The following is a 57,671-nucleotide window of genomic DNA, read 5'->3' as shown; positions in this document are numbered from 1 at the left end:
TTGATGAAATGGCATGACTTCTTGCCAACCCTTTTGATCTTGGGCATACGGATATCCATAAGAAAGATGGGTTTGAATATGTACGACAATGGGGCGACTTGCCGCTTTGGCTGTTTGGAAAGCATTGATCAAAGCATGCATGTCATGACCATCGATGGGTCCAAGATAATCAAAGCCCATATTTTGGAATAAATTATCACTCAAAAGATTATCTTTGATATGATCTTTGACCGATCCAAAAGCGGTTGCTACGCCATTGCCAATACGATTGGAACGCAAGGTATCATTGACACTTTCTTTTGCTTTTCGATACGCTTTGCTCGAACGCAACGAAGACAATGTTTCTAAAATGCGATTTGCTTTTGGCTTTGTTTGGACCATTTCATTAAAGATGATGACCATGCCATGTTGTCCATAACCAATTTGATAGAGTGCTTCCAAACTCGATCCCGTAACAATACCTTTTGAATCAATGAAATCAATGATTTGGTATGTTTCTTTCGCCTTATCCCGTGCACAAGCCATGCCTAAGGCAATAGAAAGAGAGCTGCCCAGAGGCATGCTATTCCACGTATCATAGATACTTTCATCGGTGCAACAAAAGGTATTTAAACCCTTAGCTTGGCGATAGGTTGAAAAAGTCGTGGAACGACCGGTTAGAATTTTATGAGCTAAACATTGATGTCCACCATCAATCAATAGTTGATCATGAGGTGTTTGAAAAACAAAATGCAAGGCAACCATCGCATCCACAACACTCAAATTGTCCGCCAGATATCCGCCTTTTTGGGCAATCGTTTGAATGATGAAATCACGCATATCATCGGCTAATGTGGATAGTTGCTCTTCCGATAAATTCTTGATTTGTTCAGGTGTTTCAATGTCGTATAGACGCATATATCTCCCTCATTTCAATAGGTACGTTGGGTCATAAAATCAATCAATGTTTGTAAGTAAGAAAAATCTCCTTCAAAATGGGAAAGCATGTCTTCAATTTCTGTTTGATAGGTCAAAACCTTCTTTTTTGCGGCTTCCAGTCCCATCAAAGAAACAAAGGTTTGTTTATGGTTTTCAGTATCACTGGTTGATTTGCCTAAAGCCTGACTTGATTGGGTCTGATCTAAAATGTCATCTTGGATCTGAAATTGAATACCAAGTGCATATCCCACTTTTTGCCAAATCGGAATATCGGTTTCTTTTCCAGCAATGATTGCTCCACAAACAAAAGGTAATGTTAAAAGTTTAGCGGTTTTATAGGTATCGATCAAAAAGATATCGTCAAGGGTTAGATTGGTATCGGATTCGGCTTTCAAATCTAATTCTTGCCCATAGATCATACCATCTACACCCGAATAGCGACTTAAGGCAGAAACTAAAGACACTTTTTTTTCAGCATCTATGTTGGTTTCTAAGACAATGTCAAACGCGCGAGTCAATAATCCATCACCAGCTAAAATGGCCGTCGCTTCATCAAATTGAATATGACAGCTTGGTTGTCCTCTTCGCATGTCATCATCATCCATGGCAGGAAGATCATCATGGATCAGTGAATAGGTATGGATCATTTCAATGGCACTGGCACATGGAAAACCAATGGTTGGATCTAGACCATATAATTGTAATGTCGCAAAAAGCAATTGTGGACGCATCCGCTTGCCACCATTGATCAATGAATAGGCCATGGCCGCTTTTACACGTCCAGTCTGCCCTTCATTGACTTTGGTTTGAAGATACGTTTCAAAAGTATCGAGATCAATCATTTGTTGTCTCCTTTTGATTGGATAATTGTTCGACTTTTTGCTCAAATTCTTTCAATTGTGTTTCACATTGAGCGGCTAGTTTTGTTCCTTCGGTAAAAAGATCCATCGCTTTTTCTAATTCTAGATCATCGCGATTCAGTTCAGTAACAATTTCATCTAAGCGATTCATTGCTTCATGAAATTTTAGTTTCTTTGTTGGCATGAGATTCCTCCTGACTATTTGTGACTACGGAAAAGATGGTACCATCTTTGACTTGGGTTTGAATGATGTTTCCCTTTGTAACTTGATGGATCGAATGAATGACATGTCCTTCATCCATCGTAATGGAATAACCACGCTCAATGACTTTCAAAGGAGAGAAAGCATCAAGCAAGGAAACATTTTTGATCAAATGTTTTTGTTGATTTTCCATATAATGTTGTATGGCATCTTGTTGACGCTCTTTGGTATGATGGAAACGATGGATCTGATTTTGTGTATAAACCTTGCCTACTTGCATCAACTGTTGGAAAGTGTTGGTATAGGCTTGTGATTCTTTTTTGAATAAAGCAGCTATTGACAGTTGCATTCTTTGCTGATAATGAAGAATATCGCTATCATAGCGAGTGATTCGATCCTTCGTTTGGAATAAAACTTGTTCCAGGTTATCCAATCGCAATCGTTTATCAATGATCCATGTATTTGGATCCGATAAATATCGATTGGACTGATAGGTGGAGAATTGCTTTCTGGCCCCTTGTATATGTTGATGCATTTGGAAATTTAAAGTCGCTTGAATTTGTTCCAAGCGGGCCATAACTTCTTTTTGATCCGGTGTGACCCATTGAGCAGCAGCGGTAGGCGTTACACTACGATGATCAGCAACAAGATCGCACAATGTCGTATCTACCTCATGTCCTACGCCAGATACGATATAGGTTTGACAGTTATAAATGGTTTTCACTAATTCTTCATCATTGAAACAAAATAAATCTTCAAAAGAACCTCCACCACGTACGACCAATATCGCATCATAACCTTTGGAATCCGCTTGCTTTAATCGTGCAACAATGGTTTCAGCCGCTCTTTGCCCTTGTACCAGAGCTGGATATAAGGTCATCTTTAGCATGGGCCACCGTTTTCGTACTGTTGAGATCACATCCTGAATGGCAGCTCCTTCTTTTGCCGTGATAATGGCAATGTGTTCGATCACATCCGGTTTTGGCTTCTTATGAGCAGGATCAAAATAACCTTGTGCTTCTAAGCGTTTTTTTCGTTGCTCGAATTCAAGAAAAAGAGCCCCCAAACCATCAGGCCGCATAGATGTGACATAGAGCTGGAGAGAACCTTTTTGTGGATAGACATTGGCACTGGCTTTCACCAATACTTTCATTCCTTCTTCCAGATCAAAACGTAAATGTTTGACATAGCTCGCAAACATGACACAACTCATAGCGCCACGTTCATCTTTTAATGAAAAATAATAATGACCGGAACGATGTTTGGTCAAATTGGAAACTTCTCCACTGATCCAAACATCATGTAGGTTCAATTGTTGTTCTAAAGTTGTCTTGATGCGTAAAAGAACATGCGATACGCTCACGACCATTTCTTCAGTCATAGTCGATCCAATACCCCATTGATCAATTTATACGAATCATCATCACAATATTTTTTAGCGAAGCCGACAGCTTCGTCGATAACGACTGCCTTAGGTGTTTGATTTTCTAAGATTTCTTGACAAGCCATCAATAAAATGGCTTGCTCCAATACACTTAATCGATTGAAGGTCCAATCCTTACGTAATAAATGATTGATTTTTTGAATATAATTGTATTCATGGGCCACGGCATCCACGGTGATGCTGTAGAGATAACTATCGATCTCATTGGTACCATGCATAGCTTCAAATACACATTTGCGTATATCTTTATTCAACAATAAATGTTGATATAAACTATTTATTGCGATTTCTCTTTGTTCATGTCGTTTCATATTCTCTCCTTATTGTTGGTTGGTAATACACGGGCACTGGGAACCACTTCGCTAGCAGGACCCGCATGAATATCTTGATCATCAAAAAAGATATCAGCTCCAAAGCTTGCTAATACATCCGCTTTTTTGGCTCCTTGTAGAAAAAAGATCTCGTCGATGATGATATGCCATTGACGCAACGTCTTAATGACACGAATGCCGGCATTTTTATCCCGGGCAGTTACAATGGCGGTTCGTAAATAATGCGTGTTTGCACAAGCACTTTGCAGTTGTGCAAGACGGAACAAGAAATGGGCCATTGGCCCTTGCTCCATCGCCGTATCTTGATTTTTGATCTCATTGGCTACAAATGCATCCAATCCCTTGGCTTTATAAATTTGTTCAGATTGATCCGAAAATAAGACGGCATCCGCATCAAAAGCAATGCGAATTTGATCCGAAGGTAAATCATATCCTTGTGCATGTGGATAGATCAAACCCGCGGGATAGCCAGCATCAATGGCCGATTCGACATCCTTTGCATTGGCGGATAAAAAGAGATCCACATCAAATGCCTTTAAATAACGGGAAATATTTTCACCACCACTCATCACCATGCGGCCAATATCGAGATCATAATGTTCCAATGAATGAATGATTCGTAAAGATGTTTCGGCTGAATTCCGTGACATCACGATCACTTCGACCAATTTTTTATTCATTTTGGTATTGATCTCTAAAAATTTTTTGATCAAAGGAAATCCAGAACCAGGTTTTAATATATCCTCTTCATGAGCAAATTGATAGTCTCGATAGGCATCCAAGCCTTGGGTCTCAAAGATTTCATTGGCTTCTTCCAAATCAAATAAAGCACGAGACGAAATTCCAATGACTAAATAATCATGGAAAGATACACGCATAGATCCACTCCTTTTAAAAAAAGGAAATCTCGCAAAGATTTCCTAAAAGATAAAACCAACCACTTGGATCTCAATCGATTCTGGTTTGAAATCCGTCATATAAGAAATACTTTCAAAGATCTTGTTTTGAAGTTCTGCACATGTATCGGTAACATGTGCTTTATAATTCATTTTTACAGGAATTGTTAATTTTAACGTATTATGATCAATGATCGTTTGAATACCTCCCTTTAAAGGACGGCTGCCTTCAACCAATTGAACTTGATCATTCTCTTCAATCACATTTAATGCGATGCTTGAAAAGACGGATTTATTTAATTGAACCGTTCCATATTCATTTTGTGGTTCCAAAGTTATATATTCTTGGGCCATACTTTCACCTTCATTTCCCTCTCATTATAACAAACTTCCCACACTCAATAAAGAAATACTTATCCCATATTTTCACATCATCTTTTACAAAATTCATTTTGACTTTTAAATTATCTCTATCATAGTTATATAGAACATATTCGATTAAAGGAGGCAAATATATGGTTCCATGGAAACAGCTCGATTGATTAGTTATGGTTTTCTATTAGGTACAGCCGGTGTATCCATACTTTCATCCAAAGATGCAAACTGTGTCTATACGCATCTGACAGCGGCTGTGAAACGTGGTGGTGACAGTGTTAAGAAGACATGGACCACGTTGAAAGAAAACTGTGAGGATATCAATGCAGATGCGGATGATATCAATCAAAAACGTGCACAAAAAGCACGTGAACAAGAAATTGCCGATGCGAAAGCTTTATTGGCACAACAAGATGCGGCGTAAACGCATCTTTTTTTAGAAAGGATTGATATATTTTGGATTGTACAATCAAACATGAATCCATGGTCGCTTACGGGTTCATTTGCACCAATGTACCATGAGTCTTTCCGAAGCTGATCAAGTGGAATACTGGATCAAAAATTTAGTCGGTGTACAACAAGTAAAAGTCTATGATCGAACGGCAGATGCAACGATTAATTATGATGGGCAAAAAGAAACGCGAAATCAAATTATTGATTGTCTTTCTTCCTTTGACTATATGACCTGTTTACCAGATAGGCCCGAACATACAGGACGTGCCATTCAACGTCAATAGGAAGACAAAATGTTTAATCATATTGCCTTTCGAATCATCACTCGATACTTTTTACCTGTGTCTATTCGAAGTGTCATGAGTTTGATCAAAGCCGTTCCTTTTGTGATACAGGGATTGAGATCCCTATCCAAAGGTAAATTGGATGTACATGTGTTGGATGCTACCAGTGTTACTTTTGCCCTTTTCCGCCAAGATTTTGATACCGCGGGCAGCGTGATGTTCTTATTAGGTATGGGGGATATCATGGAAGAATAGACTCATCGTAAATCGGTAGATGATCTAGCCAACGCGATGTCTTTACATATTGATAAAGTATGGCGAAAAGAACAAGATATCGATAGGCTGGTACCTATCATGGACATAAAGCTTGATGATCAAATTGTCGTACGCACAGGTCAAATGATTCCATTGGATGGACGTGTCCTATATGGAGATGCCATGGTAAATAAAGCTTCGATCACTGGCGAACCCCTATCGGTTCACAAATCAAAAGGAGCTCCTGTCTTTGCGGATACTGTGCTGGATGAAGGACAATTAGTCCTTCAAGTCACGAAAGTATCGGGTACAGGTCAATATGATCGAATTGTGCATATAATCGAGGATTCCGAAAAACTTAAATCCAATACGGAGACCAGAGTATCCCATCTAGGCGATCATTTGGTACCGGTGACCTTTGTCGCGACTGCACTTACGTATCTTTTGACCTGCAATATCACACGCGCCTATTTGATTCTGATGGTTGATTTCTGTTGTGCCTTAAAACTATCAATGCCTATTTCTTCCTTAACGGCTATGCACGAAGCCAGCGTGCTTGGCATTTCGGTAAAAGGTGGCAAGGTAATGGAAGATTATACGCAAGCGAAAACCATTGTTTTTGATAAAACAGGTACCTTGACCAAAGCAGAGCCAAAAGTCAAAGAGGTGATTGGATTTGGTGGTCATGACCCGATAGAAATGTTACGTTTAGCGGCTTGTTTGGAAGAACACTATCCACATTCGATCGCAAATGCGGTGGTCAAACGATCCGATGAATTGCACCTTCGCCATGAAGAAGAACATTCAGAAGTCAAATATATAGTGGCTCATGGCATTGCGAGTGATATCAATGGTGTCTTATTACGAATTGGCAGTTACGATTTCATCTTTGAAGATGAAGGTATTCTCATTCCTGAGGGAGAGCAACAAAAATTTGATGCTTTGCCCGATGAATATTCACACTTGTATTTATCGATTGGTGGTCAATTGGCAGCTGTGATCTTGATTGAAGATCCAATCAAAGAAGAAGCCAAGCAAACAATTCAACAGTTACATGCTTGTGGTTTTGAAAAGGTCGTTATGTTGACAGGTGATAGTCAGCAAACTGCCAAAGCGGTCGCAGCTCATTTGGGATTGGATGATTATTGCGCCGAAGTTTTACCAGAAGATAAAGCATCTTATATCGAACAAGAACATATGCACTTTCGGTAGCAGATGTAGGTATTGCGATCACTTCTGGTGCACCGATTGCTCGTGAAGTGGCCGATGTCACCATTTCGGAAATGGATCTACGAGCCCTTGTGATCTTACGTCAATTATGTCAAGCACTAGATGATCGAAATAAACACACATATGATTTCATAATGACCTTTAATTCTAGCTTGATCCTGTTTGGCATGTTGGGTTTTTTACAACCATCCATGACTGCGCTTTTACATAATGCCTCAACGATAGGTATTTCCATGCATTGTATGAGCAGTCTAGTATCAAAAAAGACGAAGGAAATGGTACCTTCGTCTTTTTAAAGCACAAGATAATGTTTTTGCCATACATCACAGGTTTTATTGCATAGCTTTTCCAATGTGATCAACCGTTTTTTAGAGCGTTCAATATCATTGAGCAATTGGCTTTTTAATTCTTTTGCACTGGAAAATTTTTTCTCATCACGAATCTTATCTAAAAAATAAAACCGTACTGTTTGATCGTATATATCGGCATTGAAATGAAATAAATTGGCTTCAATGGTTTGAATCTTATTTTCAAAAGTTGGATTATTCCCAATATTGATCATGGCTCCATACATTTGATCATCTACGGAAACCATACCGGCATAAACACCTACAACAGGCACGATATAATCATTGTTCACATCCAAATTTGCGGTCGGGATCCCTAATATCGTCGATCCACGTTTGAATCCATGGCAGACAACACCTTCCATGGAATAGGCAAAACCACACAAACGATTGGCTTTTAAGACCTGTCCTTGCAAGATCAATGGTTCAATGCGCGAACTTGAAATTTTAATGGAACGATCATTGATACTATCAACCACAAGGACATCAAAATAAGATTGTTCTTTTAATGTTTGGACATTCCCTGTATTCTTGGTGGCATAGCGAAAATCAAAACCACAAATCAAAGAATGGATGTGCATTTGATGCAACATCTCATGAAATTGGGTAATATCCAAGCTCGCGAATTCTTTCGTAAAGTGAAGCACATAGACAAAATCAAATTCCATATATTGTGCAAAATGAATTTTATCTGCCAATGTGAATAAATGATGCAATTCTTTTTGGGGATAAAATACAGCCCATGGGTCGGGTTCAAAGGTAATGATGGCACTTTTTATTTTCTTTTTTGTTGCGGTTTTTTTTGTCCTTTTTAATAATTCTTGATGTCCTTTATGCATCCCATCAAAAAAACCAATACAAGCAGCCGTTTCTTCAAGTTCAGGTATTTGATGGACATCAATTTGAATGACTTGCATTTACCATAGCCCCCTTTTGGAATGAAAGATATCTTGATCTAAGCGATCATAGATCGCAATAGGTTCGTTTTTTCTAACAATACAAACACGATCCTGATCTGTATCCAAATGAATGGTTTTTCCTTGATAGATGGCATCTATATCGGCATACTCTATCATGGGCAAATGATCTAAGACCGATCGAATCGAATATAAAACCGGTTCTTCGCCAGCGGCTAGATTTTCTAGGGTCTGCGCTTGTGCCAAGGAGAAACGACCAACTTGTGTTCGAACTAAAGAAGCCATGCAACTTAGATTATTGGTCAATGGGCCAAAATCACGACAGATGCTTCGTACATAGGTTCCAGAAGAACAAGCAATTTCAAAAGATAGATCCTCTCGTGGCTGGATATCATAAATCATTACATCTTGATATACTTCCGGTACGGGCAGGCCTTTTCTTTGATAGTCCAATAATTTCATGCCATTCACTTTTTTGTTGGATGTCATCGGTACCCTTTGATGACATGGACCTTGAAAAGAAGAGATGATGGAATCAAAATGAAAATCCCAATTGATGGGTTTTGTATCCAGCTTATCACCATAGATATCATCGGTCGTGGTCGAATAGCCCAATTGGATCTTAGCGATATATTTTTTATCGGTATCGGCCAGAAATTGATTGATCTTGCATGCTTTTCCACACAAGACAACTAAAACTCCGGTTGCTTCCGGATCTAAGGTACCGGTATGACCAAATTTTTTTTGATGATAGATTTTTCGCAAACGATTGATGACATCATGACTTGTCATACCTTTGGGTTTATCAATAATTATTATTCCATCCATAAGTTTTAACCAAAAAAAGCCCTAAGGACGAGAGATCTTTCCCGGTATATCCAGGTGGGTGATCTGTGTCAGTCATTAGGATCCCTGATCAATGAAAAGGTATTCAACACAGAAAGACAACATCCGATCTCCCGTATCTCTAAGTGTAGGAAAAATGTTATACATCCTTAGGTCATCTTCATGATATATCAACACCAACATCAAATGCAAGTAAGCATATTTTAAAAAAACTGTCTATACCAAATTTTCAACAAAAAAGACCGTTTCCGGTCTATTTTGTGATCGCAATATGTAATTCTTCCAATTGTTTAGGATCAACATTTGATGGAGCTTTCGACATAGGATCCGAAGCAGAAGCATTTTTAGGGAAAGCAATGACATCACGAATGGAGTCACTTTCACTTAAGATCATCGCAATTCGATCTAAACCAAAGGCCAAACCACCATGTGGAGGGGTACCATATTGGAAAGCATCAATAAAGAAGCCAAATTTATTGCGAATTTCCTCATCACTTAAGCCTAAGATCTCAAAGATCTTTTTCTGTAACTGATTATCATGGATACGTAAACTTCCACCACCCAATTCATAACCATTTAAAATAATATCGTAAGCATTAGCTTTGACTTTGGATAGATCCGTATCTAATAAAGGAATGTCTTCTGCTTTTGGTTGGGTGAAAGGATGATGACAAGCTTGATATCTTTGCTCTTCTTCACTCCATTCAAACATTGGGAAATCAATGACCCATAAGAAAGAAAATTCATTCTTTTTCTTCAAGCCCAATTGCGAACCAATCAAATTACGCAAGGCACCCAAAGCATTACAAGTTTTCAACCAAGTATCACTGACAATAAATACCGCATCATCGGCTTTTAAATGTAAGCGTTCAAACAAGGCATGTACTTCTTGGTCGGATAAGAATTTACGAGCAGATCCACTCAGTTCCGTTTCATCCGCTTTTAGGATGACCAAACCTTTCGCACCATTTTTCTTGGCATAATCGGTGTAAGCATCCTGTTTTTTACGAGATAATCCCTTGGCAAAGTTAGGAACAACAATGGCTTTGATCGATCCTTTGGTTTCAATTACATTTTGGAAGACCTTAAAGGAGGAATTATTGAAAAGATCGGTTAATTCTTGGAGTTCCATGCCAAATCGATTATCGGGTTTATCCGATCCAAATCGATTCATGGCTTGCTCATAAGTCAGGCGTGGGAATGGCGCTTGGATATCGATTCCTTTGACCTCCTTCATCAATTTGACCATCATCTCTTCCATCATCGTTTGGATCTCGACTTCACTTAAGAACGAAGTTTCAATATCCACCTGAGTAAAATCTGTTTGACGATCCGCTCGTAAGTCTTCATCGCGGAAGCAACGAGCAAACTGATAATAACGTTCAAAACCAGAAATCATCAACAATTGTTTATACAATTGAGGAGATTGTGGCAAGGCATAGAATTGTCCAGGATGCACTCGGGAAGGAACCAAATAATCACGGGCACCTTCTGGTGTACTTTTTCCTAACATAGGTGTTTCGATTTCAATGAAATCTTGATGATCCAAATAATCACGCATGCTGCGGGTAATGGCATGACGCATCATCAACCGCTTCTGCATGATGGGACGACGTAGATCCAGATATCGATATTGCATACGTGTATCTTCGAGTGCATCGGTTTCATTCGCAATGATCAATGGTGTGGTTTTGGCTGTATTGATGATTTCTAATTCCGTAACCAAAACTTCGACTTCACCAGTTGCTAAATCTGGATTCGCATCTTTTCGTTGATTAACAGTTCCTTTTACATGCAAGACATATTCGTTACGGATCGACTTGGTTTTTTCGGAAAAGCTTTCATCAAAAACCAATTGACAAATCCCTGTACGATCGCGTAGATCAATAAATACCAATTGTCCAAAGTTTCTTTTTTTGGCTACCCAACCAACCAGTTCCACCGATTGGCCGACATGTTCCAATCGCAATTTACCATTTTCTATCGTACGTAACATGTTAATCCTCCATCAATGAATCTAAATAATTGATCAAATCCTCTCGATCAATGCTTTCTTGTTTTCGTGTTTCTAAGTTCTTTACCGCCACTTGATTAGCTGCTTTTTCGGTTTCACCAATTAAGATAGCCGTCTTAGCTTTCATTCGATCAACCGCTTTAAATTGGGATTTAAACGAGCGCCCTTGCATATCCATTTCACAACGATAGCCATATGCTCTTAATTCCGTCAATATTTCAAAGGCATAGGTACGGGCACTTTCGTCTAAACACATGACATAGGCATCCAAACCCGGTTTTTCTGCCAATGGACCATTTTCCGCTTCTAAGGCAATCAATAAACGTTCTACACCTAAGGCCCAGCCAATACCACTCATTTCTTTTGGACCCCCAAAATAGGAAATTAAGCCATCATAGCGGCCACCCGCTAATACTGTAGATTGCGCACCCATTTCTTTATTCATGGAAACGATTTCGAAAACGGTGTGGGTATAATAATCCAAACCACGTACGAGTTTGTCATCGATTTCATAAGGAATCTCTAATGTATCTAATAGATCCAATACCGTTTGGAAATAGGTCTTGCTTTCTTCATTTAAATAGTCTTTCATGCTAGGGGCTTGCTGCATGAATGGTTGGTCATGATCGACCTTGCAATCTAAGATACGCAATGGATTTTGTTCATAGCGACGTTTACAATCGGAACAAAGTTCATCATAGTGTGGTTTAAAATATTCTTTTAAGGCTTGTCGATAAGCCGCTCGAGACGCATCATCACCCAATGTATTGATACAAACTTTAATATCTTTTAGACCTACCGTACTTAAGATCGTATAAGCAAGGGCAATGGTTTCGACATCCACATAAGGCGATTTTTCACCTAGGGCTTCCACACCAAATTGATTAAAAATACGTAAACGTCCTTTTTGTGGTCGTTCATGACGCGCCATCGGGCCCATATAATACATTTTTACAGGTAGATCTGGATTGGCATACATCTTGTTTTCAACAAAACTACGAACCACTCCAGCCGTTCCTTCCGGGCGAATGGTCAATGACGTTTTAGAGTTTGGCAATGTAAATGTATACATCTCTTTATTGACCATATCACTGGAATCGTTTTCTCGCTTAAATACATTTGTATGTTCGAAAATCGGTGTACGAATTTCATCATAATTGTAGAGTTCACAAATATGACGTAGGATGTTTTCCAACGCTTGCCACTGATACGAACGATCACCAAATATATCTTGGCATCCTCTTGGAATTTGATAGCTCATGATTTTCCTCCTTCAAATAAATAAAAAAACGCCCTATATAAGGACGTTTATCACGCGGTACCACCTTATTTTTCAAGTTGTTACTTGAACGCTCTAGTCTTAACGCAACCAACGATCAAGCTTTGCACTTGATTCCTCCAAAGTGTCCCAGTCAAGAATCATCCAGTCTTGCACCAACCGACTGGTCTCTATTCTGATTGTATTGACCTTCTTTTTTTCAACGGATTATTCGTTTATATTTTCTACATTATGATATACATTTTGTACATCATCAACATCATCTAACAAAGTCAGCAAACGTTGGAATAATTCTTTGTCTGTACCTTCCAGTCGGACCGTATCATCAGCAACCATACGATCTTCAAATACTTCGTATTTGACACCTGGAATGAGCTTATCGATAACAACTTTCGCATCATCCAATTGCGTTGGATCCACCGTTACTGTCATATAGCCTTCTTCGATTTCGATATCTTGTAATTCGATACCAGCATCCAATAATGCTTCCATCATGGCATCTTCATCCTCATATTTGACTACAATGACACCTAGATGTTGATAACCAAAAGATACGGAATTGGCTACTCCTAATTTGGCATGTGCTTTGTTGAAAGCCGCACGCAAGCTCGCAATCGTACGATTGTCATTATCCGTCAAACAATCAATAATGATCGTTGATCCAGCATTGCCAAATCCTTCATAACGTTTGGCATTGAAACTTTCATCCGCACTGGATTTCGCTTTTTCAATAGCCCGTTTAATGACATCTCTAGGAACATCATTGGCCTTCGCTCTTTCAATGGCCTTTTTTAAGGTTTGGTTCATGTCTGGATTTGGATCTCCATTTTTCGCAGCAACCAAAATCTCTTTTGAATATCTTGAATAAACTTTTGCTTTGGCGTTTGCCGTTTTTTGCATCGCGGCAGCACGCACCTCAAAGTGTCTTCCCATACTTTTATTTCACCTTCCAAATTTCTTGTCTATTATAGCAATTCCCCTATTATTTTTCAATCTCTTCATAACGTTCGATGATTTTTTGTACCAATGGATGCCGCACAACATCGTATTTTGACAATTGTACGATGGAAATACCAGAAATGCCTTTTAAGATCTGACAAGCTTGACGCAACCCAGAATCGGATTTCTTGATCAAATCAATTTGTGATACATCGCCATTGATGATCAATTGTGAATGTTGCCCCATACGAGTCAAGAACATTTTCATTTGCGATTGGGTCGTATTCTGCGCTTCATCCAAAATAACGATGGCATCATTCAACGTGCGACCGCGCATAAAAGCTAAAGGAGCTATTTCAATGATTTGTTTTTCAAGATATCGTTCGACCGTTTCCTGCCCTAGCATTTCATACAAAGCATCGTATAAAGGACGCAGATACGGATCGACTTTTTCTTTCATATCCCCAGGTAAAAAGCCTAGAGACTCCCCGGCTTCAACAGCAGGTCTTGTTAAAATGATACGTTTGATCTTTTCTTTTTTTAATTGACTTACGGCATAAACAACCGCTAAATACGTTTTCCCGGTACCAGCAACACCTGTTGCAAAGACGATATCATTGTGATACAAAGCATTGCAAAAGCGTGCTTGACCTAAGGTTTTTGGATAAATGATCTTCCCCGTTTTGGTCTGTCCAAGGGGTTTGCGCTGGGCTGGATGAAAATGAGAAAGTTGATGTTGCTTGGCCAAAGAAATCAAATAATGTACGTCTTGTGGTTCCAATTTTCCTTGCGCATCGATACAAGCAAAACAAGCATTCACGATATCTTGGATTTCTTGGCTATTGGCATCTTCTTCCCACTTTAAAATGGATGCCCGCAAGAAAAAGGAAACATCATAGGCTTTTTCAATAATATGGAGATTCTCATCATTTTGACCAACAAAACGTTGTAAATCATCGACAGAATGTTCGGATAAATCCATGGTATACATATCTCACCTCATAAAAAAATCTGCATAAAAATGCAGATTTATTTCTTACCTCTACGAGCCTTGCGTGCTGCTTCAGATTTTAACTTTCTCTTAACACCTGGTTTAACGTAAAATTCTCTTTTACGTGCCTCAGCAAGGGTTCCGTTACGAGAAACCTGACGTTTAAATCTTCTTAAAGCGTCATCCAATTGCTCGTTTTCCTTAACGATAACTTTAGGCATGCCACAAACCTCCCTTCCCGAGTTTTTAATGCATAAAGATTATATATGACTCTATTCAAAAAAGCAACTCTTTCTTTTATTCTTCGATAAAGCTTTTATCTTCATTGACATCATCGACATTTTCATGGATATGACGACAATATTTGGCAATACATTCTTTTGCGATCACATTATCTCCTTTATAAGGAGCACGACCATTTTCACGATAAATGTATGGTTCATCGCCCTTTCCTAGCAATAATACACAATCACCCGGATTGGCACTTTCAATAGCTTGTCGAATCGCTTCATACCGATCTTCGATAAAGACATGATTACAATTTTCAATGCCTTCTTCGATTTGATCGGCAATGACAGCAGGATCTTCATCACGTGGATCATCTTCCGTCAAGATGATGTAATCACAATACTGATCGGCTAATTCACCAAAGACTTTTCGCTTGGCTACATCTCGTTTTCCTGCCGAACCAAAGACACTGATCAATTTATGCGTCTTGGCAATCTGTCGACCAAATTGAAACATTTTTTCCATACCATCTGGTGTATGAGCAAAATCAACGATCACATGGAAAGGTTGTCCCATGTCAATTTGTTCCAAACGTCCATCCACTTGTGGTAAGTTTTTACAGGCTTCTAAAATGATATCCAGATCCATATTGGTTTCATGCAAAGCTGCAATGGCTGCCAATAAATTATAGACATTATAAGTGGCCACTAGATTGGTAACAACTGGATAGGTCTTTCCTTGATAGACTAGATCAAATTTGGATTGTTTCGGTAAAATTTGTACATTGATCGCGCGATAATCACACTCATGATCAATGCCATAGGTGATGACAGGTGCCTGTGAAATGCGTTGGAGTTTTTCAAAACAAGCATCATCAATATTTAAAATCGATTTACCCGTTGGTTTCACACGTTCTGAAAACAACAAAGATTTAGCTTCAAAGTAGCTTTCCATCGTGCCATGATAGTCCAAATGATCATACGTCAAATTGGTGAAAATGGCGACATCAAAATTGATGCCATCTACGCGACGTTGCGCTAAGCCATGACTGGACACTTCCAAAGCACAAGCCTTCATACCATGTCGAACCATATCGGACAATTTTTCTTGTAGAAACAAGGCATCGGGCGTAGTTAAGTCAGGTTGCAGACGAATATTGCCATATTCGATCGCAATGGTTCCGATATAACCAGTTGGTTCTTTCTTATTACGGATGTTTCGGATCACATTCGCAATCGTACTTTTCCCATTGGTTCCTGTAATACCATACATCAACATTTTATCGCTGGGTTTGGAATAAAAGATACGAGCGGCTTGATTCATGGCATCCACAACATCAGCAACACGAATATAAATCGCTCCAACTGGCATTTGTGATGGAGCCAGTTCTTTGGAATGTACAACACAAATCGCACCATTATCGACGGCTTGTTTGATGAATTCATGGCCATCATGGGTCATACCTGGTAAACAAAAATAAACATTTCCAGGTTGTACTTTTCGGGAATCAAAACACAACCCTGTTACATTCGTTGTTGGTGCATTCTTAAATAATTTGCTTAATCGCATAAATCTCAGACCTTTCTTGCATAATATCCATTCTCTGTGATTGTATCCCATGGCAAAGTGATGCGTCCCGAAAGAGGTTCCTTGCTCTCTATCGTGATGGGATGATAGTGATTGGTGTAACCTGTATACGTGTTGCCATCCTGTGTCTCAATCAGAACTTGAACGGGTTGAAAACGTGCCATGTCTTTTTTTCTTAGTTCTTTCGAGATAGATAATAACGCAGCGACCCGTTGTTTGGCAATTTTTCCATTCACTTCCCCTTTCATGAAAGAAGCTTTGGTTCCATCTCGTTTGGAATAAGGGAAGACATGGAGAAAGGAAAATTGGAGATCCTTGATATTTTGAAGCGTTGTTTGAAATTCTTCTTCACTTTCTTGCACAAAGCCACAAATCACATCAGTAGAGATGGATATATCTGGTATTTGGGCACGAATATAAGCCAATCGCTGTTTATACTCAGCCACTGTATACGGGCGATTCATTCGTTTTAAGGTTTCATCACAGGCCGATTGAATGGGAATGTGCAAATGATGACAGATCCGTGGATTTGTTTTCATCAATTTGATCAATGCATCATCCACCTCTGTGATTTCTATACTGGAAATTCGATAGTAAACATGTTCGGGTGTATTTTCTAATAAGCCCGTTAATAGATCGGCCAAAGTTTTGTTGCCATCTTGATATCGGCCCGTATGAATCCCGGTCAGGACAATTTCCAAATGACCTTGATCAACCAAGGATTGGGCAATACGAATCACTTGATCATATTGTAGCGATCGTTCTCTTCCTCGCGCATATGGAATAGCACAATAGGAACAAAATTGATTGCATCCATCTTCTACTTTCAAAAAAGCACGATGTTTGGATTCAAAATAATGAATGGGCATAGCTTCAAAATCATTAAATTGAACAATATCCGATACGGTATCTCGATGGGTATCCTGGTTGACCATTTCTTGAATCAAAGGCACCAATTGATTTTTGTGATTGGCACCAATGATCAAATCCGCATCCAATTGATCTCGTTCTTTTTCTTTTGCGAATTGTGCATAACAACCAACCACGACACAATATGCATGCGGATTCAAACGCTTGGCTTGATGAATTTTTTGACGTGATTTATGGGCCGCTGTATTGGTTACCGTACAAGTGTTGATGATACAAATATCCGCTTGTTCATGATCGGATACTTCCTCATAACCCAGTTTTTCCAATTCTTGCGCATAATATTGAGATTCATAGGCATTGACTTTACATCCTAGTGTCGTGATACTAAAGCGCATCAATCTTCCTCCTTTATATGGTGTTGATATTCAATGGCAGACAATACATAACAAGCCGCTGTTTCAGCGCGTAGAATATTATCTCCCAAAGAACAAGGCATAAAATGATCATCCAATAAATGATCGACTTCATAATCTTCGAAGCCACCTTCTGGACCAATACAAACCGTTATCGATCTGGGATTGGCATGTAGATATTTGGCCAAATGTTCACTGACATCGGCTTTTTCATAAGCAATTAAATTCATGTCATTTTGAAAATCTTTTAAAGTTTCAATACTTTGTATAGGTGTAATTTCAACTAAATCATTTCGGTTGCATTGCTGACAAGCATTTAAGATAATTTTTGACCAACGCTCCAACTTTTTTTGTTCACGTTGTGGATCTAAATGAATCACGCAATTACGGGATACAAAAGGCACGATGCGGCTTACCCCCAGTTCACAAGCTTTTTGCAGCATCCACTCAAACTTATCTTGTTTGATCAAGGCCACACAAAGCGTTGTATGATGCATGATTTGTTCAGTCGTAATTTGATTAAATAAGTATAAAAAGGGTCTTTTTTCTGGATGCGCTAAAAAAGAAGCATTGGATCCAATGACTCGAACCGTTTCTTTTTTTTCAATGCGCAATACATCAAATAAATGATGTGCTTGCTCTTCATCCAAGCCAATATGTTGATGGAGCTCCAAGTTTTGATCTACAAATATTTGTTTCATAGATTTTCTCCTTGCGCAGCTAAAAGTTCTAACTGTTTGACTTCATACGGTTTTAATATACGATATTCACCTGGTCGAAGATTTCCCAATTCAATCATTCCAAAAGCGGAACGATGTAAACGACGAACTTGATGTCCAAGTTCAGCCATCATATTTTTGACTTCATGATTTTTTCCTTCATAAATAGTCAGCTCAAACCGACATTGATCACGTGTGATATCCGTTTCCAACATATGAACTTTAGCTGGCTGATAGATGGAAAATCCTTTGCGGATCTTGCGAATGTCGTCTTTATCCAATATGCCTTGTAGATTTACGACATATTTTTTCGGAAGATGATATCGCGGATGAGTCATTTCATTGGTGAATTGTCCATCGTTTGTCAACAATAGGACACCACTGGTATCATAATCCAGACGTCCGACCGGATAAATTCTTCGATCTTTGGGCATATAATCCATGACGGTTTTGCGATTCTTTTCATCATGGACCGAACAAATACATCCTTTGGGTTTATAGAATACATAGTAGGTGTATTCTTCGCGTTCGATGGGATGTCCATCCACTTCCACGACATCATCACCAGAAACTTGGGTGCCCAAAGTTGTACAAACAACCCCATTGACTTTGACACGTCCTTCTAAAATCCATTTTTCGGCTGTTCGTCTTGAACAAAGGCCGGCTTGGGCCATTCGTTTTTGTAGTCGTTCCATTCCTGTCCTCCTATCTATTCCTCATGAAACAAATCATCCTCTTGTTGATGTTCTGGCAATTCTGGCAATTCATCTAAGGTTTCTAATTGAAAGGCGTCTAAAAAAGCATCAGTAACCGTATATAATAATGGTTTTCCCACCGTATCTAAGTGACTTTTTGTCTCAATTAAACCACGCGCTTGCAGTTTTTTTAACATTACTTCACAACCAACACCACGAATATCTTCGATTTCAACACGTGTGATTGGTTGTCGATAGGCAATGATCGCTAAGGTTTCTAAAGCTGCTTGTGATAAATGAACCGGTTTTTCTTGTTGAAACAAAGTTTCGGCATAGGGATATACGAATTCTTTTGTTACGATCTTGTAGCGATGCGCATATTCTACCAATTCGATTCCTCGATCCATGCGAAGGTATTCTCGTTTTAATGTATCCATATCTTTATAGATCGACTGTTTATCTTCTTGTCCAAGCGCATGTTGGATCTGTTCGATGGTCAAACCATCTTCTCCAGCTAAAAAAATTAATCCTTCAATCAATGCTTTTTGATTATTCATCGATATTTCCTTTCATGACCCAAATATCGTCCGTATCTTCTTTATGTAAATAAACGAACCATCGTTGGTGAATCAAATCTAAAATGGCTAAAAACGTAACAATGATCATATGTAAATTGGTACAATCTTGGCATAACATCGCAAAGGACACAGGATCCGAGATGGTTGCCATGCGTTGTTGAATTTGGTCTACACGTTCTTCTACGGATAGTTCTTTGATGGTTACCTTTGTTTCATAGGGTTCTAAGATCATGTGTCGTTTCATCACGCGATGCATCGCTTTCATCAATTCATAGACCGATTGATCCTGTAAAGGGCCTTGCTCGACTTTCTTTTGCCACTGTTCGATCAAGGAAGAAGCTGGACGCGTAAAATGTTGTTGTCGCTTGTCATAATCCAATTTTAAAGTTTCGGTGACTTCTTTGTATTGTTGATATTCTAATAACCGTTGCACTAAGTGTTCACGTTGATCTTCTTCGTATTTTTCTTCCACTTCGACTTTTTCACGTGGTAACAATTTACGTGATTTGTATTCGATCAAAGAAGCTAATTCTTCGAGATATTCACTTGCTATCTCTAAATGGAGCGTTTGCATCTCATGAATAAAATCGATGTATTGACTGGCCAATACATCCATATCTAAATCAAATAAGTCCAATTTGTTTTCTTTGACCAAATGGAGCATGAGATCCAATGGACCATCGAATTGTTCAATTGATACATGAAACTTCATTTTATCACCTCAATGAGTATAACAAATTTTAGGTTAAAAATATATTACAACACAAAATGTGTGATAGAATGAGGACATGAAAAAAACATTGATTTATCTGTTATTCGCGGTTTTTCTAGCCTTGATCGTCCAACCCAATATTCGAGGACATCTATCCCAAGGCGATCAACGGGTTCCGACAAATACAACTACAGGAACACCAGCTACTAATGATACCATTGAATTAAAAGCGGACGTCAAAAATATTACAATTTGTGTAGATGCTGCTTCCCAAAGTGGTTCGGATCAGGATATAAATTTAGCCATGGCAGAAGCCATCGGAAAAAAATTAGAAGATTCGGGCTTCCAGGTTGTCTATACCCGCCAAGATTCAACCACATTATCCAATGATGAACGACTCTCGCTTGCTCGCAGTGATAAAGCAAATTATTTATTATCCGTCACAACGACCAATGATACCGATACCTTGCAGAAAGGTTTTTCGATCATGACCCAGCAAAATGCCAAACTGATCGATTTAAGTTCCGATATTGCGGAAGAACTTGAATCCATAAATTATACAGATTATCAAGGACTCGATTCGGATCATTATGAGAATTTTCCCATTTTGACCAATCAAAAAATCCCCGCAATCTTATTGGAAGTTGGTTATACAAGCAATACGGAAGATATGTCTGCACTAACAAACGAAACGACCCAAGATAAGATTGCGACCGCCATTGCTCGTGGTTTTGTCCTATATATATCGCAAGAAAAGGATTCGTGATTTCTATGAAAGAAAAAGAAATTTATCAAGGTGTTATTTTTACATTGACACAAAAACAAGTCATGGTCAATGGCATGCAAGTGCAACGAGATATCATTCATCATCCAGGAGGTGTTGGTATTCTTTTGATCCATGCCAACAAACTTTTACTTGTTTCGCAAATGCGACCCGCCATTGATCAAAAGACCATCGAAATTCCGGCTGGAAAATTGGAATATGGCGAAGATCCGTATGAAGCCGGTATGCGTGAACTCAATGAAGAAACTGGATTTACCGCCAAAAAGTTGAAACCCATTTTGACTATGGTGTCGACACCTGGATTTTGTGATGAGAAAATTTGGATCTATGAAGCCATCGATCCGGCCCCGGCAAAAATCAAGCTGGATTGTGATCCCGATGAAGACATTGAAACGATGTGGATCGATTTAGCAACTGCCCAGAAATGGATCCAAGATGGGAAAATTATCGATGCGAAAACGATCCTAGCTATACAGCATGCACTTTTGGAAAGAAGGTAGTTTATGAATTTTGTGTTTATCAGTCCAAATTATCCAGAACATTATTGGATGTTTTGTCGAGGATTAAAAAAATACGGAGCTACCGTTCTAGCCATTGTTGATCAACCGTATGATAGTTTATCCAATGATTTAAAAGCCAATGTAGATGAATGCTACGTGGTTGATAATTTCTATGATTATGATGCCATATTAAAAGCTTGCGGCTATTTTACTTTTAAATATGGCAAGATTGATTGGATCGAATCCAATAATGAGGCTTGGATGCAATTGGATGCACGTCTACGCGATGATTTCCATGTAACCACTGGATTTGATTTTAAAACCATCACCGAATATCAATCCAAGGCAGCGATGAAAAAATATTATGAAAAAGCAGGATTAAAAACGGCGCGCTATGCTTTGGTGCATTCGCTACAAGATGCGATGGATTTTGTTGATGAAGTGGGCTATCCCGTTGTATTAAAACCCGATCATGGTGTGGGTGCTAGTTTTACCTATCAAATTGATGGTATTCATGAATTGAAAAAAATCTATGCGATGACCAAACAATACCAAATGATCATCGAACAATTTGTGGATGGGGATATTTTTACGTTAGACGGAATTGCGGATGCAGATGGTACCATTCGATATCTCAATTCCCTGCAATATGTGGGCAATGTCATGGATAGCGTTGTATATCATTTAAGTATAGGTTGTTATACGGAATTTAAGATCGATCAAAAAGAACAAGACATTGCTCAAAGAGTTGTTCATGCTTTTGGCATCAAAAACCGGTTTTTTCATGGTGAATATTTTCGTTTACGAAAAGACCAAGCCAATCTCGGCAAAAAAGGAGATGTCATTGGATTGGAATTGAATTTTCGTCCTCCCGGAGGCTTTTCTCCCGATTTAATGAATTATGCTGGTAATCTGGATGTGTATGATCTCTGGGCCGAAGTTTTATTGACCCAACAAGCTTCGTACTCCAAATTAAAACGATTTTCAGCTGGTTTTGCTGGTCGTCGAAATAGCATCCAATATAAATACTCTGCCAACGAAATCAAGGACTTATTTCCCGATGAATGGATCCAAACCGTCTATTTATCGCCTGCTTTTGCCACTGCTATGGGAGATGAAGCCATTATTGCTCGCTTTTCCGATGCAAAATCTCGCTCAGAATTCTTTAAGAAAGCATTAGAAACAAAGGAGAGTTGATCATGTATCAAAAATTTGAATGTTATATGCCTCCTTTTCATGAAAATCGGACCATTCATGTCTATGTGCCGGATACAAATAAACGGTATCCGGTTTTATACATGTTTGATGGACACAATTTATTTTTCGACCAAGAAGCTACCTATGGACGATCTTGGCGAATGGGAGACAATTTAGAACGTTTACATAGAGAATGTATCGTTGTCGGTCAAGAATGTTCGCATCATAATAATGATCGATTAAGTGAATACAGTCCTTATTCATTTTATGCACCAGGTATCGAACAAGATTTTGAAGGATGGGGCGATAAGACCATGGAATTTTTCACCCAAACTTTAAAACCTTTCATTGATAAAAACTATCCGACTCTTTCCAATCGAAAAAATACATGGATTGGCGGATCGAGTTGTGGTGGCTTGATGGCCTATTATGCAGGCATGAAATATAGTGCCATCTACGCAAAGGCCGTATGTGTATCCCCTTATTTTTTACCGATGATCGATCAACTGTATCGCGATACCCAAAATACAAAAATCAGAAAATCGACTGATTTTTATTTCTCTTGGGGTGCAAAAGAAATAGGCGCACATGGCTTTGTGGAAGAAACCAAAGATATTCTTGATCTAGCAACTTTACTAAGTCAAAATGGCCATCGAATCACATTTCATGTGAAACCAGAGGGCGAACATTGTGAAAGGGACTGGGAGGCCGAAATCCCAGCAATTTGTGAATTTTTATGGACCGATCTGTCAAAGTAAAAAAATTAGATTCCACGTTAGGCCGTACCATTGCGATCAGTGATATTCATGGAAATTACGATCGATATTTGGCTCTCTTAAAAAAGATCCATTACCAACCCAATCACGATCGATTGATCTTAGTGGGTGATTTTATTGAAAAAGGACCAAAAAATCTTCTGCTTTTGCGATACATCATGCATCAAGTTGAAACGGAAGATGTTCATGTATTGATGGGAAATTGTGATTTTACCTGTAAGAATGTCTTATATTCGTATCGATTGGATTTTTTGCGTTATATATTGCTCATGCGTAAAGCCAGTGTCCTTCATGAAATGGAAGCCGAAATTCAATATACCTTTCATGAAGAGGTGGATATGGCAGCGTATTGTCAAATGATGCGGACTCATTTTTTAAAAGAATTAAGTTTTGTGAATGATCTTCCCCATGTCATTGAAACCCCCGATACGATCTATGCACATGCTGCTTTGGTCGATCCCGATCATTACGGTTCCGATTTTAAAGAAGTGATCAATCAATCTTTCTTTTTAAAGCGCAATGTTTATTTTCCCAAGCGAGTTGTCGTAGGTCATATGCCTGTTACCGAATATTGTCATCATATTGCGAATTTTGATCCAATCTATGATTCAAAGATGAATGTATATAGTATCGATGGTGGAAATATCGTAAAAAAGCAGTCTGGGCAATTGAATGCGCTTATATTTGATGGTCATACCATTCAAACCGAATCCATCGATGAATTACCAGAGAAAAAAGTCATCCAAGATGTAGACCCTGGTTTTCAATTGCCTATTTTTATTACATGGAATGAAGGAAAAGTAGATATTCTGCAAAAGAGCTCTACACATTCGCTTGTGTATAATGCGTATTTGAAACGAAAATTTTGGGTACCCAATGCTTTTATTCAACATGGCAAGGCGAATGAATATACGACCTATGAAATGCCATTAAAAAAAGGTGATACCGTTAAATTGGTATGCACCTATGAAGATAAAGCCCAAATTAAAAAGAATGGTATCCTTGGCTGGACCTATATGACCAATCTAGAATGAGAGATTGGTCATTTTTTGATTTTTGCGGTCTCTTTGAGCGCTTCACATAAATCGTTGATATGTTGTTGCGTTGTGGTAAATCCTGTCACCAAGCGAATAATGTATTGCCCTTCCCATTCGTCCCAAATATCAAAATCGACCTTTTCCGATAAGTATTCGAATTGTTCATTGGTCAAGATTGGAAAGACTTGATTGGTGTAGGCTTTCATCAAGAGTGGATAACCTAAATTATGTAAAGCATTCTGCAATTGAACCGATAATTCATCCTCATGCTTGGCTATTTGATAAAATTTATCATCTTGGAATAAAACTTGAAATTGTAAACCAATTAACCAGGATTTTGCCATCATTGCTCCCGTTTGTTTCATCACAAAAGGAAATCCATCTTCTAATGCAGGATTTGTGATAAGAATGGCGGAACCAAATAAACCTCCATTTTTGGAAATACCAATTGTAAAAATATCACATAACTTTGCGATATCATTTAATGTATATCCCACACCTGACATCAAAGCAACACCCAATCTTTCTCCATCGAGGATCAAATATAAACCTAATTCTTTACATTTATCATGAATGGCATGGAGCTCATCTTCGGAATAAATGGTTCCCATTTCGGTTGCATTCGAAATAAAAACGGCTTTCGGGTAGACCATCATGCCATATCCTAACATATGTTGATTGAATGTTTTTTCAATAGCTGATGGCGTAATTTTTCCATCGTTATCATCTACGATGATGACTTTATGGCCGGTTGCTTCAATGGCACCGGCTTCTCTTGTTGAAATATGAGCGGTCTTACAAGCAATCACAGCTTCATATGGTTTTAAGATGGCCTTAAAAATTGTGGCATTCGCTATTGTGCCTCCGCTTACAAAATGAACATCAATATGAACATCGGGCATTTTCGATTGCAGTATATCTTTGGCTTTTTGACATTCTTCATCCTGCCCATAGGGCATATATGGATGGGAGTCCTTGGCCTTTAATGCATCAATGATTTCAGGAATACATCCAACTTGATAGTCATTTCTAAAATATAACATGGTGACTCCTCCTTTCATCCTATAGTATAACATAGAAAAACGGCTATATCATATAGCCGTATAATAATAGTTAGACATTGACATGGGCATTATGTTTCCGCCAAATATGCATTTTTTCTGCTTCTTCGATCAATTGTTGACGGAAATCTGGATGTGCGATCGAAATCAATCCTTCCGCACGCTCCCAAGTACTTTTACCCTTTAGATTGACCATACCATATTCGGTTACGACATAGTGCGTATTGGCACGAGTATCCGTAACCGCCGATCCTGGATGTAAGATTGGTAAAATACGAGAGAATGTCTCACCTTTTTTATTGGTAAATGTACTTGAACAACAAATAAAAGATTTACCACCTTTTGATAAATAAGCCCCTAACACAAAGTCTAATTGGCCACCAGCCCCACTGATTTGACGAATACCAGAACTTTCAGCACTCACTTGACCAAATAAATCAATATCTACCGTATTGTTGATGGAAATAAAGTTATCAATTTGGGAAATGGTACGAGGATCATTGGTATAATCAACCGGAGCCATCATACATTCTGGATTATCATTGAGATAATCATACATTTCCTTACTACCTTGTCCAAACGCATAGACTTGTCGACCTGGATTTAAGTTCTTTTTCGATCCATCGATCTTGCCTGCACGAGCCATATCTACAAAAGAATCCACATACATTTCAGTATGTACACCTAAATGTTTCAGATCCGATTTGGCAATCAAGGCACCTACTGCATTGGGCATGCCACCAATACCAAGTTGTAAGCAAGCTCCATCAGGAATTTCATTGACGATTAATTCGGCAACCTTTTGATCTACTTCAGATGGTTTTCCACCCTTAGGAATTGTTTCTAGAGGCGCATTATCACTTTCAACGATCATATCAACTTTTGAAATATGAACACCTGTGCCCCATCCACCTAAACAACGAGGCATATTTGTATTTACTTCAACGATCACTTTATCGGCTCGCTCTAGAATGGCATATTGATGCGATGCATTGGGTCCAAAATTGAAATACCCAAATGAATCCATGGGTGCAACACGGAACATGGCTACTTGAATATCATCGATTTCATATAAGCAATAACTTGGTAATTCCGAGTAACGAATGGGATTGTAGTAAGCGATATCTTCCATGCATGCTTTTCGTTCAATACCGGACATGTGCCATGAATTCCAGCAAAAATGAGCGGGAGCGTTTTCAATATCGAAGATGGCAGGTCGTTTCAACAAAATGGCACCACGAATCTTCACATCTTCCAATTGAGGCATACGCTTTGCCAAGGCTTTATCCAATGTATCAACAATGCCAAGACCAAATCCATAGTCGATCCAGTCACCACTATGGATACATTGAACGGCTTGATCCGCCGTTGTTAATTTAGCGGCATATTCAGCTGCAAAATCCATATGTATCGCCATCCTTATTTATTCTTGAATTCTTTGTCTTTGACACGATTGACAAAGCATTCCATACCATATTTTTGATCTTCGGTCTTGAAGCATTCCGAGAATTCAGATACTTCTAATTTCACGGCATCATCGATATTTTGTTGAAGTCCTTCATTGATGGCTTTTTTTGAATGAGCTACGGCAATTGGCGCATTAGCCGCAATACGATTGGCAAGTTTCATGGCTGTAGCCATCAAATCATCGGATGCAACTACATCATTGACCAATCCAATTTCTTTTGCTTTATCGGCTTTGATATTGCGCGCTGTATAAATCATTTCTTTGGCAATACCGGTAGGAATCAAACGAGCTAAACGTTGTGTACCACCAAATCCTGGAGTAATACCAAGACCTACTTCTGGTTGTCCAAATACAGCATTTTCACTCGCTAGACGAATATCACATGACATGGCTAATTCACATCCACCGCCAAGAGCGAATCCATTGACAGCAGCAATAACAGGACAATGCAATTGTTCGATACGACGGAAGATACTATTTCCATATCCACTGTATTCTGCTGCTTCTTCGACTGTCTTATCTTTCATTTCAACGATATCGGCACCGGCAACAAAGCTCTTGGATCCAGCACCAGTGATGATCAGGGCATATGTATCCATATCTTCTTCTACGGTTTTGACAGCTTCTTCAAGATCTTTTAGTACAGCTGTTGCTAAGGCATTTAATGCTTTGGGACGATTGATCGTAATGATCGATACGTGTCCTTGTTTTTCAAATAATACGTTTTCCATATTTATTATATCCTTTCTAAAAAAGAGGTGGAATGTATGTCCCACCTCGATCCAATCTACAATTAGTTATATTTGTAGAATCCTTCGCCAGTTTTACGTCCTAATTTACCGGCACGAACCATTTTTCTTAATAATGTACATGCACGATATTTAGAATCGCCTGTTTCGTTGTAAAGAACATCCATAACGTCCAATACGATATCCAAACCAATCAAATCACCTAATTCAAGTGGTCCCATTGGATGGTTAGCACCCAACTTCATGGCTGTATCGATATCTTCAGCACTAGCAACACCTTCTTGTAATACGAATACACCTTCGTTGATCAAAGGGACTAAAATACGGTTTACAACAAAACCAGGTGCTTCATTTACTTCAACTGGTGTCTTACCAATTTGCTCAGATAATTCTTTAACAGCTTGTACGGTTTCGTCTTTTGTAGCACCACCACGGATAACTTCGATCAATTTCATACGATCAGCTGGGTTAAAGAAGTGCATACCAATTACTTCATGTTTAACACCATTAGCGATTTCTGTAATGGATAAACTTGATGTATTGGAGCAGAAGATTGTAGAATCTTTACAAATACCATCTAATGTTTTGAATAAATCTTGTTTTACTTTTACTTGTTCCAAGACAGCTTCCACAACATAGTCCGCATCAGCTAATCCTGAATAATCCGATTCACCAGCCGTTAAATTTGCTTTGATTGCATTGGCAGCATCTTCGGCAATTTTTCCGCGAGAAACAAGTTTATCTAATTTTGCACCAATTTTATTGATACCATTTTGTGCCCATTCGATTTTAATATCACATACTGTGACTTGGTTACCAGCAGCAGCAAAGGCTTGAGCAATGCCTTGACCCATTGTACCGGCACCAATAACACCAATTTTACTCATGTATTTTGATCTCCTTTACTCTGATTTTGCGTCTTTGATGGATTGTACTAACAAAGGAAGAACTTTGTTTACATCACCAACAAATCCCATGTTAGAAATTGTAAAGATTTCAGCTTGAGGATCACGGTTGATCGAAATGATCAAGTCAGATTTGTCCATACCTGCACAGTGTTGAACGGCACCCGAAATACCGCAAGCAATATATAAGGAAGGACGTACGGTCTTACCTGTTTGGCCAACTTGACGGCTCTTATCCATGTATCCATCTTCAACAACGGCACGTGTACAACATACAACACCACCTAATTCATCAGCAACTTGTTGAACTAAATCCAAGCAGTTTTCTGCACCACGACCAGCACCAACTAAGATGTCAGCTTTTGTGATATCTACATCAGATTTCACTTTTTCGATTACCTTTTCAACAAATACTTGTGGTTCAGTTGTTGTCCAAGTTGGTTTGAATTCATCAACTTCACCTTGACGAGATTCGTCAACTGGAGCTAATTCAAAGACTTTTGGTCGAATTGTAGCCATTTGTGGACGCGTATCTTTACAAACGATCGTTCCGAATAAGTTACCACCAAAAGTTGGACGAGTAACATCTAATAATGATTCGCCTGTCTCTTTTGCATAATCAATATCGACTTCGATCTTTGTAGCATCAGCTGTCAAACCAACATTTAAACGAGCAGCTACACGTGGAGCTAGATCACGTCCCAATGGAGTGGCACCTGTTAACATAGCATCTGGTTTATAAGCATTGACTACTTGTGTTAATGCATCTGCATAAAATTGGGTAGAATAATCTTTCAAAAGAGGATCGTCAACAACGATAACCTTATCTGCACCATGAGCGATTACTTCTTGTGCTTTGTCTTTTACATTTTCTCCAAGCAATACACCAACTACTTTGTATCCGAATTCAGGAATAGAAGCAACTAGTTTTCTTGCTTCTGAAATAAGTTCATAACTTACTTCAGCTACATTTCCGTTTTCTTGTTCAACGAAAACGAAGACATCTTTGTATTCTTCAAATCGAGCCATTCTGTTTCTTCCCTCCTACTTCGTAATGATTTGCTTTTCTTTCAAAGTTTTAGCAATCATATCTGCAGTTTCCTGCTCTGATAATGTAAATGTTTCCGTCTTATCGGTAACATCCTTTGTGAAAGTTGTTTTTACCGATGTAGGTGAACCTTTGAAACCAACACGGTTTGGATCTACACCTAAATCTGCATTTGTTAATGTTTCAATTTTGTTTTCTTTGCATAAGTCAACGATATTGTCACATTGCATATAACGAGGTGTATTCATTTCGGATAATGTTGTGATGACACAAGGCAATTTAACCTTAACGATTTGTTCAACATCTTCCAATGATTTCTTGACCGTAATGGATTCATCATTGACATCAATGATCTCATCGACATAGGTAACTTGAGGGATTCCTAAACGTTCAGCTGTTTGAGGTCCAACCTGAGCTGTATCACCATCAATGGCTTGACGACCAGCAATGACAAGATCAAATCCTACTTTTTTCAAAGCAGCAGCCAAAGCAATACTTGTAGCACATGTATCAGATCCACCTAATACACGGTCTGTTAATAAGACACCTTTGTCAGCGCCCATAGCTACACCTTGTTTTAACATATCGGCAGCTTTTGGCAATCCCATAGTCATAACGACAACTTCAGTGTCTGGGTTTTTATCTTTAATTTCCAATGCAGCTTCCAAACCAGCTAGATCATCGGGGTTCGTAATTGCAGGAACACCATCACGAACCAATGCACCAGTCTTTTTATCAACTGTGATTTCTGTTGAATCGGGAACTTGTTTTTCTAGAACAACGATTTTCATATGAGTATTCAATCCTTTCTTATCGTAACATCGATCCTGAAATTACCATTCTTTGTACTTCAGAAGTACCTTCATAGATTTCAGTGATCTTAGCATCACGGAACATTCTTTCAACTGGCAAGTCACGAGTATATCCATAACCACCTAATAATTGGATAGCCTTTGTAGTTACTTCCATAGCTGTTTCGGATGCAAATAATTTAGCTTCTGCAGCTAATACCGTATAAGGCTGACCCGTTTCTTTAGCCATTGCAGCTTTGTATACCAACAAACGAGCTGCATCTACTTTGGTTTGAATATCTGCCAATTGGAATTGCGTGTTTTGGAAACGAGCAATAGGACGTCCAAATTGTTTACGTTGTTTTACATAAGGAACGGCTTCATCAATTGCACCTTGTGCCAATCCAACAGCTTGTGCGGCGATACCAATACGACCACCATCCAATGTCTTCATCGCAACCTTGAATCCTTGTCCTTCTTTTCCTAACAAGTTTTCTTTTGGTACTTTTACATTATTGAAGATCAACTCACGAGTAGCAGAACCACGAATACCTAATTTCTTTTCATGAAGACCGAATGTGAATCCTTCCCATCCTTTTTCAACGATGAAAGCAGAAATACCATGATTTCCTTTTGTTTTATCTGTCATAGCGAAGATAATATAAACATCTGCTTCTCCAGCATTTGTGATGAAGATCTTTGTACCATTCAAGATATAATGATCACCATCTAAAACAGCTGTTGTTTGTTGACCGGCAGCATCGGTACCGGCATTTGGTTCGGTTAAACCAAAGGCAGCAATCTTCTTACCTGTGCAAAGGTCAGTTAAATATTTTGCTTTTTGTTCTTCTGTACCAAAAGCCGCAATTGGCCAAGTACCTAATGAAGTATGTGCACTTAATACCGTAGATGTTGTACAGCATTTTTTAGCTAATTCTTCAACAGCTAAGATATAGCTTAGATAATCAGCACCAGCTCCTCCATATTCACGAGGGTATGGGATTCCCAACATCTTTGCTTGGCGCATAGCTTCTACGTTTTCTTTAGGGAATCTTTCTTGTTCGTCTACATCCGCTGCGTTATCTTTAACGACAGTTTCAGCAACTTCTCTGAACAACGTTTGCATCATTTGTTGTTGTTCTGTAAAATTGAAATCCATAAATTTAAAGTTCTCCTTTCCTTATTGTTCAACTTCAAATTTGGTATGAAATCCCATTCATACGATGTAATTGTACCGAGAATGCATTCGGTAGTCAATGACTTTGTGAATTTATTTACAAGTAAAAGAAGATAAGCATTCACCTATCTTCTTTCTGTTTTGATTAGTCGAAATCGCGTGTCCACAAACCGGCCATAGCTGGTCCACCACCAACGCAAAGGCTAGCACAACCAATCTTGGCATCTTGACGAATCATTTCATACAATAACGTAACTGTGATACGCAATGCGGAACATCCAACAGGGTGTCCTAAAGAAATACCTGATCCATTCAAGTTCGTTTTGTTACGATCTACGATATATCCGTAATCTTCTTTCAATTTTCTTTCTACACCAATGAATTGAGCAGCAAACGCTTCGTTTACTTCCCAGTAATCAACATCTTCGAATTTAACACCGGCAGCATCCAAGCACTTTGGAATTGCAACAGCAGGTCCAAGACCCATGTATTTAGGATCTACACCTTTTCCACAGATGTACATCATTTTAGCCATTGGTTTGATACCTAATTCTTTGGCTTTATCCATTGACATAACAATAACAGCAGCGGCAGCATCATTGATACCAGAAGCATTGGCAGCTGTCGTTACACCATCTTTATTGAATACAGGACGCAATTTTGAAATTGTTTCCATGTTGCATCCACGAATCATATGTTCATCTGTATCATGAACGATATCACCTTTTTTACGTGTATGTTCAATAATTGGAATCATTTCATCCTTGAACTTACCTTCATCTGTTGCTTTGCATGCACGTGAATGTGACATAACGGCTAATTCATCACATTCTTCACGAGTGATTCCATATAATTTAGCAACATTATCAGCTGTACATCCCATATGTCCTTGAGATAATTCATCATATAATGCATCATGCAACAATGAATCATACATTTCAGCTTGGCCAGCTGAAGGAATACTTCCCATACGATATCCCATACGTGCTTTTGGCAACAAGAATGGAGCTTGTGTCATATTTTCGGCACCAACAACCAAACCAATTTCCGTTTTTCCTAATTGTACATCGTTACATGCAATTTCCAATGCACGCATACCAGATGCACAGTTTTGGTTTACAGTAACTGCGTTACTTTCTTTAGACATACCAATACGCATCGATACTTGACGAGCTGGTAATGAACCTTGCATACCACCGTATACTTGACCCATAACGATCTCATCTACATCCGTTGGTTGAATACCAGCACGTTTGATAGCTTCTTTACCAACTTCGATAGCTAATTCACGGGCAGAAATATTCTTAAATTCACCCAAGAATTTACCAATGGCAGTACGACATGCACTGACAATGACTACATCTTTTGTTTCCATGATTTACCTCCGTATATAATCATTTTACGTGTTTAAAATTACCATAAAAGAATAGCCTTGTCAATATTTTCACAAATTATTTGCGATTTTTTTCACAAATAGATAACCGTTCATTAACGGATTCCCATGTTGGTACCGAAAGAACGCCACCCAGTCCCTCACAAACCATCGCTGCAGCCATATTCGATATGCGAATACAAGAAGGAATATCAAATCCAGAATCCATACCATACGCAAAAGCTCCATGAAAAACATCACCAGCTCCTGTTGTATCCATCACCTTACAGGGATAACTTGGATATACTTGATTTTGATAGATACATCCCTTCGATCCTTGTGTCCAAATACTGGAAGGATTTAATGCTGCTAGTTCATGATAAGAATGAATATCCAACATATTTGTAAATTGCTGGCTACAAATTAAATAATCCACCTGGTGAATCAAATCCTCTGTTTCTGGCTTATATTTATCGCCATCCAGTATCGTAATGGCAGACGGATAACGCTTCATAGCCTCTTTACACCATTCCACTTCATGACCATCCATTAAGATCACATCGACTTGGTCTGGCCACATAGGCTCCATACTTGATTCCTTTTGAATCGGTACATTTAAAATCGTACGATCTCCCGAAGGAAATACTAAAATATGACTTTGCGAAGTGGTGATAGATGGATCAATCACCATACTAGAAACATCGATATTCACTTCTTGTAAAGTTTTTATGATTTCTTTACCCCATACATCATTCCCAACTCGTGTCATGATGTGTGTATCCGCATGCCATTTTCCACAAACATACATTGCACAAGAAACCGGACCGCCCATACAAGATACACTATGATAAATACGTATTTTTTCATTTTCTGGTATATGATCAACAGGCAAAACCATATCATATACCGATTGTCCAATACCCAATATGCTCATATCTAAAATATACACAAAAAAAGGAATAGCTCAAAGACTATTCCTCACCAATTTCATGTAAGATCTTTTCAATGCGATTTCCTTGTTCCAAACTCTTGTCTTGAATAAATACAAGTTCAGGCGTTTTACGAATCTTTAATCGTTTCGAAAGTTCCGTACGAATATATCCCTTCGAATGATCCAAAACACGTAAACCTGCATCATTTCTTTCTTGTTTACCAAGAAAAGAGACATAGACTTTTGCCACCGATAAATCTTTTGAACATTGCACATCCGTTACCGTCACAAATCCCAATTTAGGATTTTTTAAATCAAACTGTAAGATGTTCGAAATCTCTCGTTGAATGATCATATCCAATCGTTCTCTTTTGAGTGACATAGCAATTATTGTTCAACCTCTTGATCTTCGTACAATTCAAAGATATCACCCACTTTGATATCATTGAAGTTTTCAATGGTCATACCACATTCATAACCAGTCTGTACTTCTTTGACCGCATCTTTAAATCGTTGTAACGAGCCGAGCTTACCATCATAGATGACAATACCATCACGAATCAAGCGAACTTTGGCATCCCGTTTCGCAACACCATCCGTTACTTTACATCCAGCAATCGTACCGACTTTGGAAGCTCGATAGGTCTCACGCACTTCCGCTTGACCAATCACAACTTCTTCATATACCGGTGCCAACATACCTTTCATGGCCCCTTCTAATTCTTCCAATGCTTTGTAGATGATGTTATGAAGACGAATCTCAACGCCTTCTTCTTCAGCCTTCTTACGAATCGCAGCGGTCGGACGAATATTGAAACCATAAATAATGGCATTGGAAGCACTGGCCAACATGATATCGGATTCTGAAATCGTACCCACGGTGGATCGAATGACATTGACTTTAACGGTATCTACTTCTAATTTTTCCATCGAAGCAGCCAAAGCCTCCGCTGAACCTTGTACATCGGCTTTGATGATGACATTGATTTCTTTCATGTCTTCTTCTGAAATCTTACGAGCTAGATCTTCCAAGGACATGGCACTGGAAGCATTTCGTTCTTTTTCAATTTGTTTTTCTTCCCGTGTTTGTGCAATGCTCTGGGCTTGTTTATAGGTATCATAAGCCATGAAGACATCACTAGCACGAGGAACTTCATTCAAACCAATGATCTCAACTGGCATACTTGGACCAGCCGATTTGATTTCTTTTCCTTTATCATTGGTCATCTTTCGAATACGACCATAGGCGGTACCAACGACAACACTATCACCGGCATGCAAGGTACCACGCTGTACCAATAGTGACGCAACCGGTCCACGCCCTTTATCCAATTTTGCTTCAATAACTGTTCCGGAAGCATTGGTATTGGGATTGGCTTTGAGTTCCTGCATATCGGCAACTAACAACATTGTTTCCAATAATTCATGGACCCCTTCGCCCGTCTTGGCAGATACTTTCTGGAAAATGGTTTCGCCACCCCATTCTTCCGGCATGACACCTAATTCCGCCATTTCACTCATCACGCGATCTGGATTCGCACCGGGCTTATCAATTTTATTGACAGCAACGACAATAGGGACATTTGCTGCTTTGGCATGGTCGACGGCTTCTTTGGTTTGTGGCATGACACCATCATCGGCAGCTACCACGATAATAACGATATCTGTCACTTGGGCTCCACGCGCACGCATAGCCGTAAAAGCCTCATGACCAGGTGTATCTAGGAAAGTAACCTTACGATCACCAACTTGTACTTGATAAGCACCAATATGCTGGGTAATACCACCAAATTCATCACCCGTTACATTGGTATTTCGTATCGTATCCAACAATGTTGTTTTTCCATGGTCGACATGCCCCATGATCGTAACAACAGGTGGACGACTGACGAGCTGTGATTCATCGTCTTCGATATTTTCCAATTGATCTTCAATATCATCTTCTTCAATTACTACTTCTTTATGTGCTTCGACATTAAATTCGGCACAAACTAATTCAATATCATCATCCGATAATACAGTATTGATGGTGGACATATTCCCAAGCAAGAATAAGAATTTAATAATTTCGGAACTATTGCGATGCATTAAATTCGCCAATTGGCCAACGGTCAATGGTTGCGAATACGTGATTTCCTTTACTTCAGGTTCCCTTTTTTTACGAACGGGTTGCTTATTGGAATGTTGCGTATTCCGCTTGTTACTCTTGTTGTGTTTACTTGGCTTTTTTTTATGTTGTGGTTTTACTGCTTTATATGCCATCAACGTCACCTGTCCTTTCTTTTATAAAACCTTGGGCAAACGAAGCATCAGTGATGCCATACGCATTGATTGCTTTCCACGAAATTTGATCAAATAAGGAAGCATCCCATTCAATCAAAGGAATTTGATAAAAAGCACATTTATTGCGTAATTTTTTCTTTCGATTATTGCCACAAGTACGATTCATCAACACAAGACAAACAGCACGGGATTGAATGGCTGGGATCAATCGATCGCCAGAAACCGTTTTCCCTGCTTTGATGGCCAATTGTAATAACTGGACTTCTTTATTCATGAACTAACTCCATCAATTCTTCATAGATTTCATCAGGAACATGTATCTCTAATACTTTATCTAAAATATGTGTTTTTTTGGCCTTTTCAATGGTTTCTTTACGTTTTGAAACATAGGCACCATGCCCATTGCGCTTTCCTGTTGGATCGATCTCAACTGTTTGTTGGGGGGTACGAACGATCCGAATCAATTCATTTTTAGGAAAACGTTCCTGAGTAACAACACACTTTCGCATTGGAACTTTACGCATACGATCTCCTAATCATAATATTTGTCAAAATCTTCATAATCGACATCATCATCCCAACGGCTTTCATCTTCGTATTCTTCTTCCTCTTCGATTTCTGCCAACTCTTCTTCCGAATAAATCGGTTTCATCTGCTCAAATTGTTGTTTAACCGTTGTTTTCTGTTCTTCGTCGTCTTGCTTCTTGACATCTTCTGGTTTTTTCTTCCATTTCTTTGGTTCATTTTCTTCTTTATGAGAAGCATCCGCAAAGTTTTCGAATTTGGAATGGAATGCATTCACCTCTACCGCTCTTTCTTTGCCACGTTGCTCTTTCGCAATTCGAGCGGCCTTCTCTATTTCGTCTTCTTCCTTCTCCACTTCTGGTTCAGGTTCAGAAACAGATTGTGGTTCTTCTATAACTTCTTCTTGCTCGATATCTTCTTGTTCAGGAACGAATTCGACTTCTTCTTCATCATCATAATCAAAATCGGCAATATCGACTGTTTCGATATTTTCATCTTCATTCTTTAATTGTTCGATGCGTTGTTGCTGCTTATACGCACGTTCAGCCGCTTTCTTCTCTTCGTATTGCTCATTCATTTCTTGAGCCAAGGCCATATAATCAATACCAGCCTCTTCCATTTCCGAAACCGATTTGATATCAATTTTATGATTGGTCAAACGAACAGCCAAACGTGCATTTTTACCACGCTTACCAATTGCTAAAGACAATTGATTATCAGGTACGACCACGATCAGTCCATCTTTTACATTCGGGTTTGGGAATACGGCAAGAGATTCACTCGGACTCAAAGCATTCTGGATCAATACGCTGATATTATCGGACCATTCAAAAATATCAATTTTCTCTCCATTTAATTCATTGATGATGGCTTGGACACGTTGTCCACGAGGACCAATACAAGCACCAATCGGATCAATATTTTCATTATGGGAATAGACGGCAATTTTACACCGTTCTCCCGGTTCACGTGCGATGGCTTTGATTTCAACAATACCTTGATAAATTTCTGGAACTTCTTTTTCAAACAAGCGACGAACAAAAACATCAGTAGCCCGTGAAACTAGAACTTGTGCTCCTTTTGTCTCTTTATTTACTTCGCGAATGACGACATTCAATGTTTGCCCTTCATAATAGTGTTCCGTTGGAATTTGATCGACATGACGCAACATAGCCACAGTCTTACCAATATTGACCAAAACAAATTTAGCTTCTACTGTCTCTACGGTACCTAAGATCATATCGCCTTCTTTATCATGATATTCTTCATAAATCAATTGTTTCTCGGCTTCACGAATTTTTTGCTTCATGACACTTTTTGCCAAATTGACATCGGCACGATCAAACTCTTTAAAATCAACTTCTGGTTCATTGACCAGATCACCAATTTTTGCATTGGGATCGATTTGATGTGCATCTTCTACAGAAAGTTCCAAAGCATCATCTTCTACTTCTTCAACGACAACACGCTGTGGACAGATATGGATGTTGCCATCTTCAATCACTACATTTACATAACCATCCGGAATATTTTCATGTTTTCGATACGCTTTTGCTAAAGCTTCTTTTAAAGCACCCTCCACAATTTCTGGTGATAATTGACGATCGGATTCAACACCTAAAATTGCTTTTTGTAAATCATCTACTCTAATGTTCATTTTTTGCTCCTATACCTTTACTGCTGTCATGATCAATGCGAGATTCGAACGGTCTATTTCGAATTTTTTCTTCCTACCCTTGACATTGTACGAAATTACGATCAATTCTGTATTGGCTGAAATCAAATCACCAAATACATGATCCATACCTTGTTTTGGATCTTTTAGTTTCACATAGACATACGAACCAATCGCTGCTTGAATTTGTTCATCCGTTGTTAATTCATGTTCCGCTCCTGGCGAACATACTTCTAAATTATACTCCGATGCATACCAATCTTTGGCATCCAGCATTGTACCAATCGCATCACTACATATAGCACAGGTATCTAAATCAACTGGACCATCCAGCTTTTCGATGGAAATACGAAGTAACGGTGGTTTTTCATTGGTCAACCATTCTAGTGCATATAAACGACATCCATTTTCAGCTAAAATTGGTTCGACCCATTGTTTTAGATCATCCATGTAGAATCTCCCTTCCAAAAGGAAGGAGTGGTTTTACCCACTCCTTCTTAACGTATAGCTACTTTATAACACAGTTTCCAATAAACTGCAAGCTTCTATTTGTTCTCTTCCAATTCCATATGTCGTAAGATGATCGTCTCGATCAATTCGGCTGCTAATTTTGGATCATCATTACAAACAATATACTTATAATTTGGAATCATTTTCATTTCATGACTAGCCTTTGCCAAGCGTTGCTGGATGATTTCTTCTGGCTCACTGCGACGACCACGAATACGACGTTCTAACTCATCCATAGATGGTGGAATGATAAAAATGCTTAAAGCATCTGGACAGCGTTTTTGGACTTGTGTTGCACCCTGTACCTCGATTTCAAGCAGAACATTCTTTCCTTCATTGCGTAACCGTTCTACTTCGTTTAAAGGTGTTCCATAATAGTTGCCCACAAATTCGGCATACTCCAACAACTCTCCCTTTTTTATGGCTTCTTCAAATTTTTCTTTCGTCGTAAAGAAATAATCGACACCATCTTTTTCACCTTGACGTGGGCTTCGCGTTGTCATTGAAGTTGAATAGGCAAGGTTCAATCGTTCGTCATTTTCAAAATATTTACGAATTGTACCCTTACCAACACCACTTGGTCCACTCAATATAATCAATAATCCACGTTTCATGCAAATTCTCCCAAATTTAAAGCCATTTCTTTCTCCTATTGTATCATGAACAATAAGTCTGTCAAAGATTTTGTCAATATGCTAGAATATGGACTAGCGAGGTGATCTTATGGCAATGGATGGTTTATTACTTTTTACTATCACCAAACAGCTACAAACCTATTGTCCTTGTAAATTAAACAAAATTCAAAATTTAAGCGATGAAGAAATCGTTTTTCAACTACATACAAAAAATGCAGGAACCATTCGATTGGTATGCAATGTTCATTCTAATACCAATCGTATTTACATTACCCAAAAAACGGAAACATCACAGAGCCAACCAACAAACTTTGTGATGGTATTACGCAAACAATGTGCACAATGTATGATCGAATCCATTGAACAAATTCATTATGACCGTGTTCTCTGTTTTCATCTACAATGCCGAAATGAATTGGGTGATTATACCCAAAACAGATTATATGTAGAATGCATGGGTAAATATGCCAATATGATCTTGGTCAATCAAGAAGGTATTATCATCGATGCGCTAAAACGCATCCCCGTTTATGAAAATGCCAAACGGACCATTCATCCGGGTGCCACCTATGTCTTGCCTAAACAAGTACAAAAAGTGAATCCGACCGAAGTCACACAGGTCGATATGGATACCAGTTTCGTGGATCAAATTTATGGCTTTTCCCCTTTATTATCAAAAGAATTCCAATTTCGCATGGCAAATGGACAAGCCTACGCAGATATTTTGAAGGAAGTATTGAATAGTCGATCGCTTTATGTATATCCACATGATTATCATTGCATTGAGTTGACGCATCTTCACCAAAAAGCAGAAGTGTATCCACTGATGATTGGATTGGATCATTTGTATCAGGCCAATGAACAACAAATTCGCATCAAAGAACAATGCGGCGATGTTTTTCGTACGGTCGATAAGGAATTAAAAAAAGCGAAGAAAAAATTACCTAAATTACAGATGAGTTTAGAAAAATCTTATGATTATAAAAAATATCAACAATATGGTGATCTTTTATTTGCGTACATGCATCAGATCAAAAAAGAAAAAGTGGTCCATGTGCCTGATTTTGAAACCGGTCAAGATGTGAGCATTCCTATTGATATGCGCTTAGACATCAAAGGAAATGCGAATAAATATTATCAGAAATATCATAAAATGAAACGTTCGCAATCGATCTTGCAAGAACAGATCGAAGCCTGTAAAAAAGAAATTGATTATTTTGAACAGCTGCATGAACAACTTCAACATTGCAATGTGACCGATGCGCTCGAAATACGCCAAGAATTGATCAATGCCCATGTCATGATGCACAAACGCTCTCGCAAACAAGCTAAGCATAAAAATAAGCCCAATGTATTGCATCTACAAGTCAAAGATATAGATATCTACATTGGCAAAAACAATTTACAGAATAACTACATTACCCATCATTTATCACGAAAAAAAGATGTTTGGTTTCATGTCAAAGACTATCATGGCTCCCATGTTTTATGTAAATGTGAACGACCCGATGAAACTTTGATTCGTATGTGTGCAATGTTAGCTGCTTATTTTTCCAAAGGACAGATGTCCAGTTCTGTTCCTGTGGATTACTGCCCAGTCAGTCAATTAAAAAAAGTACCAGGTGCTCCGGTTGGATTTGTGACCATGAAATCCTATAAAACCATCTATATCGACCCGGATCGTGAACAAATTGAAGAATGGATCCGCAACTATAAAAAATCATAAAATGCGACAATAGTCGCGTTTTTTTATGGATAAATTATCATAATAAATGCAACAACCTATAAGAATAAAAAAATACAGAAACACAATGTGTTTCTGTACAAAAAAACATGAGCTTAAGGTTTTACATGAATGGTATTTCCATCAGGACCCGGTGTTTCTTCCAAATACTGGATGATGGCTGCTTTTTGGTCTGGCTTTGAAGGTTTGCATAGCCAATGATCGGCTTCACCAGAAACCATGCCTTCTGCAAATCCTGAACAACCTGGATAGCCACAACCACCACAATTATATCCTGGAAGCATTCCCGTCACATGTTCAACACGTTCGTCTACTTCGACTTTTAACTTGCTGTCCGCAATGCCTAGACCAAGTCCTAGGATCGCACCAAGAATCAGCATCATAACGATCGCTGTACCCATTAGATTTCCTCCTTTTTCTTGCCATGATCAGGATGTAAAGAGCAAGAAACTAATTTACATCCATCACAATCGGCTTTTAAATTTTCACACCCCTTTGGCAACGGGGTCTTTTTATTATTGAGATATGCCCAAATATAGATGGCAACCAAGGCACCTACAAAGAGGATGCCAGCAATGATTCGCATTAAATTACTCCTGCAAATGCCGTAAATGCCATAGACATAATGGCCGCGCAAATCAATGCGATAGGATTTCCTTTAAAGAATTCAGGCACATCACTCAATTCCAAACGTTCACGAATGGTAGAGAAAATATACAACACCAAAGCAAAGCCAAGAGGTGTACCAATGGAATACATCAACATATGTGGGAAATCATATAACTTTTGAATGTTGACCAAACATACATTCAATACCACACAGTTGGTTGTGATCAATGGAAGATAGACACCTAAGCTCTTGTATAATGTGGGACTTGTTTTTTTGATAAACATTTCTGTCAATTGTACCAAAGAGGCAATAACCAAGATAAAGGTGATCAAATCCATGAATTCAAGTCCCAATGGTACTAGAACAAGATAATATAGACCATAAGTCACAATGGCTGCTACTACAATAACGAAGACAACCGCAACACCCATACCTAACGCACTGGAACGTTTCTTACTAACACCCATAAATGGGCACATACCTAAGAATTGTGTCAAGATGACGTTATTGATGATCAAACTGGTAAATAATAATCCAAATAATTCAGCCATGATTATTTAGCCTCCTTTGCAGTAGCTTGTTCCTTTTTGCTCGCATGATCTTTGTACCAAGCAACAAATGCAGCTAAACAAGCAAATGTGATGAATGCACCCACAGGCATGGAGAACATACTAATTGTCCAAGAGTCAGAGAAGAATTTTACATTCACGAATACTTGTGATGTATTTAATGGGTTCGAAATCTTAAAACCACCCGTAGAAATGATCTCACGAATCAAACTCATTGATAATACAGCTAAGGTATATCCCAATCCCATACCAAGACCATCCAAGGCTGAATCCAAAGGTCCATGATCACAAGCATAGGCTTCTGCACGACCTAAGATGATACAGTTGACAACGATCAAAGGAATGAATACACCCAAACTTTGATTCAATGCTGGCGCATACGCTTCGATCATCATTTGAACGATCTTAACCAAAGTTGCGATGATGACGATATAGACAGGAATATGCACTTCATCAGGAATGATATTACGCAATAATGAAATGATCACATTGGACATGATCAATACGAAAATAACAGCGGTACCCATACCAATCGCATTATCTACAGAAGTTGTGATAGCTAGAGTAGAACAAATACCTAAGAACAAAGAGAATACCGGATTTTCTCTTAAAAGTCCGTTTTTGAAACTTTGAAATTTACTCATACCGATTCTCCTTTCACTTTACATCTTTTACATAACCGGCCGCTTCATTGATACCGGCCGTAACGGCGCTGGAAGAAATGGTGGCACCAGAAATCGTATCCAATTGATCGCTAGCTTTCTTACCTTCCAAACTTTTCTGGAATGGCTTATCCAGCACTTTGGATCCTAAGCCTTTGGTGTCTCCATTGCTTAATCCCAAATATTTATCAATTTTGCCATCCTCTTTATTGATCGAAACTAAGAAAGTCGTTCCATCTTTATATCCACTGACAGACATATTAAAGATCACTTTATCTTTATAAGAATAGATTTTTTTGATCGTCGTTGAATCCGATTTGAATTTTACTTGTTTGAAATCATTCAAACTTGCTTCAGGATACATTTCTTGTAATGATTCTTTTTCTTGTTTTAAATTGTTTGCAGCAATGACCGGAGCTGTCATATTATTGGCCCATGCCAATGCTCCACCAGCAATTGCCGAAATAACAGACAAGAATATCGTTAAATGAGCAATCTTATTCATAGAATATCCACCTCCGTTTGTTCAACAACTTTGGCTTCTGATTCGCCTTTTGGATTTGTGACTGGATGTACTTTACAAGCCGCAAAAATCGTCAAGGCCAAACCAACGATGCAAAGATAGATAAAACCATGTTTTGCCTTTTTGAGAATATCCAATTGTTTTCCATCCAAAGCACTTTCGATCAATGGTGTCATCATGTTCATCAATAAGATGGAATAGAGACATCCTTCTGGCAAGTTTCCAGTCATACGAATCAAAACAGTCAAAATACCAGCACCCAGGGCAAAAATCGTACGACCTGCTGCACTCGTTGGTGAAGTAACAGGATCCGTCAACATGAAGAATGCACCAAATACAACACCACCCAATAATAAATGAAGAACAGGATACCATAAGAAACCAGGAATACCGTGATAAGGACCAATACCTGTAATGATCGCGATGATCGCAGTCATCACAAAGATCGTACCTAAATAGACAACGGGAACACGCCAATCAATGATCTTACGCACGATCAAGAAAATACCAATGATCACGATTGCTAAGGTAAATGTTTCACCTAAAGCACCAGGATAGGTTCCTAGGAATAAGCCTTTCCATCCACCATAATTCTGTAAGAAAGCATCCAATACATTTTCATTGGCAGGTAACCAACCGTAAGTATTGTTGATATAGGCCGTTGGTGTTGCACTTGTTACTAAATCGGTCGTTGCTCCTGTAAAAGAGGCAAAGATAACGGCACGACCGACAGCTGCGGGGTTAAAGATATTATGGCCAAATCCACCAAAGATCATTTTTGCGAATACAATAGCAAAAATGGTCGATACGATAACGGCATACAATGGCACAGAAACCGGCATCATCAAAGCCAAAATAATGGCAGTAACCCATCCAAAACTATGCTTGATTTCTTTTTTCGGATCTCTTTTGCGAATCTTCGCAAATAAATATTCACAAATAAACATTGTGACCAAAGAACAAGCTAAGATCCAAACACATTGGAGTCCATAGGCACTTCCATATAAATGTGTATAATTAATAACTGCCAAGACAAAGATGATCAACAAGCCACAAGTTAATTCCTTCATAATTCGTTGTGTCGTTAAAGGACCTCTCAGACTTGGACTGACATGAAAATTCAACTTCATAACTGGCCCTCCCTATTTCTTCTTCAAGGCAATGACTCGTTTTGCCTTTCGCACATTTTCGGTTACATTGATGTGGCTTGGACAAACATAAGTACAAAGACCACATTCAATACAGCTCGATGCACCACGTTTGATCATTTCATCCACATCATTGGCTTTTACGGCCATACTGATACGAACCGGTTGCAAACCGGCTGGACAATGATCCGAACAACGTCCACAACGTAAACATTCAATGGCATCATCTTCGACATGTTTTAATACCGTGATGGCATTCATCGCACGATCAATGACGAATTCATCTTTGATCAAGGTTTTCCCCATCATAGGCCCACCTGCAATCAAACGTACGCTATCGCCGCTATATCCACCACAAGCTTCAATGATCTCATTAACGGGCATACCAACGGGAACACGAACATTGCTTGGCTTTTTGATTCCATCTCCACTGATTGTGACCGTCTTTTCCGTAATGGCTTGACCACGCGTAAAAGCCTGCGCCATCGCAATCGCTGTTGTCGCATTATCGACAATTGCACCAGCTTCCGCAGGTAAATTACCATATTCTTTATGAAGGACTTCACGAACTAATACACGTTCCCAACCCATTGGGTATACATCTGGGACGGGACGCACATCAACACCTTGTACATTGGCACAAGCCTTTCTTACTTGTTCGATCAAATCAGGGTGAGATTCTTTGATACAAATATATACTTGATCCACTTCAGCCATCTTCTTCATGATCAGACAACCAGTCACAAGATCTTGTGGATCATCCATAACATTTCGATAATCGGCTGTAATAAATGGCTCACATTCAACGGCATTGATCAAAACAACATCGACACCGTTAGGCTTTCCATACTTTACATATGTGGGGAATCCAGCACCTCCCAGACCAATAATTCCTGCTTTCTGAACAAAATCAACACACTCTTGACGACTTAATTTGGTATAGTCTTGTGGTTCAAAAGCTTGGACACTTTCCTGTTTTCCATCTGCTTCAATCACCATATGAACTTGGGGACGCATGGAATTGTGCATACGCTTTTGTGTACCCTTATATGTTCCTGAAACACTGGAATAAATTGGAACATATAAACCACCTTTGGTTTCAGCAAGTTTTGTTCCAACCTTTACGGCATCTCCCTCAGCCACTAAGACATTAAAATCTTTATCTGTACTACGACCATGCACCAATGGAATGTATACATTTTGTTTTGGCATCAAACGCAAAACATCAGATTTTTCTGTCATTTCTTTATGTCCAGGGATATGTTGCCTCATAGATCCTAAAAACAATGACATAGACCTATTTCTCTCCTTCCTATAATCAAAATTAATATTAATCCATTTTTTCAGGGAGTTCAAGCTTTTACAATCGACAAAAACCATCAAAAAAGCTATAATGACCCCATGAAAAAGAATATAAAAAGCTGGTTGATCCTCTCTTCTTGCTTCCTGTTATTGATCATATCTGTTATTTTTTTCATCCAATCCCGTCAAGAAACCCAACAAGATCAACAAAGCATTACCCTGACCGATGTTGGTTTTGACACCTCCATCACGTTTCAAGCCCAATGTTCCCAAGAAGATTTTGCGAAATACACCAAGATCTTAAAACAAGTATTTCGAGAAAATAATAAACGATTTGACCAATATCATGCCTATAAAGGAATCAACAATATTTATACCATTAATCACGAAGCTGGCTCACACCCTGTCAGCGTAGATGATACGACCATGGATTGCATCCGATTGGCTCTACAAATCCATGAAATTTGTCCCAAATTTGATATCAGCTATGGCAACGTGATGGACGTGTGGCATACCTATCGCGAAGAAGGAATCAAGCGCAATGATGAAGGAAAAGATGGTCAATTGCCATCGAATACAGAAATCCAAACAGCATTATGCCATGGTGGTACGGATAAGATCCAGATCAATGGCAATCAGATTGCTTTTACCGATCCTGACATGATGATCGATTTAGGTGGAATTGCCAAAGGATACACGACTCAGTTAGCCAAAAAAGCCTTGAATAAAGCAGGCCTTCACAATGGCTTTATCAATGCCGGCGGAAATGTTGTCTTATTAGGGCCAAAACCAGACGGGTCAAACTGGACCATTGGTATTCAAGATCCTGACAGTCAGAATTCGGTGGTTTCTTTTGAAACCGATGAAAATAAGACCATTGTCACAAGTGGTGACTATCAACGATATTATACGGTTAATGGCAAACGATATGCCCATATCATTGATCCCGATACCGGCTATCCAGCCAGTCAATGTCGAAGTGTCACAGTCATTACCAACGATTCCGGAAAAGCGGATGGCTTAAGTACTTCCCTTTTCTGTTTGGATTATGAACAAGGAAAAGCCCTAGCCAAAAAAGAAGGTATCCAAGCCATCTGGATCTTTGATAAAGATCATTCACCCTATGAAACACCCGATCTGAAAACCAAAAAATATAATATTTATATGACGAAACAAATCAAAAATAAAGTCAAATTGGTTACCAATTAAAGAAATGCATCTTCGCATTTCTTTTTTTACGCGAAAAAAAAGATCTTGAGACGATCTCAAGACCTTTCTTTCTTATTTTACTTCAAAGATCCATCCTTCTGGGGCTTCAATAGTACCCATTTGGATACCTGTCAATGTATCATACAGTTTCTGGATCGTAGGACCCATTTTTTCCATGCCCGATTTAAAGACAACTTCTTCACCGCTCACCGTATTGGTGACAGATCCCACAGGACTAATGACGGCAGCCGTTCCGCAAAGACCACATTCATCGAATTCTGGTAATTCTGTTAAAGGAATTTCGCGTTCTTCGACTTTCAATCCTAGATAATGTTCTGCAACATATTCCAAAGAACGACGAGTGACAGAAGGTAAAATCGTTGGCGATTTTACGGTCACAAAGGTATCGCCTTTAATAAAGATGATATTGGCGCCACCTGTTTCTTCAACCAATGTACGTGTTCGGGAATCTGGATACAAATTTTCATTGAATCCTTCTTTATGAGCTTGCACGATCGCATGCAAAGACATCGCATAGTTTAATCCCGCTTTGATATGACCCGTTCCACGAGGAGCTGCACGATCATATTCCGCTAATTTTAAACGAATGGGTTTTGCCCCACCTTTAAAATAAGGACCTACAGGTGTAGTTAGGATACGGAACTGATATTCTTCAGCAGGTGCAACACCAATTACAGCGCTGGAACCAAACATGTAAGGACGAATATATAAAGTAGCACCGGAACCATAAGGGGGTACCCAACTTTCATTGGCTTTGATGGTTTCTAATACCGCCTGCACAAAACGATCTTGTGGAAATGGTGGCATCTCCAAACGTTTTGCAGAATCATACATCCGTTTCGCATTCTGATCTGGACGGAATGTAACAATTCGGCCATCTGCTGTAGTATATGCCTTCATTCCTTCAAATACAGATTGCGAATATTGTAAGACACCTGCACATTCAGACATTGTGATGGTATGATCCGATGTTAAAACACCATCATCCCATTTTCCATTCTTAAAATTGGATACGTAGCTTTTATCGGTTTCTCTATAACTAAAATCGAGTGCGCTCCAATCTATATTTTGCTTCTCCATATAAATCTGCCTCCTATATATATTACTTAATTAAAATACACCCATTGAAATGGCGCGTCAACGGGTGTTTTCAGATTATTTTCAATTATTTTCAATTTGTTTCACAACCAAGTCGCCCATTTCCTGACAACCTACTTGTTTCATTCCTTTGCTCATCATATCCGCTGTACGATAGCCTTGATCTAAGATGGCATGGACTGCCTTTTCGATATCTTTTGCTTCTTTTTCCAAATGGAAAGAATAACGCATCATCATCGCCACCGACAAGATGGTTCCTAAAGGATTGGCCATATCTTTGCCCGCAATATCAGGCGCTGAACCATGAATAGGTTCATACATGCCGATGGAAGTTGATCCCAAAGAAGCCGAACCAATGGTACCAATGGTTCCCGTTAACATACTGGCTTCATCGCTTAAGATATCGCCAAACATGTTTTCGGTAAGGATCACATCAAATTGACTTGGATCTTTGCATAACTGCATGGCTGCATTATCCACATACATAAAATTCAAAGTCTCATCGGGATATTCTTTTGCTAATTCTTGAACCACTTTACGCCATAACTTGGAAGTATCCAATACATTGGCCTTATCGACACAAGTTACCTTATGATGACGAACTTGTGCTGTTTCAAAAGCAACTTTCGCAATGCGCTTGATCTCATCGACACTATAAGCCATTTCATCGACAGCACGATTCCCAATGGTTTCATGCTTGCCAAAATAGATACCACCTGTTAATTCACGGACAACGACAAAATCAATACCCTTTTGCACAATTTCCGGTTTTAAAGGACTCGCATCGGCCAATTGCGGAAACAGAATAGCAGGGCGTAGATTCGCAAACAAGCCCAGTAAACTACGAATCCGCAATAACGCTTTTTCCGGACGATTATTGGCTGGTTGACTATCATATTTCGGACCACCAACCGCTCCTAATAAAACCGCATCAGCTTGTTTTAATGCATCAATGGAAATTTGTGGCAAGCATTCTCCCGTCGCATCTATGGCAGCACCGCCTGCTAAGACTTCATCATAAATAAAAGTATGATCATATTTTGTTTCGATACAACGTAAAACTTTCATGGCCTCACTGACAATTTCGGGACCAATATAATCGCCACGTACGATCGCAATTCGTTTTTCCATATTACCGATTCCCCTTTTGATTGACATAATTGACCAGACCACCTTGTGCGATCAATTCTTGCATAAAAGGTGGAAATGGTACAGCCTGAAACGTTTGATTGGTCGTAATATCCGTAATGATCCCGGAATCAAAGTCAACTTGTACTTCATCCCCTTCTTGGATGGCTTTAGCTGCTTGAGGACATTCTAGGATCGATAAACCAATATTGATCGCATTCCGATAAAAGATGCGAGCAAAACTATCCGCAATGATACAAGAAATACCGGCAGTTTTTAATGCCAAAGGTGCATGTTCACGACTGGATCCACAACCAAAATTCTTTCGTGCAACCAAGATATCTCCTGGTTTTACACGTTTGGTAAAGGTAGGATCAATATCAACCATCGCATGGCTGGCCAATTCTTTCGCATCAAAAGAGTTTAAATACCGCGCCGGAATAATGACATCTGTATCGACATTATCACCATATTTTAATACCGTTCCATGTGCTTGATTCATTCTTCTTCCTCCATTCGTTCAGGATTGGCAATATATCCTTTGATTGCGGTTGCTGCTGCAACTTCTGGACTGGCCAGATAGATCAAAGAGCCAACATCCCCCATACGACCAACAAAGTTACGATTTGTGGTGGATAGACATTTTTCGCCTTTCGCTAATACACCCATATGGCCACCCATACAAGGTCCGCAACTTGGCGTATTGAAAGCACATCCTGCTTCCACAAAGATATCAACCAAACCTTCATGGACACATTCTAAGAAGATCTTTTGGGTTGCTGGAACAACCATGACACGAACATTTTCAGCCACTTGATGTCCTTTTAAGATGGCTGCTGCCTTTCTAAGATCCGAAATACGACCATTCGTACAAGAACCAATCACAACTTGATCGACATAGATTGGCTCCATGGCTTCAACTTCATCGATCGTGTGGGCATTCCCTGGCAAATGTGGGAACGCCACGGTTGGACGGACCTGACTCAGATCCACATCAACCACTTGTTCATAGTTGGCATCTTCATCCGCTTCATACACGGTGTAATTTTGCACACCGGCTTGTTTCATATAATCGATTGTTTGATCATCCACCGGGAAGATCCCATTTTTGGCGCCGGCTTCGATGGCCATATTACAAATGGTAAAACGATCATCCATGCTTAATTGGGCAACTCCAGGTCCCACAAATTCCATGGATCGATATAAGGCGCCATCGACACCAATTTCACCAATAATATGTAAGATGACATCTTTCCCACTTATATACGGATTTGGTTTTCCATGTAAATAAATTTTAATGGCAGTTGGAATCTTGAACCAAGCCTGTCCCGTTACCATGCCTGCGGCAATATCCGTGGTTCCAACACCCGTAGAAAAAGCGCCCAAGGCCCCATAGGTACATGTGTGTGAATCCGCACCAATCACACATTGGCCGGCATAGGTCAATCCTAATTCGGGTAAGATCGCATGTTCTACACCACATTTTCCCTGGATCAATTTATGTGTCAGTTTCTCTTGAATGGAAAAATCCAAGATGGCTTTCGCATTTTCGGCGGACTTGATATCTTTATTTGGGGTAAAATGATCAGGTACAAAAACAACTTTATCTTTGTCAAATACATGGCCACCCATTTGTTGAATGATTGGTAAGGCCATGGGACCAGTGATATCATTGGCCATGACCAAGTCTAAATTTGCCTCGATCAACTGACCAGCTTCGACATGATCTAAGCCTGCATGAGCCGCTAAGATCTTTTGGGTCATTGTCATTGCCATATTATTTTTCTCCCTTTCCTTCACGAAAATATCGATTGATCGCACTGACCAATGCATAGATCGAAGCTAAGATGATATCATCATCCACACCCACACCGAATCGATGTTCACCATCTTCATCCGTCATTTGAATATATGCACAAGCCTTTGAAGTCGAACCAATGCTCAAAGCATGTTCGGAATAATCTTCAATATCATAATCAATTTTTAAGAAATGACGAAGTGCATTCGCAACGGCATCCAATCGGCCATTTCCTTTTCCAGTAATATCATATTGTTTCTCTTTAAATGTCACATCCAAATAGGCATGGTATTCATTATTATTTTTGCGAATAAAGTGATAATCCGATACAAACAGTGGTGATTTTAAATTGTTGAAATCATGATCGAAAATATCTTTGATTTCATGTGGCATCAATTCTGCATGTCGATGATCACTGATGTCCTTGATATAATAACCAAATTCTTGGCGGAACTGTTTTGGCAGATCATATCCATAATATTGTTGTAAAACAAAGCCAATGCCACTCTTACCAGATTGTGAATTGATACGGATAACATCACGATCATATTGACGACCAATATCGGCTGGATCAATCAATAAATAGGGAACATTCCAATGTTCGGGATGGGCTTTATGATGCGCAAAGCCTTTCGCAATGGCATCTTGATGCGATCCAGAAAATGCCGCAAAGACCAAATCACCCGAGTAAGGTTCACGATCATATACTTTCATTCGTGTCACATCTTCATAGACAGCACGAACTTCTGGTAAATTGGAGAAATCCAATTTTGGATCGATACCTAATACATACATATTCATGGCCACGGTGATCAAATCGATATTTCCGGTACGTTCACCATTACCAAATAAAGTACCTTCTACTCGATCAGCGCCTGCCAATAATCCCAATTCCGTATCAGCAATTCCTGTTCCACGGTCATTGTGTGGATGTAAAGATAAGATGACTGAATCACGCCGATTCAGGTGTTTATGCATATATTCAATTTGACATGCATATACATGAGGCATGCTCATTTCCACTGTTACGGGACAATTGATGATAACTTTATGTTCTGGGGTTGGTTCCCATATATCAATGACCGCATTACATACTTCCAATGCATATTCTGGTTCCGTACCGGTAAAGCTTTCTGGTGAATATTCAAAAGTGAGGTCTGCATCGCTTTCATGCGCTAATTCCTTCAACATTTTGGCGCCATCGATCGCAATTTGTTTCACTTCTTCTTTTGATTTTTTGAAAACTTGTTCTCGCTGCGCAACCGAAGTGGAATTATACACATGCACAATGGCTCGTTTGGCGCCCTTAATCGCTTCAAATGTTTTACGAATGATATGAGGACGTGCTTGCATCAACACTTGAATTGTGACATCATCTGGAATCAAATTGTCTTCAATCAAACGACGACAGAATTCATATTCCGTTTCACTCGCAGCCGGAAAACCGACTTCTATTTCTTTGAATCCAACTTGGACCAATGTTTTAAAATAACGAATCTTTTCTTCCAAACTCATGGGAATGATCAACGCTTGATTGCCATCGCGCAAATCAACGCTACACCAAGCCGGTGCATGATCGACACAATCTTTCTTTACCCAATCGTAACAAGGTTCTGGGGGTAAATAATACTCTTTGCCATATTTGGTATAGTCCATGTTTTGTTCCTCCTTCATAAAAAAAAAGACGTCCATTCTAAGGACGTCAAAAACGCGGTACCACCTTAGTTTTTCTATCTTCATCGATAGAAACCCTCGATCCTCGATAACGCCGAGATACGTCTTGCTCCCTGACAAGTTCATTTTCTAGCGGTACAAGTTTTCACCAACCACTTGCTCTCTACATCGCACATCGAAAACTACTACTTCAGTTCATCGCTCGATATGAGCATTATAAATGAAAATTATTTGCATTTCAATAAAAGAATCACTATATTTCACATTTTTTCATTTTTATTTCTGAAAGCAGTTTCATCCGGTTGTTTTATACGAATTCGAGCGTTATAATAAGTTTACTATTTTCGAATGGGAGGAAAACAATGAAACGAACAGGTTCACAAATTGTCATGGAAGTTTTGCTTGAACACAATGTAGACACTGTATTTGGGTATCCAGGCGGTGCTGCATTGAATGTCTATGACGCTTTATATGATTATTCAGATAAGATCCATCATTATATTACTGCGCATGAGCAAGGAGCCGCCCATGCAGCCGATGGATATGCACGAAGCACTGGAAAAACCGGAGTTGTGTTTTCGACCAGTGGTCCCGGTGCAACCAACCTGGTGACAGGTATTGCGACCGCTTATATGGATAGTATTCCCATGGTTGCGATCACATGTAACGTATCCGACAACATGATTGGTCGGGATTCATTCCAAGAAATCAGTATTACCGGTGTGACCCTACCAATCACCAAACACAATTATTTCGTAAATAAAATTGAGAATTTAGCCGATGCTTTACGAAATGCGTTCCGAATTGCCAATGAAGGCAGAAAAGGACCTGTTTTAGTGGATATCACCAAAGATGTAACAGCCGCTACGACGGACTATACGCCGCATAAACCATTGCCTTTGGAACCACATCCAAAATTTTCAGAAAAAGAAATCAATCAGGTTGCAAAAATCATCAATACATGTAAACGACCTGTCCTTTATTTTGGCGGTGGTGTAGAAGCTAGCGATGCTCGTGATGAACTCTATGAATTGATTCAGAAAGCGGACATGCCTGCCACGTATACAATGATGGCTGCTGGTGTCATTGATTGCGATGATCCAAAAAATTTAGGATTGATTGGGATGCATGGAACCATTGCTGCCAATAAAGCCATTGACCAAGCCGATCTAGTCATTGCGATCGGTACACGTTTTTCTGATCGAGTAGCTTTAAATCCAAAACGATTTGCCCCCAAAGCAGCCATTATTCAAATTGATATTGATGCATCGGAAATCAATAAAAATGTCTTGATCAACTATAGTATTATTGGTGATACGAAAGATGTATTGCAGGCTTTATTGCCAAAAATTGAAGAACGCAAACATACCGAATGGGTGGAACAAGTCACTTCTTATCAAAAAACGGTTCGTGTTCCCATGAAAGGGGCTAAGCTACGTCCAAAAGAATTGATCGAAGCTACCTGTGATCTAACCGATAAAGATACGATCTATGTAACGGATGTTGGTCAACATCAAATGTGGACTGCTCAATATGTACGTCATCATAAGACCCATCGCTTTTTGACCAGTGGCGGTCTTGGTACAATGGGATTTGGCTATGGTGCGGCCATTGGTGCACAAGTTGGCAATCCAGATAAGCGTGTGATCCACTTTACCGGCGATGGTTCCTTCCATATGAATCTGAACGAAGGATGTACCGCGGTATCATATGACTTGCCAATTATTACGATCATCATGGATAATAAGGTCCTCGGCATGGTCTATCAATGGCAAACCGTTTTTTACAATAAACATTATTCCCAAACTGTACTCAATCGAAAGACCGATTTTGTGAAAGTTGCCGAAGGATTTGGTGCTACTGGTTTTGCATGCAACACCCTGGATGAATTTAAAGATGCTTTCCAAAAAGCATTAAAGATCAATGGTCCGGTTTGGATTGCTTGCAACATCGATAAAGAAGAACGTGTATTGCCAATGATTCCAAATGGCGGAACCATTGATGATATGATCAAGGATTAGAGGTGAAAGTATGTCTCGAGAAGTTTTAAGTATATTTGTCGAAAATCAATCGAATGTTTTGACTCGAATTGCAAGTTTATTTGGTCGACGAGGCTTCAACATCGATTCATTGACTGTATCAACGACCAATGATCCCAAAATTTCACGAATTACTGTCGTATTTGATGGAAACGATACTTCCCTTTCCCAAATCATGACGCAAACCAGAAAACTGGAACCCGTAAAAGAATTGTATTTATTGGATAAAGACACCAGTTTATTTCGTGAACTTTTACTATTAAAAGTTAGCTGTGATAAAAACAATCGTTCCGGTATCATTGAAATCGTCAATATTTATCGTGGTAAGATCATTTCTTTAAGTAAACAAAATATGATCATTGAATTGACCGGTGCGCCAGAAAAGATTGATGGTTTATTGGAAATGCTGAATTGTTACCACATTGAAGAAATCTGTCGAACCGGTATTACAGGCATTTCAAGAAAATCGGTAGATACCGATGAAGATGAATAATGAGGAGTTTATACATGAAAAAAACGTTAAAGAGTGCACAAGTGACACAAGGTGTCGAAAAAGCACCCATGCGAAGTTTATTTTATGCGATGGGTTATACAAAAGAAGAATTGGATCAACCTTTGGTTGGTATCGTCTCTGCCAAAAGCGATATCGTCCCTGGCCATTTCCACTTGGATAAACTAGTTGAAGCCATCAAAATGGGTGTTGCCATGCGTGGTGGTACACCAATTGTTGTGCCATCGATTGGCGTTTGTGATGGCATTGCGATGGGACATAAAGGTATGCATTATTCCTTGGCAAGTCGTGAATTAATTGCCGATAGTGTCGAAACCATGGCACAAGCCCATTGTTTTGATGCCCTTGTATTGGTACCAAGCTGTGATAAGATCGTTCCAGGAATGGTCATGGGTGCTTTGCGTGTCAATGTGCCAACGGTTGTATGTACAGGTGGCCCAATGTTAGCGGGACATGTCAAAGGCCAAGAAGTTTCTCTTTCTAAAATCTTTGAAGCTGTTGGTGCACGAAAAGCCAATTTGATTAATGATAAAGACTTAGAAGAATATGAACAGGGTGTATGTCCGGGTTGTGGAAGTTGTGCTGGTATGTATACCGCAAACAGTGTTTCCTGTCTATGCGAAGCCATGGGTATTGCCCTGCCTGGAAATGGCACGATTCCGGCTGTATCCAACAAGCGTTTATTGCTCGCAAAACATGCCGGTATGGCCGTGATGGATATGTTGGAAAAAGATATCAAGATCAAAGATATCATCAATGAGCGTTCCATCAAAAATGCATTAACTTGCGATATGGCTTTAGGATGCTCTTCCAATAGTGTCTTGCACTTATTGGCCATTGCCCAAGAAGCAGGATATAATTTGGAACTATCTACTTTTAATGAATTTAGTGATAAGACCCCAAATCTTTGTCATCTAGCACCGGCTGGTCCTACCCATATGCAAGATCTCAATATGGCAGGTGGCTTACAAGCTGTCTTACATGAATTATCAAAGAAGGATCTCATTGATCTAGATTGTATGACGGTAACGGGCAAAACGGTTGGTGAAAATACCAAATATGCCATCAACAAAGATGAAAATATCATTCATCCAATTGATGATCCATATTCTTCAAATGGTGGAATTGCGATCTTGTATGGTAATATCTGTCCAAAAGGCGCTGTCGTAAAACGTTCTGCATGTGCTCCTGAAATGATGCATCACATCGGCCCGGCTCGTGTCTTTGATTCGGAAGATGAATCCATTCAAGCCATTTATGCAGGTAAGATCCATGCAGGCGATGTGGTTGTCATTCGTTATGAAGGTCCAAAAGGTGGCCCTGGTATGCGGGAAATGTTGAATCCTACTTCTGCTTTAGCTGGTATGGGATTGGACAAGAGCGTTGCATTAATTACCGATGGTCGTTTCTCGGGCGCCAGTCGTGGAGCTTCTGTTGGTCATATTGCTCCAGAAGCTGCCAGTGGTGGCCCAATTGGCTTAATTGAAGAAGGCGATATGATCGAATTGAATATTCCGGAACATCAATTAAATGTTCAAGTCAGTGATGAAGTATTAGCTGAACGTAAGAAACATCAAAAGATCTTACCTCCAAAGATCAATGAAGGTTGGTTAAAACGATATGCGAAATTAGTACAAGGTGCTGATATTGGCGCTATCCTAGAATAAAAAAAAGGCTCAAGCATGGTGATATGATCCCCTAAAAGTAGACAGTACAAATACACAAAATGTACTGCCCTGCTTTTGGGGGATTTTATTATGGGACGAAAAGCCAAATATACATTTGAACAAAAGCTACAAGCTGTATTGGATTATCAATCAGGAAAGA

Annotated in this window: 62 protein-coding genes and 2 other annotated features (1 of these 64 running past the window's edge); of the genes, 14 read left to right on the top strand and 48 right to left on the bottom strand. The window is 39.2% G+C overall.

The window, feature by feature from the left end; translation table 11 throughout:
• The 7 genes in view from SOS22_RS03475 to SOS22_RS03445 are tightly spaced (at most 42 nt apart) and all read right to left on the bottom strand, a layout consistent with a single transcriptional unit that may run on beyond the window.
• Nucleotides 1–897 carry the start of a 1-deoxy-D-xylulose-5-phosphate synthase N-terminal domain-containing protein gene (locus SOS22_RS03475; RefSeq protein ID WP_320325048.1) on the bottom strand. The gene continues 897 nt to the left of window position 1, outside the view, so 897 of the gene's 1,794 nt are visible here — the first part of the coding sequence; it begins with the start codon at nt 895–897; its stop codon lies beyond the left edge, outside the window.
• Between the two features lie 14 nt (nt 898–911).
• Complete coding sequence (locus SOS22_RS03470) at nt 912–1,760, bottom strand: farnesyl diphosphate synthase (protein ID WP_320596315.1); 849 nt, start codon at nt 1,758–1,760, stop codon at nt 912–914.
• Nucleotides 1,753–1,962, bottom strand: a complete 210-nt coding sequence (gene xseB, locus SOS22_RS03465) for an exodeoxyribonuclease VII small subunit (RefSeq protein WP_128519757.1) — start codon at nt 1,960–1,962, stop codon at nt 1,753–1,755. The genes SOS22_RS03470 and xseB overlap by 8 nt, the downstream gene beginning before the upstream one ends.
• A complete protein-coding gene (xseA, locus tag SOS22_RS03460; RefSeq protein WP_320596314.1) occupies nt 1,934–3,361 on the bottom strand; it encodes an exodeoxyribonuclease VII large subunit in 1,428 nt (475 codons plus the stop codon). Before xseA ends, xseB begins: the two co-directional genes overlap by 29 nt.
• Entirely contained in the window at nt 3,358–3,735 is a 378-nt protein-coding gene (gene nusB / locus SOS22_RS03455) for a transcription antitermination factor NusB (RefSeq protein WP_320325045.1), read from the bottom strand. The genes xseA and nusB overlap by 4 nt, the downstream gene beginning before the upstream one ends.
• Nucleotides 3,732–4,634 carry a 5'-nucleotidase gene (locus SOS22_RS03450; RefSeq protein ID WP_320325044.1) on the bottom strand — a complete coding sequence of 301 codons (903 nt, stop codon included), beginning with the start codon at nt 4,632–4,634 and terminating at the stop codon, nt 3,732–3,734. The genes nusB and SOS22_RS03450 overlap by 4 nt, the downstream gene beginning before the upstream one ends.
• A 42-nt stretch (nt 4,635–4,676) precedes the next feature.
• On the bottom strand, nt 4,677–5,006 hold the full coding sequence (locus SOS22_RS03445) for an Asp23/Gls24 family envelope stress response protein (RefSeq protein ID WP_320325043.1): 330 nt from the start codon (nt 5,004–5,006) through the stop codon (nt 4,677–4,679).
• A 169-nt stretch (nt 5,007–5,175) separates the two neighbouring features.
• Between SOS22_RS03445 and SOS22_RS03440 the strand changes: the two genes are divergently transcribed.
• From SOS22_RS03440 to SOS22_RS03425, 4 genes are all read left to right on the top strand, one after another.
• Entirely contained in the window at nt 5,176–5,451 is a 276-nt protein-coding gene (locus SOS22_RS03440) for a DUF6110 family protein (RefSeq protein WP_320596313.1), read from the top strand.
• 94 nt (nt 5,452–5,545) lie between these two features.
• Complete coding sequence (locus SOS22_RS03435) at nt 5,546–5,764, top strand: hypothetical protein (protein WP_320325041.1); 219 nt, start codon at nt 5,546–5,548, stop codon at nt 5,762–5,764.
• Between the two features lie 9 nt (nt 5,765–5,773).
• Nucleotides 5,774–6,019, top strand: coding sequence for a hypothetical protein (locus SOS22_RS03430; protein ID WP_320596312.1), 246 nt, complete (start codon nt 5,774–5,776; stop codon nt 6,017–6,019).
• Nucleotides 6,020–6,055: 36 nt separating this feature from the next.
• Nucleotides 6,056–7,231, top strand: a complete 1,176-nt coding sequence (locus tag SOS22_RS03425; RefSeq protein ID WP_320596311.1) for an HAD-IC family P-type ATPase — start codon at nt 6,056–6,058, stop codon at nt 7,229–7,231.
• Between the two features lie 310 nt (nt 7,232–7,541).
• Here SOS22_RS03425 and ribF read toward each other — a convergent pair whose 3' ends face one another.
• The 13 genes from ribF to SOS22_RS03360 form a co-directional block, all read right to left on the bottom strand.
• Nucleotides 7,542–8,513 (bottom strand): riboflavin biosynthesis protein RibF, encoded by a 972-nt coding sequence (ribF, locus tag SOS22_RS03420; RefSeq protein ID WP_320325038.1) that lies wholly within the window; start codon nt 8,511–8,513, stop codon nt 7,542–7,544.
• Nucleotides 8,514–9,341, bottom strand: a complete 828-nt coding sequence (gene truB / locus SOS22_RS03415; protein WP_320325037.1) for a tRNA pseudouridine(55) synthase TruB — start codon at nt 9,339–9,341, stop codon at nt 8,514–8,516. It lies immediately after the preceding gene.
• Between the two features lie 271 nt (nt 9,342–9,612).
• Nucleotides 9,613–11,355, bottom strand: a complete 1,743-nt coding sequence (gene aspS / locus SOS22_RS03410) for an aspartate--tRNA ligase (RefSeq protein ID WP_320325036.1) — start codon at nt 11,353–11,355, stop codon at nt 9,613–9,615.
• A 1-nt stretch (nt 11,356) separates the two neighbouring features.
• Nucleotides 11,357–12,634 (bottom strand): histidine--tRNA ligase, encoded by a 1,278-nt coding sequence (hisS, locus tag SOS22_RS03405; protein ID WP_320596310.1) that lies wholly within the window; start codon nt 12,632–12,634, stop codon nt 11,357–11,359.
• 36 nt (nt 12,635–12,670) lie between these two features.
• Nucleotides 12,671–12,864 (bottom strand) — a binding site (T-box leader).
• A complete protein-coding gene (locus tag SOS22_RS03400; RefSeq protein ID WP_320325034.1) occupies nt 12,860–13,585 on the bottom strand; it encodes a YebC/PmpR family DNA-binding transcriptional regulator in 726 nt (241 codons plus the stop codon). Its footprint overlaps the feature before it by 5 nt.
• Before the next feature lie 49 nt (nt 13,586–13,634).
• Nucleotides 13,635–14,582 carry a PhoH family protein gene (locus SOS22_RS03395; protein ID WP_320325033.1) on the bottom strand — a complete coding sequence of 316 codons (948 nt, stop codon included), beginning with the start codon at nt 14,580–14,582 and terminating at the stop codon, nt 13,635–13,637.
• A 38-nt stretch (nt 14,583–14,620) separates the two neighbouring features.
• Nucleotides 14,621–14,803 carry a 30S ribosomal protein S21 gene (gene rpsU / locus SOS22_RS03390; RefSeq protein WP_128519745.1) on the bottom strand — a complete coding sequence of 61 codons (183 nt, stop codon included), beginning with the start codon at nt 14,801–14,803 and terminating at the stop codon, nt 14,621–14,623.
• A gap of 76 nt (nt 14,804–14,879) precedes the next feature.
• Entirely contained in the window at nt 14,880–16,379 is a 1,500-nt protein-coding gene (locus SOS22_RS03385) for a UDP-N-acetylmuramoyl-L-alanyl-D-glutamate--2,6-diaminopimelate ligase (protein ID WP_320325032.1), read from the bottom strand.
• 5 nt (nt 16,380–16,384) lie between these two features.
• Nucleotides 16,385–17,662, bottom strand: a complete 1,278-nt coding sequence (mtaB, locus tag SOS22_RS03380) for a tRNA (N(6)-L-threonylcarbamoyladenosine(37)-C(2))-methylthiotransferase MtaB (protein WP_320325031.1) — start codon at nt 17,660–17,662, stop codon at nt 16,385–16,387.
• Entirely contained in the window at nt 17,662–18,381 is a 720-nt protein-coding gene (locus SOS22_RS03375) for an RsmE family RNA methyltransferase (protein WP_320325030.1), read from the bottom strand. The genes mtaB and SOS22_RS03375 overlap by 1 nt, the downstream gene beginning before the upstream one ends.
• Nucleotides 18,378–19,094 carry a pseudouridine synthase gene (locus SOS22_RS03370; protein ID WP_320596309.1) on the bottom strand — a complete coding sequence of 239 codons (717 nt, stop codon included), beginning with the start codon at nt 19,092–19,094 and terminating at the stop codon, nt 18,378–18,380. Before SOS22_RS03370 ends, SOS22_RS03375 begins: the two co-directional genes overlap by 4 nt.
• Before the next feature lie 14 nt (nt 19,095–19,108).
• On the bottom strand, nt 19,109–19,651 hold the full coding sequence (gene scpB, locus SOS22_RS03365) for an SMC-Scp complex subunit ScpB (RefSeq protein ID WP_320325028.1): 543 nt from the start codon (nt 19,649–19,651) through the stop codon (nt 19,109–19,111).
• On the bottom strand, nt 19,644–20,384 hold the full coding sequence (locus SOS22_RS03360) for a segregation and condensation protein A (RefSeq protein WP_320325027.1): 741 nt from the start codon (nt 20,382–20,384) through the stop codon (nt 19,644–19,646). Before SOS22_RS03360 ends, scpB begins: the two co-directional genes overlap by 8 nt.
• A gap of 76 nt (nt 20,385–20,460) precedes the next feature.
• Here SOS22_RS03360 and SOS22_RS03355 point away from each other — a divergent pair, with 76 nt between their 5' ends.
• From SOS22_RS03355 to SOS22_RS03335, 5 genes are read left to right on the top strand one after another with little or no spacing between them, the layout of a single operon-like run.
• Nucleotides 20,461–21,150, top strand: coding sequence for an N-acetylmuramoyl-L-alanine amidase (locus SOS22_RS03355; protein ID WP_320325026.1), 690 nt, complete (start codon nt 20,461–20,463; stop codon nt 21,148–21,150).
• 5 nt (nt 21,151–21,155) lie between these two features.
• Nucleotides 21,156–21,668 (top strand): NUDIX hydrolase, encoded by a 513-nt coding sequence (locus SOS22_RS03350; protein WP_320596308.1) that lies wholly within the window; start codon nt 21,156–21,158, stop codon nt 21,666–21,668.
• Nucleotides 21,669–21,671: 3 nt separating this feature from the next.
• Nucleotides 21,672–22,865, top strand: coding sequence for an ATP-grasp domain-containing protein (locus tag SOS22_RS03345; RefSeq protein WP_320325024.1), 1,194 nt, complete (start codon nt 21,672–21,674; stop codon nt 22,863–22,865).
• 2 nt (nt 22,866–22,867) lie between these two features.
• Nucleotides 22,868–23,623 carry an alpha/beta hydrolase gene (locus SOS22_RS03340; RefSeq protein WP_320325023.1) on the top strand — a complete coding sequence of 252 codons (756 nt, stop codon included), beginning with the start codon at nt 22,868–22,870 and terminating at the stop codon, nt 23,621–23,623.
• Nucleotides 23,602–24,675 carry a metallophosphoesterase gene (locus SOS22_RS03335; RefSeq protein WP_320596307.1) on the top strand — a complete coding sequence of 358 codons (1,074 nt, stop codon included), beginning with the start codon at nt 23,602–23,604 and terminating at the stop codon, nt 24,673–24,675. Before SOS22_RS03340 ends, SOS22_RS03335 begins: the two co-directional genes overlap by 22 nt.
• A gap of 8 nt (nt 24,676–24,683) precedes the next feature.
• On the opposite strand, the gene SOS22_RS03330 is transcribed toward SOS22_RS03335, so the two are convergent.
• From SOS22_RS03330 to gmk, 16 genes are all read right to left on the bottom strand, one after another.
• Nucleotides 24,684–25,721 (bottom strand): threonine aldolase family protein, encoded by a 1,038-nt coding sequence (locus tag SOS22_RS03330; protein ID WP_320325021.1) that lies wholly within the window; start codon nt 25,719–25,721, stop codon nt 24,684–24,686.
• Nucleotides 25,722–25,791: 70 nt separating this feature from the next.
• The gene (locus tag SOS22_RS03325; protein WP_320325020.1) at nt 25,792–27,144 is read right to left on the bottom strand and encodes a butyryl-CoA:acetate CoA-transferase; all 1,353 of its coding nucleotides are present in this window, start codon (nt 27,142–27,144) and stop codon (nt 25,792–25,794) included.
• A gap of 14 nt (nt 27,145–27,158) precedes the next feature.
• Nucleotides 27,159–27,938: an enoyl-CoA hydratase-related protein gene (locus SOS22_RS03320; protein ID WP_320596306.1), complete on the bottom strand. Its 780-nt coding sequence runs from the start codon at nt 27,936–27,938 to the stop codon at nt 27,159–27,161.
• Nucleotides 27,939–28,000: 62 nt separating this feature from the next.
• Nucleotides 28,001–28,843, bottom strand: coding sequence for a 3-hydroxyacyl-CoA dehydrogenase family protein (locus SOS22_RS03315; RefSeq protein WP_320325018.1), 843 nt, complete (start codon nt 28,841–28,843; stop codon nt 28,001–28,003).
• Nucleotides 28,844–28,858: 15 nt separating this feature from the next.
• Nucleotides 28,859–29,890, bottom strand: coding sequence for an electron transfer flavoprotein subunit alpha/FixB family protein (locus SOS22_RS03310; RefSeq protein WP_320325017.1), 1,032 nt, complete (start codon nt 29,888–29,890; stop codon nt 28,859–28,861).
• 15 nt (nt 29,891–29,905) lie between these two features.
• Nucleotides 29,906–30,700, bottom strand: a complete 795-nt coding sequence (locus tag SOS22_RS03305; protein WP_320325016.1) for an electron transfer flavoprotein subunit beta/FixA family protein — start codon at nt 30,698–30,700, stop codon at nt 29,906–29,908.
• Between the two features lie 19 nt (nt 30,701–30,719).
• Nucleotides 30,720–31,859, bottom strand: a complete 1,140-nt coding sequence (locus SOS22_RS03300; protein ID WP_320596305.1) for an acyl-CoA dehydrogenase — start codon at nt 31,857–31,859, stop codon at nt 30,720–30,722.
• A gap of 163 nt (nt 31,860–32,022) precedes the next feature.
• The gene (locus SOS22_RS03295) at nt 32,023–33,252 is read right to left on the bottom strand and encodes a thiolase family protein (RefSeq protein WP_320596304.1); all 1,230 of its coding nucleotides are present in this window, start codon (nt 33,250–33,252) and stop codon (nt 32,023–32,025) included.
• 76 nt (nt 33,253–33,328) lie between these two features.
• Nucleotides 33,329–34,183 (bottom strand): carbohydrate kinase family protein, encoded by an 855-nt coding sequence (locus SOS22_RS03290; RefSeq protein ID WP_320325013.1) that lies wholly within the window; start codon nt 34,181–34,183, stop codon nt 33,329–33,331.
• A gap of 37 nt (nt 34,184–34,220) precedes the next feature.
• The gene (rbfA, locus tag SOS22_RS03285) at nt 34,221–34,562 is read right to left on the bottom strand and encodes a 30S ribosome-binding factor RbfA (RefSeq protein ID WP_320325012.1); all 342 of its coding nucleotides are present in this window, start codon (nt 34,560–34,562) and stop codon (nt 34,221–34,223) included.
• Nucleotides 34,563–34,567: 5 nt separating this feature from the next.
• The gene (gene infB, locus SOS22_RS03280; RefSeq protein ID WP_320596303.1) at nt 34,568–36,442 is read right to left on the bottom strand and encodes a translation initiation factor IF-2; all 1,875 of its coding nucleotides are present in this window, start codon (nt 36,440–36,442) and stop codon (nt 34,568–34,570) included.
• A complete protein-coding gene (locus SOS22_RS03275) occupies nt 36,432–36,737 on the bottom strand; it encodes a L7Ae/L30e/S12e/Gadd45 family ribosomal protein (RefSeq protein ID WP_320325010.1) in 306 nt (101 codons plus the stop codon). The genes infB and SOS22_RS03275 overlap by 11 nt, the downstream gene beginning before the upstream one ends.
• Nucleotides 36,730–36,987, bottom strand: a complete 258-nt coding sequence (gene rnpM / locus SOS22_RS03270; RefSeq protein ID WP_320596302.1) for an RNase P modulator RnpM — start codon at nt 36,985–36,987, stop codon at nt 36,730–36,732. Before rnpM ends, SOS22_RS03275 begins: the two co-directional genes overlap by 8 nt.
• Nucleotides 36,988–36,995: 8 nt before the next feature.
• Entirely contained in the window at nt 36,996–38,645 is a 1,650-nt protein-coding gene (gene nusA, locus SOS22_RS03265; protein WP_320596301.1) for a transcription termination factor NusA, read from the bottom strand.
• 9 nt (nt 38,646–38,654) lie between these two features.
• Nucleotides 38,655–39,113 carry a ribosome maturation factor RimP gene (gene rimP, locus SOS22_RS03260; RefSeq protein WP_320325007.1) on the bottom strand — a complete coding sequence of 153 codons (459 nt, stop codon included), beginning with the start codon at nt 39,111–39,113 and terminating at the stop codon, nt 38,655–38,657.
• A gap of 95 nt (nt 39,114–39,208) precedes the next feature.
• On the bottom strand, nt 39,209–39,787 hold the full coding sequence (gene gmk / locus SOS22_RS03255) for a guanylate kinase (RefSeq protein WP_320325006.1): 579 nt from the start codon (nt 39,785–39,787) through the stop codon (nt 39,209–39,211).
• Between the two features lie 109 nt (nt 39,788–39,896).
• Between gmk and SOS22_RS03250 the strand changes: the two genes are divergently transcribed.
• Complete coding sequence (locus tag SOS22_RS03250) at nt 39,897–41,534, top strand: NFACT family protein (RefSeq protein WP_320596300.1); 1,638 nt, start codon at nt 39,897–39,899, stop codon at nt 41,532–41,534.
• Between the two features lie 113 nt (nt 41,535–41,647).
• Here SOS22_RS03250 and SOS22_RS03245 read toward each other — a convergent pair whose 3' ends face one another.
• The 7 genes from SOS22_RS03245 to SOS22_RS03215 are packed head-to-tail and all read right to left on the bottom strand — an operon-like array spanning nt 41,648 to nt 46,357.
• On the bottom strand, nt 41,648–41,953 hold the full coding sequence (locus tag SOS22_RS03245; protein ID WP_173445950.1) for a (Fe-S)-binding protein: 306 nt from the start codon (nt 41,951–41,953) through the stop codon (nt 41,648–41,650).
• Nucleotides 41,953–42,138 carry a hypothetical protein gene (locus tag SOS22_RS03240; protein ID WP_320325004.1) on the bottom strand — a complete coding sequence of 62 codons (186 nt, stop codon included), beginning with the start codon at nt 42,136–42,138 and terminating at the stop codon, nt 41,953–41,955. Before SOS22_RS03240 ends, SOS22_RS03245 begins: the two co-directional genes overlap by 1 nt.
• Nucleotides 42,138–42,713, bottom strand: a complete 576-nt coding sequence (locus tag SOS22_RS03235) for an electron transport complex protein RnfA (RefSeq protein ID WP_320325003.1) — start codon at nt 42,711–42,713, stop codon at nt 42,138–42,140. The genes SOS22_RS03240 and SOS22_RS03235 overlap by 1 nt, the downstream gene beginning before the upstream one ends.
• Before the next feature lie 2 nt (nt 42,714–42,715).
• The gene (locus SOS22_RS03230; RefSeq protein WP_320325002.1) at nt 42,716–43,375 is read right to left on the bottom strand and encodes an electron transport complex subunit E; all 660 of its coding nucleotides are present in this window, start codon (nt 43,373–43,375) and stop codon (nt 42,716–42,718) included.
• A 13-nt stretch (nt 43,376–43,388) separates the two neighbouring features.
• Nucleotides 43,389–43,898, bottom strand: a complete 510-nt coding sequence (locus SOS22_RS03225) for an FMN-binding protein (RefSeq protein WP_320325001.1) — start codon at nt 43,896–43,898, stop codon at nt 43,389–43,391.
• The gene (locus tag SOS22_RS03220) at nt 43,895–45,046 is read right to left on the bottom strand and encodes an RnfABCDGE type electron transport complex subunit D (RefSeq protein ID WP_320325000.1); all 1,152 of its coding nucleotides are present in this window, start codon (nt 45,044–45,046) and stop codon (nt 43,895–43,897) included. Before SOS22_RS03220 ends, SOS22_RS03225 begins: the two co-directional genes overlap by 4 nt.
• Nucleotides 45,047–45,058: 12 nt before the next feature.
• On the bottom strand, nt 45,059–46,357 hold the full coding sequence (locus SOS22_RS03215) for an RnfABCDGE type electron transport complex subunit C (RefSeq protein ID WP_320596298.1): 1,299 nt from the start codon (nt 46,355–46,357) through the stop codon (nt 45,059–45,061).
• Nucleotides 46,358–46,465: 108 nt separating this feature from the next.
• Here SOS22_RS03215 and SOS22_RS03210 point away from each other — a divergent pair, with 108 nt between their 5' ends.
• A complete protein-coding gene (locus SOS22_RS03210; RefSeq protein ID WP_320596297.1) occupies nt 46,466–47,575 on the top strand; it encodes an FAD:protein FMN transferase in 1,110 nt (369 codons plus the stop codon).
• Between the two features lie 72 nt (nt 47,576–47,647).
• Here the strand turns inward: SOS22_RS03210 and SOS22_RS03205 are convergent, their stop codons facing one another.
• The 5 genes from SOS22_RS03205 to SOS22_RS03185 all read right to left on the bottom strand — a co-directional run bounded on the left by SOS22_RS03205 (nt 47,648) and on the right by SOS22_RS03185 (nt 53,276).
• Nucleotides 47,648–48,676: a branched-chain amino acid aminotransferase gene (locus SOS22_RS03205; RefSeq protein WP_320324997.1), complete on the bottom strand. Its 1,029-nt coding sequence runs from the start codon at nt 48,674–48,676 to the stop codon at nt 47,648–47,650.
• An 81-nt stretch (nt 48,677–48,757) separates the two neighbouring features.
• Nucleotides 48,758–49,825 (bottom strand): 3-isopropylmalate dehydrogenase, encoded by a 1,068-nt coding sequence (gene leuB, locus SOS22_RS03200; protein WP_320596329.1) that lies wholly within the window; start codon nt 49,823–49,825, stop codon nt 48,758–48,760.
• A 1-nt stretch (nt 49,826) separates the two neighbouring features.
• A complete protein-coding gene (locus SOS22_RS03195; RefSeq protein ID WP_320324995.1) occupies nt 49,827–50,324 on the bottom strand; it encodes a 3-isopropylmalate dehydratase small subunit in 498 nt (165 codons plus the stop codon).
• Entirely contained in the window at nt 50,321–51,598 is a 1,278-nt protein-coding gene (gene leuC, locus SOS22_RS03190) for a 3-isopropylmalate dehydratase large subunit (protein WP_320596296.1), read from the bottom strand. The genes SOS22_RS03195 and leuC overlap by 4 nt, the downstream gene beginning before the upstream one ends.
• 1 nt (nt 51,599) lies before the next feature.
• Nucleotides 51,600–53,276 (bottom strand): 2-isopropylmalate synthase, encoded by a 1,677-nt coding sequence (locus tag SOS22_RS03185; RefSeq protein ID WP_320324993.1) that lies wholly within the window; start codon nt 53,274–53,276, stop codon nt 51,600–51,602.
• Nucleotides 53,277–53,312: 36 nt separating this feature from the next.
• Nucleotides 53,313–53,502, bottom strand: a binding site (T-box leader).
• A 154-nt stretch (nt 53,503–53,656) separates the two neighbouring features.
• Here SOS22_RS03185 and ilvB point away from each other — a divergent pair.
• From ilvB to ilvD, 3 genes are read left to right on the top strand one after another with little or no spacing between them, the layout of a single operon-like run.
• A complete protein-coding gene (gene ilvB, locus SOS22_RS03180; protein ID WP_320596295.1) occupies nt 53,657–55,315 on the top strand; it encodes a biosynthetic-type acetolactate synthase large subunit in 1,659 nt (552 codons plus the stop codon).
• 10 nt (nt 55,316–55,325) lie between these two features.
• Nucleotides 55,326–55,826 (top strand): acetolactate synthase small subunit, encoded by a 501-nt coding sequence (ilvN, locus tag SOS22_RS03175; protein WP_320324991.1) that lies wholly within the window; start codon nt 55,326–55,328, stop codon nt 55,824–55,826.
• Nucleotides 55,827–55,840: 14 nt separating this feature from the next.
• Entirely contained in the window at nt 55,841–57,511 is a 1,671-nt protein-coding gene (ilvD, locus tag SOS22_RS03170; RefSeq protein ID WP_320324990.1) for a dihydroxy-acid dehydratase, read from the top strand.
• Nucleotides 57,512–57,671: the final 160 nt, after the last annotated feature.

It is taken from the genome of Absicoccus sp. (assembly GCF_034090965.1).
Lineage (GTDB): Bacteria > Bacillota_I > Bacilli_A > Erysipelotrichales > Erysipelotrichaceae > Absicoccus > Absicoccus intestinalis.
The sequence above is the reverse complement of the archived record's forward strand: the minus strand, read 5'-3'. Positions and strand labels throughout refer to the sequence as shown.

Coding starts and splice junctions, on each gene's coding strand:
- SOS22_RS03470 (WP_320596315.1), bottom strand. CDS start 1,760: ATGATTGATCTCGATACTTTTGAAACGTATCTTCAAACCAAAGTCAAT.
- xseB (WP_128519757.1), bottom strand. CDS start 1,962: ATGCCAACAAAGAAACTAAAATTTCATGAAGCAATGAATCGCTTAGAT.
- xseA (WP_320596314.1), bottom strand. CDS start 3,361: ATGACTGAAGAAATGGTCGTGAGCGTATCGCATGTTCTTTTACGCATC.
- nusB (WP_320325045.1), bottom strand. CDS start 3,735: ATGAAACGACATGAACAAAGAGAAATCGCAATAAATAGTTTATATCAA.
- SOS22_RS03450 (WP_320325044.1), bottom strand. CDS start 4,634: ATGCGTGTATCTTTCCATGATTATTTAGTCATTGGAATTTCGTCTCGT.
- SOS22_RS03445 (WP_320325043.1), bottom strand. CDS start 5,006: ATGGCCCAAGAATATATAACTTTGGAACCACAAAATGAATATGGAACG.
- SOS22_RS03440 (WP_320596313.1), top strand. CDS start 5,176: ATGGAAACAGCTCGATTGATTAGTTATGGTTTTCTATTAGGTACAGCC.
- SOS22_RS03435 (WP_320325041.1), top strand. CDS start 5,546: ATGAGTCTTTCCGAAGCTGATCAAGTGGAATACTGGATCAAAAATTTA.
- SOS22_RS03430 (WP_320596312.1), top strand. CDS start 5,774: ATGTTTAATCATATTGCCTTTCGAATCATCACTCGATACTTTTTACCT.
- SOS22_RS03425 (WP_320596311.1), top strand. CDS start 6,056: ATGTCTTTACATATTGATAAAGTATGGCGAAAAGAACAAGATATCGAT.
- ribF (WP_320325038.1), bottom strand. CDS start 8,513: ATGCAAGTCATTCAAATTGATGTCCATCAAATACCTGAACTTGAAGAA.
- truB (WP_320325037.1), bottom strand. CDS start 9,341: ATGGATGGAATAATAATTATTGATAAACCCAAAGGTATGACAAGTCAT.
- aspS (WP_320325036.1), bottom strand. CDS start 11,355: ATGTTACGTACGATAGAAAATGGTAAATTGCGATTGGAACATGTCGGC.
- hisS (WP_320596310.1), bottom strand. CDS start 12,634: ATGAGCTATCAAATTCCAAGAGGATGCCAAGATATATTTGGTGATCGT.
- SOS22_RS03400 (WP_320325034.1), bottom strand. CDS start 13,585: ATGGGAAGACACTTTGAGGTGCGTGCTGCCGCGATGCAAAAAACGGCA.
- SOS22_RS03395 (WP_320325033.1), bottom strand. CDS start 14,582: ATGTATACCATGGATTTATCCGAACATTCTGTCGATGATTTACAACGT.
- rpsU (WP_128519745.1), bottom strand. CDS start 14,803: ATGCCTAAAGTTATCGTTAAGGAAAACGAGCAATTGGATGACGCTTTA.
- SOS22_RS03385 (WP_320325032.1), bottom strand. CDS start 16,379: ATGCGATTAAGCAAATTATTTAAGAATGCACCAACAACGAATGTAACA.
- mtaB (WP_320325031.1), bottom strand. CDS start 17,662: ATGCGCTTTAGTATCACGACACTAGGATGTAAAGTCAATGCCTATGAA.
- SOS22_RS03375 (WP_320325030.1), bottom strand. CDS start 18,381: ATGAAACAAATATTTGTAGATCAAAACTTGGAGCTCCATCAACATATT.
- SOS22_RS03370 (WP_320596309.1), bottom strand. CDS start 19,094: ATGGAACGACTACAAAAACGAATGGCCCAAGCCGGCCTTTGTTCAAGA.
- scpB (WP_320325028.1), bottom strand. CDS start 19,651: ATGAATAATCAAAAAGCATTGATTGAAGGATTAATTTTTTTAGCTGGA.
- SOS22_RS03360 (WP_320325027.1), bottom strand. CDS start 20,384: ATGAAGTTTCATGTATCAATTGAACAATTCGATGGTCCATTGGATCTC.
- SOS22_RS03355 (WP_320325026.1), top strand. CDS start 20,461: ATGAAAAAAACATTGATTTATCTGTTATTCGCGGTTTTTCTAGCCTTG.
- SOS22_RS03350 (WP_320596308.1), top strand. CDS start 21,156: ATGAAAGAAAAAGAAATTTATCAAGGTGTTATTTTTACATTGACACAA.
- SOS22_RS03345 (WP_320325024.1), top strand. CDS start 21,672: ATGAATTTTGTGTTTATCAGTCCAAATTATCCAGAACATTATTGGATG.
- SOS22_RS03340 (WP_320325023.1), top strand. CDS start 22,868: ATGTATCAAAAATTTGAATGTTATATGCCTCCTTTTCATGAAAATCGG.
- SOS22_RS03335 (WP_320596307.1), top strand. CDS start 23,602: ATGGACCGATCTGTCAAAGTAAAAAAATTAGATTCCACGTTAGGCCGT.
- SOS22_RS03330 (WP_320325021.1), bottom strand. CDS start 25,721: ATGTTATATTTTAGAAATGACTATCAAGTTGGATGTATTCCTGAAATC.
- SOS22_RS03325 (WP_320325020.1), bottom strand. CDS start 27,144: ATGGATTTTGCAGCTGAATATGCCGCTAAATTAACAACGGCGGATCAA.
- SOS22_RS03320 (WP_320596306.1), bottom strand. CDS start 27,938: ATGGAAAACGTATTATTTGAAAAACAAGGACACGTATCGATCATTACG.
- SOS22_RS03315 (WP_320325018.1), bottom strand. CDS start 28,843: ATGAGTAAAATTGGTGTTATTGGTGCCGGTACAATGGGTCAAGGCATT.
- SOS22_RS03310 (WP_320325017.1), bottom strand. CDS start 29,890: ATGGCTCGATTTGAAGAATACAAAGATGTCTTCGTTTTCGTTGAACAA.
- SOS22_RS03305 (WP_320325016.1), bottom strand. CDS start 30,700: ATGAAAATCGTTGTTCTAGAAAAACAAGTTCCCGATTCAACAGAAATC.
- SOS22_RS03300 (WP_320596305.1), bottom strand. CDS start 31,859: ATGGATTTCAATTTTACAGAACAACAACAAATGATGCAAACGTTGTTC.
- SOS22_RS03295 (WP_320596304.1), bottom strand. CDS start 33,252: ATGGAAACAAAAGATGTAGTCATTGTCAGTGCATGTCGTACTGCCATT.
- SOS22_RS03290 (WP_320325013.1), bottom strand. CDS start 34,183: ATGAGCATATTGGGTATTGGACAATCGGTATATGATATGGTTTTGCCT.
- rbfA (WP_320325012.1), bottom strand. CDS start 34,562: ATGTCACTCAAAAGAGAACGATTGGATATGATCATTCAACGAGAGATT.
- infB (WP_320596303.1), bottom strand. CDS start 36,442: ATGGCATATAAAGCAGTAAAACCACAACATAAAAAAAAGCCAAGTAAA.
- SOS22_RS03275 (WP_320325010.1), bottom strand. CDS start 36,737: ATGAATAAAGAAGTCCAGTTATTACAATTGGCCATCAAAGCAGGGAAA.
- rnpM (WP_320596302.1), bottom strand. CDS start 36,987: ATGCGTAAAGTTCCAATGCGAAAGTGTGTTGTTACTCAGGAACGTTTT.
- nusA (WP_320596301.1), bottom strand. CDS start 38,645: ATGAACATTAGAGTAGATGATTTACAAAAAGCAATTTTAGGTGTTGAA.
- rimP (WP_320325007.1), bottom strand. CDS start 39,113: ATGGATGATCTAAAACAATGGGTCGAACCAATTTTAGCTGAAAATGGA.
- gmk (WP_320325006.1), bottom strand. CDS start 39,787: ATGAAACGTGGATTATTGATTATATTGAGTGGACCAAGTGGTGTTGGT.
- SOS22_RS03250 (WP_320596300.1), top strand. CDS start 39,897: ATGGCAATGGATGGTTTATTACTTTTTACTATCACCAAACAGCTACAA.
- SOS22_RS03245 (WP_173445950.1), bottom strand. CDS start 41,953: ATGGGTACAGCGATCGTTATGATGCTGATTCTTGGTGCGATCCTAGGA.
- SOS22_RS03240 (WP_320325004.1), bottom strand. CDS start 42,138: ATGCGAATCATTGCTGGCATCCTCTTTGTAGGTGCCTTGGTTGCCATC.
- SOS22_RS03235 (WP_320325003.1), bottom strand. CDS start 42,713: ATGGCTGAATTATTTGGATTATTATTTACCAGTTTGATCATCAATAAC.
- SOS22_RS03230 (WP_320325002.1), bottom strand. CDS start 43,375: ATGAGTAAATTTCAAAGTTTCAAAAACGGACTTTTAAGAGAAAATCCG.
- SOS22_RS03225 (WP_320325001.1), bottom strand. CDS start 43,898: ATGAATAAGATTGCTCATTTAACGATATTCTTGTCTGTTATTTCGGCA.
- SOS22_RS03220 (WP_320325000.1), bottom strand. CDS start 45,046: ATGAAGTTGAATTTTCATGTCAGTCCAAGTCTGAGAGGTCCTTTAACG.
- SOS22_RS03215 (WP_320596298.1), bottom strand. CDS start 46,357: ATGTCATTGTTTTTAGGATCTATGAGGCAACATATCCCTGGACATAAA.
- SOS22_RS03210 (WP_320596297.1), top strand. CDS start 46,466: ATGAAAAAGAATATAAAAAGCTGGTTGATCCTCTCTTCTTGCTTCCTG.
- SOS22_RS03205 (WP_320324997.1), bottom strand. CDS start 48,676: ATGGAGAAGCAAAATATAGATTGGAGCGCACTCGATTTTAGTTATAGA.
- leuB (WP_320596329.1), bottom strand. CDS start 49,825: ATGGAAAAACGAATTGCGATCGTACGTGGCGATTATATTGGTCCCGAA.
- SOS22_RS03195 (WP_320324995.1), bottom strand. CDS start 50,324: ATGAATCAAGCACATGGAACGGTATTAAAATATGGTGATAATGTCGAT.
- leuC (WP_320596296.1), bottom strand. CDS start 51,598: ATGGCAATGACAATGACCCAAAAGATCTTAGCGGCTCATGCAGGCTTA.
- SOS22_RS03185 (WP_320324993.1), bottom strand. CDS start 53,276: ATGGACTATACCAAATATGGCAAAGAGTATTATTTACCCCCAGAACCT.
- ilvB (WP_320596295.1), top strand. CDS start 53,657: ATGAAACGAACAGGTTCACAAATTGTCATGGAAGTTTTGCTTGAACAC.
- ilvN (WP_320324991.1), top strand. CDS start 55,326: ATGTCTCGAGAAGTTTTAAGTATATTTGTCGAAAATCAATCGAATGTT.
- ilvD (WP_320324990.1), top strand. CDS start 55,841: ATGAAAAAAACGTTAAAGAGTGCACAAGTGACACAAGGTGTCGAAAAA.